We start from the raw sequence: 57,671 nt of genomic DNA, 5'->3' as shown, positions 1-57,671 counted from the left end.
GGCACCAACCTGATCGACCTGATGAAAGAAGATGTTGAGCGCCCCACGGCCCTCGTCGACATCAGCGACCTGACTCTGACCGATATTAAGGCCATTAGCACCGGTACCAACCGGGGTGGCCTGTCAATCGGGGGCTCGGGCAAAAACACCCAGACCGCCAATCATCCGCTGGTGCGGCAGCACTACCCGCTGCTGAGTCAGGCGATACTGGCGGGCGCATCGGGGCAAATCCGCAACATGGCCTCCAATGGGGGCAATCTGATGCAGCGAACCCGTTGTCCGTACTTCTACGACGTGGCGATGCCCTGCAACAAACGCGCACCCGGCTCGGGCTGTGGTGCCCGCGACGGCATCAACCGCCTGCACGCCATCTTCGGCTGGTCGGAGGGGTGCGTAGCGGTGTATCCCTCCGATATGGCCATTGCGCTGGCCGCCCTCGACGCGGTGGTGCGGGTACGCAATGCTGCCGGGCAGGAGCGGAGCATCGCCTTTGCGGATTTTCACCGCCTGCCGGGCGACAAACCCGAGCAGGACACCACCCTGCAACCGGGCGAACTGATTACGGCTATCGATTTGCCACCCAGTTCGTTTGCGGCTCATTCGTACTACCTCAAAGTGCGCGACCGGGCTTCCTACGCCTTTGCGCTGCTGTCGGTAGGGGCGGCTCTCGAACTGAAGGGCACCACCATCGTGCAGGCCCGGCTGGCCATGGGTGGGGTAGCTCACAAGCCCTGGCGGGCCTACAAAGCCGAAGCGTTTCTGGCTGGTAAAGAAGCCACAACAGCCAATTTCCGGCAGGCGGCCGAAGCCGAAATGGCGCTGGCCAAACCGCTCGAACACAACGCATTTAAAGTCGAACTGGGTCGGCGCAGTATCGTACTGGCCCTCGAAACGGCCCTCAACGGCGGCAAAGCCTAACCCCATCAGCCCATGCAGGACACAAAAAAACAAATCGGGGCGCCCGTCAGCCGCATCGACGGCATTGCCAAGGTGACGGGGAAAGCCACGTATTCGACCGATTTTCCGGTTAAAAATATCGCCTACGCGGTGCTATTCAAAAGCACCATTGCCGCCGGCACCATTCGCAGCATCGACAGTGTCGCTGCCGAGGGGGCACCGGGCGTGCTGGCGGTGATTACGCACCTGAACGCCCCTAAACTAAACGTAAACGGCGGTATTCGGGGGGGCGGCCTGCTCCAGAGCCCCAACATCGAATTTTTCGGGCAGCACATTGGGCTGGTCGTGGCCGAAACCTTCGAGCAGGCCCGCCACGCGGCTCACCTCGTTACGGTGACCTACGATAAAAAAGACGCCAAAGTCGATTTCGACAAGCTGGCCGGTTCGGCTGTGACGCCCAAAGACAAAGACAAAGCCGATGCCCGCCGGGGCGATGTGCAGGCCGGCCTCAGTCAGGCGGCTGTGAAGGTAGAGGCCGTGTATAGTACGCCCATCGAACACCACCAGCCGCTCGAACCCCACGCGACCATTGCCGACTGGGCGGGCGACAAGGTGACGCTCTACAACAGTTCGCAGATTGTCAACGGCGCGCAAACAGCGGCCGCGGCCACGCTCAACCTGAAGCCCGAGCAGGTCCGCATCGTAACGCCCTACATTGGCGGGGGCTTCGGATCGAAAGGCGGGCAGTGGGCCAACCTCGTGCTGACGGCCGTGGCGGCCAAACAGGTGGGGCGGCCGGTAAAGCTGGCCCTCACCCGGCAGCAGATGGTCAATTCGGTGGGGCTGCGCCAGGAAAACAAACAAACCCTACGCCTGGGGGCTACGCGCGATGGCCAGCTAACCGCACTGGTTCACGAAACCACCACCCACAGTGCCATCAACAACGAGTTTCTGGAGCCCTGTGGCGACTGCTCGAAGGTGATGTACGCGGTGCCGAACTCGCTGATCAGTTATAAAGTGGTGCCGATGAACCTCATTCTGCCCACCTACACCCGTGGGCCGGGCAAATCGACGGGGAGCTTTGCGCTCGAATCGGCCATGGATGAACTGGCCTATGCCCTGAACATGGACCCAATTGCCCTGCGCCTGAAAAACGAACCCGACCGCGATCCGTCGAACGGTAAACCCTGGTCATCGCGCACGGTGGTGCAGTGCCTGCAGGTTGGGGCGAAGGCGTTTGGCTGGGAGAAGCGCCGGGCCGAACCACGGCAGATCGAGCAGGGCAACTACCTGATCGGCTACGGTGTGGCCTGCGGCACCTATCCGGCCCACCAGCGCCCCACCTCGGCCCTGGTTAAACTCAAAAAAACGGGCAATGAGGTGCAGGCAACCGTCGAACTGGCGGCTGCCGACCTTGGCACCGGTACCTACACCATTCTGACCCAGACGGCGGCCGATGGGCTGGGGCTGCCGCTCAACCGGGTCAAGGTCGTCATCGGCGACTCCGACCTTCCTCCGGCGGCCGGCGCGGTCGGATCGGTGGGGGCGTCGAGCTACGCCAACGCGGTAAATGATGCCTGCCAGAAACTGACCGACGAGTTGATTGCCCGGTCGGGTAAGCAGTTCTTCGCGCGCCCCACGGCCCGGCAACTGCTCCTGTCCGATACGATCAGCGAGTACCAGACGCGGGTGGATGCCAAGCCGCTCGAAACGGCCGACGACTACTCGGCGCACAGCTTCAACGCCAACTTCGCCGAAGTGGCGGTCAACAAAGCCACGGGTATGGTGCGCGTCAACCGGTTTCTGGCCGTAACGGGTGCCGGTACCATTCTAAACGCCAAAACGGCCCGCTCGCAGATCATTGGCGGCAACGTGTGGGGCATCGGTATGGCGCTGACCGAAGAGTCGGTTACCGATCCGCGCTGGGGTAATTTCGTGACCCGCTCCTTTGCCGATTACCACATCCCGGCCAACCTGGATATTGGCAATCTGGACGCTATTTTTATCGAAGAAAACGACCAGCGGGCCAACAAAATGGGCGTGAAAGGCCTCGGCGAAGTGGGCATTGTGGGAGTTGCCGCAGCGGTGGCCAACGCGGTGTTCAACGCCACCGGCAAGCGCGTTCGTGAGCTGCCCATTACGCCCGACAAGCTCTTGTAAACGAATGGGTTGTCCGGCTTTCAGGTAAAAAAACCGGGTCGGGTCGAGGCTGCTGTAGCGTAGCCTCGACCCGACCCGGTTTGTGTTTGTGCCGGTTTGCGGGCCGGCGACCGTGGTTTACTTACCCATAGCCAGCTCGAGCACGGCTTTGTCGGGGTTGTTTTTTACGGTGCAGGTATTGTCGAACAGCATGGTCGCGCCGGTCTGACCCGTAAAGGTGGGCCAGTTGGGGAGTCCTTTGTGGTTGGGGTTGCCGGTGCGGGCAAACGCCAGCCAGGCCCGGCTCATGCGGTCGGCCAGCAGCTGGGCATCCTTACCGCCCCCCGTCATTTCCTGGCACCGGTCGATGTTGTCGAACACAAACGGAAGCTCCATGCAGTGCATCGACTTATAGATGCCGTCGTTGACCGGCGAATTCCAGGTAAAGAGGTACATATAGACGGGGGCCGTGCCCGTGCTGGCCTTCTGCGTGGCCTGCCGAATGGCTCCCGCCCGGAAGTTGATATCGATGTTGCCGTAATCGGCCGGGTCGGTTGTGTTCGGGTAAGCGGCTTTCACGGCGGCCATATAGGCGTCGGTTTTATCGCCGAAACGCTTTTGCAGGCTTGCCCTGGCCGCGGCCATGTCGGCCACACGGCTGGCCGGGTTGAAGGGACCGAACTCGGTTTTGGTCGACCCCACCAGCAGCGGTACCGATTTACTCAGCTCAATGGCTTTCGGATCGGTGGGCTGGTAGGGCAGAAATTCGCCGTCGAGCACCGGGCCCCAGCCAAGACCGAAAGCAGGCCGGTTTTCGGCCTTGAGCGTAGCGGCTACCTTGCGCAGGGCCCGCCCACTGGCGGCACTCAGCCGCTCGTAGGAAATGGTCTGCAGGGAGTCGACCTGGTTGGGCTGTAGCTTCAGTTCTTCGAGCACGGCGGCTCCGACCTGCTGCGACAGCGCTTTATCGGTGAAGTTGCTGACGTAGCTGCCGCTTTGCACGATGGCTTTGTGAAACAGCCCTTTGGCCGAGGGGGCATTCATGAGCGAGGTGACCTTACCGCCACCACCCGACTGACCAAAAATGGTCACGTTGTTGGGGTCACCCCCAAATTGGGCAATGTTGTCGCGTACCCAGTGCAGGGCGGCTACCAGATCGAGCAGGCCGGCGTTGGCCGAGTGCTTGTACTTGGCGCCATAGGCCGACAAATCCAGAAAACCCAGGCTATTGAGCCGGTGGTTAACCGTGACAACGACCACATCGCCTTTTTGGGTCAGATTCTCGCCATCGTAGGAGGGCAGCTCGACCGACGAACCGGCCGAAAAACCACCGCCATGCAGCCATACCATAACGGGCCGTTTCTGGGCCGGGCTGGCCTGCGGTGTCCAGACGTTGAGGGTCTGGCAACGTTCGTTCATATAGCCCCAGTCGTGGTGAAACGGAAATTCGATTTCGTCGTAAACCGACGTGGTGGGGTCGATCGGGCAAACCGGCCCGTAGGTCATCGATGAACGAACGTTTGTCCAGGAGTCGGGTTTGGAAGGCTCCATAAACCGCTCCGACTTGGCGTAGGGAATGCCTTTGTAGGTATAAGTGCCATCGTGGATATAGCCACGCACCTTACCGAAGGAGGTGGTCACCACGGCAATGTCTTTGCCGGCCATGATCGGGCTGGCGGCTGGTTTGGCGGTTTGAGCTGTGGCCAGTCCGGGGAGGGATAGCAGGCCGAGCGCAAGTACTGCGTGTTTGGGGTTCATAGGGAAACGGGGTTTCAGAAATCGGTACGCGTTAGTTAAGGGATTGCGACAGGAAGTCAAGGGCAGCCGCGTCGGGCATGGGCTGAGCTGTCAGCGTCGTATCGAGCCGCAGCAGCCGACGCGACCGGTTATCGAAGCGGGGCCATTCGGGCAGCCCCCGGCCGTTGGGATTGCCGGTCCGGATAAAATTGGCCCAGTAATCGGCCATCTGGCGGGCCAGCCGCTCGTCGGCCGGGGTCAGGGGGCGCAGCGAGCGGTCGATAAAGCGCAGATTATCGTAGGCGTAGGGTACCTCGGCCGTGTGAAACGCACCGTAGGCGGCATAGGCCCCCGTGGCGGGCACGTTCCGCGCAAAGCGGTACACGTACACGGGCTGGCCCTGTCCGCTGGCTACCGTTGCCCAGGTGTAGTTTTGCTGACCAAAGGTCTGGTCGCGCGAGAGGTTACGCTGGGCGATTTCGGCCTCGGCATCGGTGCCCGCCGGGTAATAGCGAAGCAGGGTAGCGGCCCGGGCTCCGTACTGCTGATTGACCTGGGCCGTAAAATCGGCCGCATTTTTAAACGGACCGCCCGCCAGTCCTTCGTTCTCGTTCCAGCCCGTCAGGAGCGTCACCCGGTTTTGTCGGCCCGCCCTGAACAGGTCCGGTACCGCCTGCGGCAGCACGTAGCCATCGATAATGGGACCCCGGGCCGGGTTAAGTTTTTGCAGAATCTCGGCGGCCGGTCGGCTCCGCAAATCCGTGAGCGAGGTGGCGCCCAGTTTTTGCATGGCGGTTAGTCCGTCGGTCTCGGCAGCCGCGAGCGACAGCGCCCGGCGACCGAAGCTGGCGCCACTTTCGGCAATAGCTTTGGTGAATAAATCTGCCGACAGTGGGCTGGCCACCAGGCAGTTGACGCTCATAGAACCCGCCGACTGGCCGGCAATTGTTACGTTGTTTGGATCGCCCCCAAACTGGGCAATGTTGTCGCGTACCCAGCGCAGGGCGGCCTGCTGATCCATCAGGCCGTAGTTTCCGGACGCCTGTCGGCCCGATTCCTTGGTGAGTTCGGGATGAGCAAAAAAGCCGAACGGCCCAACGCGGTAGTTCGGGCTCACGAACACGATGCCCCGGCGGGCCATAGCTTCTCCGTCGTAAATGGGGCAGGCGCTGCCTCCGCTGCCAAACCCTCCGCCGTAGATCCAGACCAGCACCGGCCGCTTTTCGGCGGGTTTAGTGGCCCCCGTCCAGACGTTCAGGTACAGACAGTCTTCACTGATCGGGGTTTTGGGAATCAGGTACTCGGCACTCCAGGGGCCAAACGGCGCCGGAACCGCCTGCATCGGACTGGCACCAAAGGCCGTGCAGGCCCGAACACCTGTCCAGGGGCGCACGGGCTGGGGCGCCTGCCAGCGCAATGCCCCGACCGGGGGGGCGGCAAAGGGGATTCCGCGAAATACCTGAATCTGCCCATCGGCCGAGCGGGAGCCCGAAATAAGGCCTCCCGTTACCCGGCGGGGTGGGTCGGCCCGGTTGGCCAGTAAGCCGATCAGCAGGGTAGCGGCCATACCGATCAGCCAGCGGTTTTTTTTCATGGCTTTGTGGAGGCAGGGTAGGTGCCCGTCAGCACCCGGTTCAGAAACAGCACCTGGTAGGGGAGGGCATTTTGCCAGTAGGGCCAGGTGTGGCCGCCGGGCCGCTCGATGTAGTCGTGCGGGGTCTGGTTGGCCACCAGCTGCTGGTGCAGGTCGCGGTTGCCTTCGATCAGGAAGTCGTCGACCCCAATGTCGAGTAGTATGGGCAGGCCGTTGGCTTTGATCTGGCTGGCCAGCGTAACCAGCGTGTAACCGGGGTAGGGGGTGTTGCCGGGTGCCGGCGGGCCCAGCAGCCGGGCCAGATTCTCGGCGCGCGACCGGGCAAAGTCGGCGGGCACTTTCCAGGTGGCTGTATTGATGTTCATGACCCCGCTCATGCTGCCGGCAGCCGCAAAGCGGTCGGGGTGGCGGGTGGCAATAAACAGCGCTCCGTGGCCGCCCATCGACAGGCCCGCAATCACGCGGCCGCTGCGGTCGGCGCGGGTGCGGTACCGGTTGTCGATCTGATCGATCAGCTCCCGGGCAATAAACGTTTCGAACTGGCTTGTTTTTACCAGTGGACTATCGAAGTAATAGCTGGTCGGGTCGCCGTCGGGGGTTACGATAATCAGCCCGTACTGATCGGCCAGGCGGTGCAGGAGCTGTGGGTCGGGCGTTTTGGTGAGCCAGTCACGGAAGCTGCCCGAGCCGCCGTGGAGCAGATACAGTACCGGAAACCGCAGCCTGCGGGCTTTTCGGTATTGATCGGGCAACACCACAGCCGCCCGCAGGCTGCGGTTCATGGTGGCGCTGGGCACGTCGATCGTGTCGACCCGGGCTGCCCGGACGTAGCCTGTCAGCAGCGTAAAAAGGAGCAGCAGGACTGCAACACCGTGTTTCATAAAAGGCGAACGAGAAAGGGTCGATATGCGGTTGGAAAGAAGCCCCCGGATCCAGCGACCGGGGGCCAGCTCAGGTTGGTAGTCAGCGTACGAACAGGCCCAGCTGATTGACTTGTACAGCCAGGCCGGCTGGCCGGCCGGTTCTTTACGTCAAAAATACGGAAAGGTTTGAAATGGTCGAACTATTTAGCTGATTTGTACAATTTTTAACCCTTTTTTCCCGGATGGCATCAGTACAAACCACTGACTGGATTCCTTACCTATCGATCGACGGCGTGGTTTTTGGCTTTCATGCCAACCAATTACGGGTGTTGTTGCTGCGCTGGACCAATACCCAGGAATGGTGCCTGCCGGGGGGCTTTATCGATAAAGCCGAGGGCGTAGACGAGGCTGCCCACCGCGTCGTTCGCGAGCGGACCGGCCTCGACAAACTGTATCTGCAGCAGTTTCATGTGTTTGGCGCCGTTCGGCGATACGACCAGGCCGACACCCTGCGCCGGATCAACATACCCGAACCCGACGGTACGTGGCCAAACCGCACCATTTCGATTGGCTACTACGCGCTGGTCGATTACGAGCGGGTTGTGCCCACCCCCGATGTGTTCACCGACGAATGCCGCTGGTGGAGCCTGCCCGAGGTGCCACCCCTGCTGTTCGACCATAACGACATTGTTCGGGTGGCCTACGATACCCTGCGCCGGGAATTGCCTAACCAGCCCATGGCGCACCTGCTGCCCCCTTCATTTACCATCACCGAGCTGCAGCGCCTGCACGAAACCATTCTGGGCGAGCCGCTCGACGCCCGCAATTTTTACAAGAAAATGATGGCTTCGGGAACGCTCGAACGGCTGACAACCCGCCGGGTCGGCACGCCCCACAAGGCTCCTTATCTTTACCGGTTCGTTCACGACCTGTCGGCGTCCTGAGCGGCCAGACGAGACGCGCCCGCATCGACTGACGGCGCTGCCGGAAAAAGGCCGGGTAGACTTTCGCCCTAAAACCGGTTATCGCAGTGGGTTGCGCTATCTTTAGGAAATCATGGTCGGGCGATCGGCCCGCTGGTTTGTGCCGGCGGGTAATTCGGCGTACCGCCCGCATCGACTCACAACGCTGAACGCTACACCCACTATGGAACAACCTGCTGCAGCACACGGCATTCTACAACTTTTTGGGCTGCATGGCCAGACGGCCCTCATTACGGGCGGCAACCGGGGATTGGGCCTGGCCATGGCGCAGGCGCTGGCCGAGGCCGGGGCAAACATCGTTATTGCCGCCCGCGACGAAGCCGCCAACCGCGAAGCGGTCGACAAACTGAAAACGCAGTACGGTATCGCGTGCATCAGTACCGTTTGTGAGGTCACCGACGAGCAGCGTGTCAACGCAGCCGTGGCGCTGGCGGTGGAGACGTTTGGCCGGGTCGATATCCTGATCAACTCGGCGGGAATCAACATCCGGGGAGCTATCGAGACACTGTCGCTCGCTGATTTTACCAGCGTGCAGGCGGTCAACGTAACGGGTAGCTGGCTGGCCTGCCGGGCGGTGATACCGGTGATGAAACAACACGGCTATGGCCGGATCGTAAACATGGGTTCGATGCTGGCCCTGACGGCCATCCCCGATCGTACCCCCTATGCGACCAGTAAAGGCGCCGTGCTGCAACTGACGCGGGCGCTGGCCATGGAAGTCGCCCAGACGGGCATTACGGTCAACGCCATCTTGCCGGGACCGTTCGCCACCGATATCAACCTGCCGCTGCTGAACGATCCCGAGAAGTATCAGGCCTTCATGGCCAAAATTCCGATGGGCCGGTGGGGTGAGCTGCACGAGATCGGTGGTGTCGCGCTGTTTCTGGCCAGCCGGGCCTCGAGCTACGTTACGGGTGCCTGCTTTTCGGTCGATGGGGGCTGGGTGACCCAGTAAACCCAGTCGGTAAACGGCCAAACGCGCCGACCGCCAGCGTATGCGGGGGTCGGCGCGTTTGGGTTGCCGGAAAGCAGCAGGCCATCAGGCATCTACCTGCACGTACTTGCGGAAGTTATGCTGCTCGGTAAAGCCGAGCACCTCCCGGATTTTACGGTTTGAAAACAACGCTTCGTATTCGCCCATTTCGCGGACGATGGGCACCCCCGGGAAAAACGTGTCGGACAGCTCCTGTGTCGTCAGTATCGCGCCATTATGGTCGTTGCCGGCGTTGAAAATCTGGAACCCCAGCCCATCTTTTTTCAGGCACAGGTCAACGATCTGCCCCAGGTCGCGGGCGTCGATGTAGCAGAACGCATTCCGGTGCCGAACGGCCGGGTTGGCGAGGTAATTTGGAAATAGTTCGGCGTATTCGTGGGGTTCGATCACGTTGCCGATTCGCAGCGCGTAGATGTCGACACCCGACCGGCGCTGAAAACTACGGGCTGTTTTCTCGTTCACCACCTTCGACAGGCCATAGCTGTCCATGGGGTCAACGTCATAATCTTCCTCGAGGGGCAGCACATGCGGGTCGGTCTGGCCGTCCGAAAAACAGATGCCGTAGGTGGTTTCGGAGGAGGCAATCACGATCTTTTTAATGCCCAGCTTTACAGCCGCTTCGATCACGTTGTAGGTGCCGATGGTGTTGACCCGGAAGGTTTCGTTGTCGGGCTTGAGCAGAATGCGGGGAACGGCGGCAAAGTGCACCACCGCATCGAATCTGGGAATGCCGGTGCCGGCTTCCAGTTCATCGAGACCGGCGTAGGAACTCAGGGCATTGAACACCTGCCCCGAATCGGTGATGTCGACTGTGAGGTTATCGACGCCGGGATGGTCGAGCGGAGTCAGGTCGACGTTCAGGACGCGGTGGCCCTGGTCGAGCAGGTAAGGAACAACGTGTTTTCCGGCCTTGCCAGAACCGCCGGTGAAGAGTATGCGCATGATGGTTGTAAGCTGTTTGCCGGGTTGATAACCGATGACTTGTTTAAGATGAAACGCCCTTTACCCGCCCAGGGTTGAGAAACAAAGCAGATTCGGTAAAAATAACCGGCCCGGGAACTGGCTGGTCCAGCAATCGGTGTCCCGGCCGGCCCTGAACGAGAGCGCACAGCGCGGGCTGGCTAGGAGCCAACTATTTTTCGGTGGTGTGCCATACCCCACTCAGTCAGGTCGTTGATAATTGTTTTCAGGGTCTGGCCGTGTTCCGTCAGTTCATACAATACGCTGATCGGCTGGGTGTCGAGCACGGTTCGTTTTATCAGCTGATTGATTTCCAGTTCTTTCAATTCCTTGCTGAGCATCTTGTTGGAGATGCCCGCTACGTCGTTCAGAATGTCGGAGAAGCGTCGTTTGTTGTAGTAGCAGATCGAGGAAATGACGGCAATTTTCCATTTCCCGCTGAGCACATCCATCGAATCCTGGATCGCGCGCATCTCCCGTTTGTGGGTGTCGGGGCGACAGTCTTTGTGAGGCATAGGTTACTTGGTTACCTGGGTGTTACTGTTACTTTTGGTTACAAAGTTGCTAAAAGAAACCAGTCTTCCCTAGCTTTGTCGATCACTAATTTACCGTTGACCGATGAAGAAGTTAGCGCAGAAGGTCGCCCTGGTTACGGGGGCATCGAAAGGAATAGGGGCGTCGATTGCAACTCATTTTGCTGCCGAGGGGGCCAGCGTGGTGGTGAATTACGCGTCGAGCCAGGCCGGGGCCGATGCGGTGGTGGCGGCTATTACCGAACAGGGCGGCCGGGCGATTGCGATACAGGCCGATATGGCCAGCGAAGCCGATGTGGCCCGGCTGTTTGCCGAAACCCAAACGGCTTTTGGGCCGGTCGACATACTGGTCAACAACGCCGGTATTTACCAGTATGCGCCGGTCGAGGCTGTTACGGCTGCGGATTTTCATCGGCATTTCGACCTCAACGTATGGGGGGCTGTGCTGGCCATTCAGCACGCGCTGACGCACTTCGGTCCGGCCGGTGGTACCATCATCAACATCAGTTCCGGCGTCAGCAACACACCGCTGCCCACCGGATCGGTCTATTCGGCGTCAAAGGCGGCCCTGGACGCCATCACCATTGCGCTGTCGAAAGAGTTCAGTGGCCGCAACATTCGCATCAATTCCATTCTGCCCGGTGTGATCGAAACGGAAGGCTCACGCAGTGCCGGGTTTATCGGCAGCGAGGCCGAGGCCCGGTTTCTGGCCACGACCCCGCTGGGCCGCACGGGGCAGCCGGCCGACGTAGCGAAAGCCGCCGTTTTTCTGGCGTCAGCCGACGCGTCGTGGATCACGGGCGAGAAGGTATCCGTGTCGGGCGGGATCTACGGCCTGTAAGGGTGCGGCCCACCCGGGCAACCAAACCACTCAGCTACCCGGCAGGCACCGTTGCGGGGGAGTCGGCTGGCTACTTCCTGCGAAAACCCGCCTGCCAGTGTCTGAATGGGCATTGGCAGGCGGGTTTTCAGGAAAATTATTCTGGAAAATCCGGGCGACCGGATTGGCTGGCGGCACGCAGACGGATCGTTACTTGCTCACGTACATGATGGGCAGAATGCCCAGTTGCCGGGCTTCCGACACGCGCATTTTCGAGTAATTATCCTGCTCTTTATCGAGACCCTGCTTGTTTTCGGCATACGTCTGATTGCCGGTTTGCAGGGCCGCCACAAAGCGTTCCATGTCGACCCGGCTGGTGTTTTTGGTGGCCGGGTTCCCCAGCAGCAACCGGGCGAGGGGCGTGTCTTTCACCTGAAACTCGCCCGGCTTGGCGCCCAGCATGGTTGTTTCCAGATACGCCTGTTTCTTGTGTTCGCTGTCGACATCGAACCCGACAAACATGTGCCCGGGTACGGTAACCAGAATGGGCTCAATGCCAATTTTTCGCAGAATCGACGCGAACAGGACTGAGCCGTCGACACAGTTGGCCTGGGTATTATTGATACTTTCGTCGATCAGCCGAACGTGCTGGCTGGCTACCTCTTCGCGATCGGCCACCGTTGTGGTGATGTCGCTGTAGCGGATGCCGCGCTCCTGCAGAACCCGCCAGACGGCCATAACCTGCTTATACACGTCGATCGCTTCGCCCTGATACCCCAGAAACGCATCGACGTATTTACGTTCGAGGGCCGTTTTCAGAATTTTTTCTACCTGCGGATGGTCTTCGTTTACGTAAGCGGCAAACATCCAGTCGATCGATTCAAAATTGTCCTTCTCGTCGCTGTAGCCGAAGGGACAGATATTGATCGGGTGAACCAGCAGACGTTCGGTGCGATCGGGTTCCTTTTTGCCATTGATGGTAACGCGGTACGTGATGTAAGTCGACTGCGTCTGCTTGATACCAGCCAGTTTGTCTTCGAAATAAGGAATGGTGGGCGTGACGCTGTAGTCTGAATTGGCTTTGGGCGCTTTCACCGTTACGCTTGCTTTGTCGAACAGCCGAATGCCGCCCGAGCAACTCAGTTCGACCGTAATGTTGGTGTTGGGCTGGGTGGTGTGCAGCTGAATACCCAGAATACCATTCGGATCGCCGAGGCTGGTTTTATCGTCGTCGTCATGGGCGTTGATGTGCATCGTAGCAATGGCCAGCGAGGGGTAAAAATCGCCGAGTTCATTGTAGGGTTCCCATTGCTGGGCAAACGATGAATGGGCTGCGCAACCAAGCAGCAGGAGCAGTAGCGTTTTTTTCATACAAGTGGTGGTTAATGCAGCTGCTACACGCTGTCTATCACCCGATCCGGTATTGGTCCTGCCGGGAACTGGCGTGAGCTGGTTGCAAAACTAGCATCTTGCTGAAAAAAGGGCTCAGGCTTGGTACCTACGAAACCGGGGTTTCAACCACAACTTGGTCGGCAAACGGTAACATAGGCCGCCTGGCACCCCGAATCAGAGCCAGCAACCGGCCCGGCTCACCCCCTACGCGCGGGAAGACCACAGCGCCACCAGAGCTCCTCCGGGGCCAAAAAATGGGTCCGAGTCGGGCAGGGGCACCTGTCGAATGCGTTCATCGGCGGCCGGTCGCTCGCCGGGGAGGCCTTTCAGCAGATCCCAGCTGCGGCCGCCTGGATAGGCGCCCAGCACCCCCAGATCGTGACTGGCCAGTTGGTTGCAGTGGGCCACGCCCGCCGGCAGCACCACAACATCGCCGGCATGGAGCGTGAGCAACGGTCCGGTATCGCCCCCCAGCTGAAGCTCTACCCAGCCTGCATAAACGCAGAGTACTTCGTGGCTGGTGCTGTGGTAGTGGTCGTAGGTGTAGATACCGTTGCGCCAGATACCCAGCCAGTTGTTGGCGGTCAGTCGTTCGGCAAACCAGTTGTCGAGCTGTGGGGTAGCTGCCGGGGCCAGGCCCTGGTAGCGCAAAACGGGTAGAACACTGTTTGGAAATCGATCAGTCTGGGCAACGAAGAAAGGCTGAGCCGTAACAAGCATGTACGATGGGGGAGAGGCTGTGTAGCGGTAAACTTACAGAATATGCCCGGTTTATGACCATCCGCCAAGGGTGCTGAAACGACGGCGCAGCCGACACCACTCAGGGAACGGGCAGACGTAAACGGGTTCGATCGTCGTTATTGATTCAGGAAACATCCCTGAAAATAAGCCGGGCAGATGGCCGCAGCGGGGGCCGCTGGCGCGGGTATGGACGGCGGGCGTTGTCCGGCCTGGTCAGTAGAATAAGTAACCTGTGTTTATTTTAATGCCTGTAAACAATCGGTATGTTTAGTCTAGACCCTACCCCAGCGCGTGGATGAACAGCAACTTTGGGCCGCCTTTCAGTCGGGTGATGAGGACGCCTACACGAGGCTTTACCACCTGCATATCCGGGCCATGTATCGCTACGGCATGAGCCTGGTGCCGGTTTCCGAAGCCTTTGTGCTTGACTGCGTACACGATGTATTTACGGAACTGTGGGCCAAACGCACCCGGCTCACCCTACCCGACAATACACGCTATTACCTGCTGAGAGCCCTTAAGAACCGAATCATGCAGCTGCTTGAGCGTACCGAACGGCGTACACAGTTGCTCAACGAAGCGGATTACGAAGCGCTCTGGGATGCTCCCGATGAACTCGAACAGCTGGAAGAACTGGAAGCGGCTACCACCCGCCAGCAGCGGTTACAGCACCTGATTGCCCGCCTGCCACCGCGCCAGCAGGAAGCCCTCAAACTACGCTTCGTGGAAAGCCTCAACTACAGCCAGATCGGTGAGGTTATGGCCATGAACCAGCAATCGGCCCGTAACCTGGTATTCAGGGCCGTAGAGAAGCTGCGCGATTGGATAATTGTATTTATCTGGACTTTTTTTTGGTTTAAGTGAGTACGTTTTCGGCTGACTGTCATCTACTGACAAATGCCTGAACCCGTGCAGCCCGATTCCGATCACCTGTCGGCCGCCAATCTGTTGACCGACGACGCGTTTATTGACCATCAGCTTAGCCCCACCCCGCAGTCGACCGACTACTGGGCGCGCTGGCTGGCCCACCGGCCCCACCAGCGGGCCGATTACGACCATGCCGTTGCCCTGCTGACCGCTATTCAGCTGGGGTTAACGTCGTATGCGCAGACAAGCCTGCCCGAGGCCACCCGCGAGCGGCTGCTGACGCGCATCCGGCAAACCAATGCGCAGCACAGCAAGCCGGTTCGGTCGTTGGGCTGGGCGCGCTGGGCCGCGGCTGCCCTGGTCGTTCTGGCGGCCGGCGCCGGCCTCTGGTGGCAACTCAACACCTCCGCCCAGATCTGGCCGCAGCGAACACCCTCAACTGCCTACACCGAAAAACAGAACACGACCGACACCGCGCAACGCATTGAGTTGCCCGATCATTCGCAGGTAGTGCTTCAGCCCGACAGCCGCCTGCGGTTCTCGACCGCCTTCGGCAACGGGCTGCGCGAGGTTTACCTCAGTGGCGAAGCGCGCTTTGCCGTGACCAAAAACAGCGCGAAACCATTTCTGGTCCACGCCGGCGAGGTCGTTACGCGCGTGGTGGGTACTCAGTTTACCGTACGGGCTTTCGGGGCTGAAAGCCGGGTACAGGTGCAGGTGCAGTCGGGTCAGGTTTCGGTGTATCAGTACGATGCGCCCGCCACGGCAGGTCGCACCCGGGGGGTCATGCTGCTGCCCAATCAGCAGGTGGTCTTCGACCGAACCACGGCCCGGTTCGATAAATCGCTGGTAGACAGTCCCGCGCCCACGGCGATCGAGCGCATCCGGAAAGCTCCGACGTTTGTGTATAACGATACGCCCATTCTGCAGGTGCTGCAGGAGCTCGAAACGGCCTACGGCATACCCATTCGGTACGATCGGGAAGCCCTCGCCACCTGCCAGCTCAATGCAACCCTGACCAACGAGTCGTTTGCGCAGAAGCTAACCATCGTGTGCGCAACGGTAGGGGCCACCTACGAGATTATCGACGGCCAGGTGCTGATCAATGGCGGTAATTGCCAGGCCCCCTGACCGCCGGTCGGTTTGTTGAACAGCCTGAAACTAACCCAAAGCGATACCCAGCGGGACGAACATTTGCGACGCCCCGGTGCATGACCCAGTTTATAAACCAACCTAATCGATCAACGAAATATGAAAAAACTACACCCTTCCCTGTTCAGGTTGCTGACGATGGCCTGCCTGCAATGCCTGATTGCCCTCTGGTTCATGGGGGGTGTGTGGGCGGCCGATGTGTCGGCGCAGGAGTTGCTCAGCCGGCGGGTTAGCCTGACGGTGCAGCAGCAGACCATCAAAGCCGTGTTGCGCAGTCTCGAAAAAGCGGCCAACGTAAAGTTTTCCTACAGCCCGCAGGTAGTGCGCTCCCGCCAGCTGGTATCGATGCGGGTACAGAACAGTTCGCTCAACGAGGTGCTCGAGAAGCTGCTGGTGCCACTGCACGTTCAGTACACCGTATCGGGTGAGCAGATCATTCTGGCGCGAAACGAGGAGTCGCCCGTCAGTATTCAGCTGGTTGAAGCCGACGACGTTGCGGATGCACCGGCCGATCGATCGGTTACGGGCATCGTTACCGACGAGCGGGGCGAAGGCCTGCCCGGCGTGAGTGTTGTGGTGAAAGGCCTGACGCGGGGCGCCGTTACCGACGCGTCGGGGACGTACCGCCTGACCATTCCCGACGGTCCCCAGACGCTGGTGTTCAGTTTCGTGGGGTACACCTCGCAGGAGGTGTCCGTTGGCAGCCAGTCGACCCTGTCTGTTCAGCTGAAGCCCGATGTGAAATCGATCAACGAAGTGGTTGTGGTCGGTTATGGATCGCTGAGTCGCAAGGAAGTGACCAGTGCCGTTACCCACCTGAATGCCTCCGACTTATTGCGGGTCGGCAGCAACAGCCCACTCATGGCCATTCAGGGCAAAGTAGCCGGACTTTCGGTAACCAACACGGCCGCGGGCGATCCCAACTCTACCCCCAGCATTCAGCTGCGGGGCGTGTCATCACGCAATGCCGGGCTGGGGCCACTGTTCGTCATCAACGGGGTGCCCGGGGGCAACCTCGACAACATCAACCAGAACGAAATCGAGTCGATCGACGTGCTGAAGGGTGGGGCGGCCTCGGCGATCTACGGCACCCGGGGCAGCAACGGCGTTATCGTGATAACGACCAAGAAAGGCAGTTCGGAATCCCGTATTTTCTACGATGGCTACACCTCATTTGACTTTATCACCAATCCGCTGTCGGTGCTGTCGAAAGATGCGTTTCTGGCCAACAAGCGCGGGGTCGATCTGGGCGGAAACACCGACTGGATGAAAGCCGTGAGCCGCAATCCGGCCTTCTCCCAAAAACATACGCTGCAGTTTTCGGGCGGTAACGGGCAAACCAACTACTTTACCTCGCTCGATTACCGGAATGCGTCGGGTATCGATCTGCGGTCGGGCAAGCAGGAGTACGGCGGCCGGGTCAACATCAACCACACGTCGGCCAACAAGCTGTATGCACTCACCTTCAGTGCCGCCCCCCGCTACACCAGCACCAGCCTGGCCGATTACAGCGGCTTTAACTACGCCCTGACGCTGAATCCAACGCAGTCAGTCTACGACAACACGGGTCGGTACGCCTACATAACGTCAGGGTTCTTCGCCAACAACCCGGTGGAGCGGGCCAAACTCGTTCAGGCCCGGCAGGAAGTAAAATACCTGGATATCAACGGCTCGTTCCGGCTCAATGTGCTGGATAATCTGTACACGCAGGTAACCCTGGGCGAAGTCAGTTCGTCGTTCCGCAACGAAAACTTTACGCCTTCGACCCTGTCAACCGTAGTCAACGGCAACAAGCGGAACTCGGCCTCGCAGTCGCTGGACGACGGCGATCAGAAAAGTTTCGAGTGGATCGGCAACTACGCCCTCGACAAAGGGAAGCATGCCGTGAAGCTGCTGGGCGGCTATTCGTACCAGTACTTCACCTCGTCGGGCTTCAATGCCGGAAACGAAAATTTCCCTTCCGACATTCTGACCTACAACAGCCTGGGCACCGGTTTGTGGAACCTGCAGGCGGGTATCAACAACGTAGGCTCGTACCGCAATAACTCCAAACTGGCGGCTTTCTTCGGGCGGGTCAACTACGACTTTGACCAGAAGTATTACGTCTCGGCCAGTTTGCGCCGGGAAGGATCGTCGAAGTTTGGCTATGACAACAAGTGGGGCAACTTCCCGGCCGCATCGGTAGGCTGGCGCATCACCCAGGAAGCGTTTGCGCAGGGCAATCCCTGGCTGAACGAACTGAAACTGCGCGCCGACTATGGAGTAACGGGCAACCAGGATTTTGGCAACTACCTCTCGCTCGATACGTATAGTGGGTACGGTTACTACCTGTTCAACAACACTTCGTATCAGGTCTGGGGGCCCAGTCAGAATACCAACTACAACCTGCGCTGGGAGAAAGCCATCAATTTCAACGTCGGGGTCGACTTCGACCTGTTCAAGAACAGCCGGCTCACCGGTAGCCTGAACTACTACGTTCGGACAAACAAAGATCTGCTGGGCTCGTATTCGGTGCCCAACCCGCCGAACATTCAGGGCTCTACCTACGCCAACGTAGGCACCATGCAGAACTCCGGACTGGAGATTCAGCTGAATGCCGGCGTGGTAACGGGTAAGGATTTCAGCTACAACCTGACCTTTGCCGGCGCCACCAACAGCAACAAATTTGTGTCGTTCTCCAACGACGCCTTCAAGGGGCAGACCTACATCGATGTCGTGGGCATGCCGGCCCCGGGCAGTCCGGGCAATGCCCAGCGGCTGCAGGAGAACACCCGAATCGGCAGCTTCTACATGCTACACTCGGCCGGTGTCGACGAAACGGGGGCCTTACAGGTCTACAACAAAAACGGCGACGTGATTCAGGCGAACAGAGCCACCAACGACGATCGGCAATTTGTGGGCAACGGGCTGCCGAAATTTACGGCGGGGCTTACCAACAACTTCCGCTACCGCAAGTGGGACCTGAGCCTGTTTCTGCGCGGCACGTTCGGCTACCAGATTTTCAACACCTACGCCTTCTACCTGGGCACGCCGGCCACGCAGCAGAATGCCAATACACTTACATCGGCGTACAATGGCAGCAAATACGCCAAATTGACCAACGCGGCCACCTATTCGTCGCTCTCCGATTACTTTCTGGAGCCGGGCAGTTTCGTTAAAATCGATAACGTTACGCTGAGCTACACCCAGCCCCTGACGAGTCGGTTCTTGCATTCGGTTCGGGTCTATGCTACCTCCAGAAACCTGAAAACGTTTACGCGCTTTACGGGGGGCGACCCCGACCTGGTGCAGGTAAACGGCCTTTATCCCGGTGTCAACAATTCCCTGAATTATTTCCCGTCGACAACTCAGCTACTGCTGGGCCTTCAGGTCACTTTCTAACTGAGCGAACCCCGTATGAAACGATATTCATTTCGGCAGGCCATACCCGGCCTGTTTCTGACGCTAACGCTGGTGCTGGCCAGTGGCTGTACCAATCTCGACGAAGTGCTGTCGGACCGCATCACATCCGACAACTTTCTGCAAACCAAAGACGACGTAATCCGCGATTTTCTGCGCCCGTTCGAGCACAGTTACTGGACCATTCAGGGGGGCTCGACTTTTATGTTGCAGGAGAACAGCTCCGATGAGCTGATGACCCCCAACCGCCAGGGCGACTGGTTCGACGGCGGCCAGTTTCAGCGGGTGCATTACCACACCTGGACACCAAACGATGGCTATACCAGCGATGCCTGGAACGCACTCTACGGGGGCGTTACGCTGGCGACGAACACGCTGGAAGATTTGCAGAGCATTACCGACCCTACCCGGTTCGATATGACCAAGGCCGAACTCGACGACATGATTGCCGAGGTACGGACCCTGCGCGCGTGGCTCAACCTGCGCCTGCTCGATTTCTACCGCAACATCGTGCTGGTGAAGAAAGTAAAGGGCGAATCGCAGGGTGGCCCGCAGGTAACGCCCCAGGAAGCGTTTGCCTACATCGAACAGGAGCTGAAAGAATCGCTGCCGCTGCTGCCCACCCAGCAGTCGCTGGGCGCCAACGCCATCGGGCGGTGGACACAGGGCGGAGCCGCAGCCCTGCTGATGCGGCTTTACCTCAATGCCAAGGTCTATACCGGAACAGACCACTATGCCGACTGCGCGGCCATCAGCCAGGCCATACTGGACGGGAAATACGGCAAATACGCGCTGGAAAGTCGCTGGGATGCTCCGTACGACTACACCAATGCGACCTCGGCCGAAACCATTTTTGGCTTTCCCGGCAGTTTCGGGCTGACCCACTGGCAGTACGACGGGGGCATGTATTTCTGGATGCTGCCCGTGAATGCTACCTTCTACTTTGGTTTTACCGATTTCGGGACCGCCAACCCGAAATACGCCTTGCAGCCCGGCCGCGATGTCGACAGTACCGAGTACAGCTTTACCCTGGGTAAGCCCTTCGTTAAATTTCAGAAATACCCCGACGATGTGCGGTTGAAAACCTACAAGAATCTGGGCAATAGCAAACGGGAAGGGATGTTTCTGAAAGGGTACCTACCCTATGTGAACGCGAAAGGACAGGCCGATACGGTTCGGTCGACGAAAGGCCCCTACGCGCTGTTTTTCCGGGATCAGGTAGGCTTGTTTCTCGATACGAAGCCGGGAAAAAAGATTGCCAACAAAGTGTCGGACATGAACACGGCCGACCAGAACTCGGGCATCACACCCGTGAAGTATCCGTACTATCCGAGCAGTGATCCAAACAAAATCTCATCGGCCTACGCCGAAGTCCGACTCGCCGAGGTGTACTACTCGCTGGCGGAGTGTAAGTACCGCTCGGGCGATAAGGCCGGTGCAGCCGTGCTGCTGAATGCCGTTCGAGCCCGCAACTACCCGACCAGCTCGCCCAGCCTGTACAAGCCCGATGGCAGCCAGCTGACCGACCAGGAACTGATCGATGAGTGGGGCCGTGAATTTCTGGTGGAAGGCCGCCGGCGCACCGATCTGATCCGCTGGGGTGTGTTCAATACCGGAACCTGGTGGGATAAAAAACCGGATGCCGACAACCACACCGAAATTTTCCCCATCGGGCAGAATGTGCTGAACGTGTCGCCCCAACTGAAGCAGAATCCGGGCTACTAACGGTTCGGAAGCCTGTCGAATACGCCCTGCCCTGGCCCGCCGAATCTCCGGAGGAGCCGGGGCAGCTGGCTATACAGACGATTGACCGGCCACGAACGGTTGTGTAGCCTCACCTGCGGGCCAGCCTGCTGCCTGTGGATGCGGTGTAGGACAGCCGTCGAATTTCTTTACGGCGGCTCCATTTGCTGAACAAGCTGTCGCTCCGGCTGCCCGTTCAACCCAACACGGTCAGCCGGCGCAGCCCCACGAATGGTTTGGGCGGCTACGGACAGCTCAGCAAACGCTGGCGGTAGGTGGTAGGCGTGTCGTTGTAATGGCGTTTGAAGAGTTTGTTGAGATGGCAAACATCCGAAAACCCAAACTCGTCGGCAATCTCGGATATGGTCAGGGGGGATTGTCGGAGCCGGGCCGCTACCCGCCTTAGTTTGTGCTGGATTATAAACTGTTGGATTGAATCGCCGACCTGCTGCCGGAAAATGGCGCTCAGGTGGGCGGGCGAATAATTGAAGGTGTGGCCCAGCGCATCGAGCCGTAAACGCTCCGGCTCGGTAATGTGCTGGCTGATGTAGCCGACCATCCGGCGGGTCAGCTGCGACAGATAAGCCGGCGCTACGGGCAGGGACGTCTGCTCGTGCCGGACCAGCAGGCGGTCGAGCAGGCTGATGATGGTGCGAAGCAGCGAGTCGACGAGGGGCGTTACCGACAGCGCAGCCCCGGTTTGCCGTTCGCTCAGCAGCATGGTTATCAGGGTTCGCAAATTGTCCAGTTCCAGTGCCGATGGGTCGAGCCGGCCGGGCATGGGGAGGTAGAAACCAGTTGTTGTCAGCTCATCCACAAACTGATCGGCAAATACCAGGCGGTAAAGGCTTGTCCGCTGGGCAATGGACAGGGTATAGGGCTGATGTCCAGCGTATAAAAAAACGCTGCCAGCCTGATAGGGCGTGCTGGCGGAGGTGGTCAGGCAGTGCCCCTGGCCACCCACTATAAGCAGGAGCTGGTAGGTACCCCGTGTTTCGTTGGCCCCGTACCAGCGATCAAGGTCGAGTTGATCCAGCTGAAGGGGGCGTTGCTGAGGAGAACGATGCATGAGAAAGAAGGCAGGTTGTCGTTGGCGGTAGTTTACCCCCGACGAATACAGTGCCACTTGCTCTGATGCGCGTTCTTGATGTCTAAAGTAAGTTGATAATCATTGGTTTATGCGAATTTGGGCTTAAAGTGCCAACTCCAATCGATTGGAGTCTCCATCCTGTTGGAGCTTCGGTTGGAGGGTGTCGGCGTTGTAACAACCTGGGTCTATTTTGCCCGCTGCCAGCTCAGGCCGGTTTTTTTGTCGGGACTGAAATCGACCTGAATGCGTACGCCGGCATCGGTACTGATCTGGAGGGTGCCGCCCAATTGCCGGCTCAGGCCCTGAATCATGGTCAGGCCGAGGGTTGGGCTGTCTGCCGGACTGAAACCGGGCGGCAAACCAACCCCGTTATCGGTTATCAGCAGGCGGTAGCCGGTCGGGGGCAGCGGTTGCAGACTTACTCGGATGGTCGGGGCTTGGGGTAAACCGGCACCGGGCAAAAACGCGTATTTAAGAGAATTGGTTACTGCTTCGTTGATGATCAGGCCAAGGGGGGTGGCCATTGTCACGTCGATTCGTACGGGCGCTACCGATACCTGGGTGGCCACCCTAATCGGCCGCTCGAACGAGTCCAGCAGGTAGTCGATCAGTTCGCCCACGTACTCGGCCATGTCGACGCTGGCCAGATGAGCCGACTGGTAGAGCCGCTGGTGAATCAGTGCCATTGTCTGCACCCGGTTCTGGCTTTCGCGAATGGCGGCCAGCGCCGTTGGATCGTGGAGGTAGTCGGACTGGGCGTTGAGGAGACTCGTAATCACCTGCAGGTTGTTCTTTACCCGATGATGAATTTCTTTGAGCATCCATTCTTTCTCGACCAGCAGGGCCTCTTTCTCGGCGACCATGTGTTCGAGCGACCGGTTCTTCTGGTCGATTTCCAGTTGCTTGGCCTGCAGCACCCGGTTGCTGCGCTTTCGGAGCTGGTAGCGGTTGTAGCTGACGCCCAGCAGGCTGGCCAGCAGCAGCGCCCCCACCAGAATCCCGTTTCGACCTGTTTCGGCCCGTTTCAGCGCCGACTGCTGCAACTCACTCTGCTTGGTCAGGAGGGCAATGTTCTGTTCTTTGGTACGGGTATCGTACTGGATCTGAAGCTGCGCGAGCTGCCGGCTGCGGACTTCGTTGAAAAGGGAGTCGTTATAAGCCTTGTAGACCTGAAAATGGCGAATCGCCGAGGGGTAGTTCCCCCGGGCCGAATCGACCCGGAATAACAGCAGGTGGATATCCTGCAGCGTGGCCAGGGCTTCTTTCTGAGGCAGTACGGTGAGGGCTTTGGTCAGGTAAGCTTCGGCCTGGCGGTACTGTTTACGGCGCAGATAAAAGGCGCCGATATCCCGCCGGATCTGGAGAGAGCCTTCAAAATCGAGCTTGTTTTTTTCGTACCAGTAGAGCGCTTCCCGGTAGTAGCGTTCGGCCTGGTCGTAGTGGCCCAGCGCGTCGTGGCAGGCGGCCAGGTTTTGCGCTACGCATCCCTTCTGAATCAGGGTGTTGGTCGGAATGGCCCTCACCACACCCTCGAAGAACGCGAGGGCCCGGCGGGGCTGCTGCCGGTCGATGAGGTCTTTGGCCACAACGCCGGCGGCATGAAACAGGGCAAAATTGGGCAGGCCCTCCCGGCGCCATGCGGCCAGTGAGCGCTTGTACCAGTCGATGCCCAGCGGCCGGTTGCCGGCTTCCATGTACAGCTGGGCCAGGTCGCCATAGAAGCCCGCTGCCGAAGCCGTGTCGCCCGTTTTTTTCATGCTTTCCACGCACAGCAGTCCGTAGCGGAGGCCCTCATTCAAATCGCCACGGAGCCGGCCAATGGTCGAGAGCAGGTTATAGGTATAATGCAGGTTCGGGTAGCCAATGGCTTTGTAGCGATCCAGTACGTGCCGCAATTCGGCCTGGGCCAGGGGCAGGCGGCCTTCGTAGAGATGCGTAACGGCCACTTCTTTCAGGGCGTCGAGCGCATCGGCGGGTTTGTTGAGGGTGCGGTACAGCTGGGCCGCACGCCGGAAGTTGCCGAGGACCCGAACCGAGTCGGGAGCATAGTTGCGGAGCCAGGTAGCAAACCGAAACCGGGCAATGGCTTCGCCCTCCGCGTCGCGCGTGCGCTGGCACCGGGCAATCAGCTCGGCAAACCGGGCCTGACCAGCGGCCGATTGACCCGCTTCCAGATCGGCCACGATAAACAGACACTCGGTTTCGTGCTGGCGGGTAAGCTGGTGAAGCGATGCGCTGAGCTGCCGCGACTGGGTCAGGTACGCCCGGCTGCTGTCGAGATCGGCGGCCGACTCGCCCGGCTTGTATATATGAAATCGGGCCAGCTCCAGCAGTATGGCCAACCGCCGGGTTGCCGTTGGTCTACGCGCCAGCTCGGCCAGCAGGGTGTTTGCCCGCTGCCGGTTAATTGTCTGGCCCTGAGCCGTCAGGGCGAACAGCAACAGCCAGAACCCCGCCCACCAGCGAACCCGCCCGCCTGTAGGCAGCCGGCAACATACAGACAGCAAACCATGGCGGGCTGGCAACATCGACCTGTCGGAACAAGGGCAGGAGCGGGGCTATTCGGTCCTGCAGTGTGAGTTTGTACAGGCCAAATATACACCCGGAACCGCGTGAGCAGGCAGAGCGAACAACTATAGGCGACTGGGTCGGCTACCGGATCGGGGTCTGCCTGGTACGGCCGCCCTGGCCACGGGGTATCGGCGGTGTGGCCAGGGCAGCTACAGCTGAACTCAGGCGCCGAAAAAGGCCAGCAGGTCGGCGTTGATGGTGGCTGCCTCGGTGGTGGGCATGCCGTGCGGAAAACCGGGATATGTTTTCAGCTGACCGTTTTTGAGCAGTTTGATCGCTTTGTGGGCGGTGGTCTGGATCGGCACAATCTGGTCGTCCTCGCCGTGCATGACCAGCACCGGAACCGCGATACGGGTCAGGTCGTCGGTAAAATCGGTTTCCGAGAACGCTTTGATGCCGAAATAGTGCGCATTGATGCCACCCATCATCCCCTGCCGCCACCAGTTGTTGCAAACCCCCTGCAAAGGCGTGGCGCCGGGTCGGTTGAACCCATAGAACGGCAGGGTGAATTCGTGGAAGTACTGCGCCCGTCGGGTAGCCGTACCCTCGCGAATTTCGTCGAATACCGACATGGGTACGCCGTCCGGGTTCGATTCGCTGACTACCATCAGGGGCGTAACGGCACTGATCAGCACCGCTTTGGCCACCCGGCCCTCGCCGTATTTGGCCACGTAGCGGGCCACCACCCCGCCACCCGTTGAGTGACCTACGTGGATGGCATTCTCGAGGCCCAGGAAGTCGACGAGTTCGGCGGCATCGGCGGCATAAGTATCAATGTCGTGGCCGCTGGCTGCCTGCGATGAGCGCCCGTGGCCCCGGCGATCGTGGGCCACCACCCGATAGCCGTGCTGCAGAAAAAACATCAGCTGGGCGTCCCAGTCGTCGCTCGACAGGGGCCAGCCATGGTGGAAAACGATTGGCTGGCCTGTTCCCCAGTCTTTGTAATAAATTTCGGTACCGTCCTGAACTGTCAGCGTTGGCATAACGAGTACGTTTTAGTGGTTAGTGATGAATAAAAAGAGGGCAAACCTGCGTGGGTTCGATAGCACAAAGTTGGAGGGGGAGGCCCGCGCCGAACCAGTATAAATAACGGTTTCTTCGGTACGTTGCCCGGATTATCGGGCCCGCTCCCAATCGACCGGCACGGGTGCTGCCCCACGCGCCAGGCTTTTACCAAAGCCCGCCGGGCCGGCATATGACGGGTAATGCGTACCTTGCCGGCTCGATCGAACGGACTCTTGCGAATCAGTATTGCCACCGGCCTGCTTTTGTTGCTGCTCTATCAGCTGATTGGGCTGCCACTTATGGTGCTTACCTTCGAGCAGGGCTATGAACGCGCCGGCCCGGTTCGGTCGTCCGATGGGTGGCGGCTCATCAAACTGCCCGTTTCACTGCCCTATACGCCCGACTGGACCAATGCCGATGGGCAGCCGGGGCTGGTCCAGGCCGATGGGCAGTTCTACAACGTCGTGCATCAGCAGTACGCCAACGATACGCTGTATACCCTTCTTAAAACCAACCAGAACGCCAAAGAGCGATTTTCTGAACTGGCCGGCCAGCTGCAGCAGCTGACCAATGGCGAGGCATCTGCCGACACCCCGGCGCAGCGGCTGTTCAAACTGCTGCTCGATCGACTCACCGTTTATCTGGAACCGGCCGATTGCCGGCTGAGCGGTGCCCTGCTGGCTGGTCTGGCGCGGCAAGCGGAATATGTCGATCCAGGACTGTCGCGCTACGGGGTACAACTGCCCGTTCACGGTCCACCGCCCAAAGCGTATAGCTGACTTGCTGGTTTTTTTTCCGGGATGTGTCCGGCTTTCTCCCGTTTCTGCGAATCGGGGGTGATAAGCCATTGGGCACCAATCGGGTCACCACCCCACCCACCCGTCCTGTCGGTACACCAACAGGCTTAATTCCTGGGTCGGCGGGGGCTTCCTATCGCTTCTTTTTCTTTCCGATTGACAGTGTCCTGCCCGGCGGGATACCTGTCAGTAGCCCGTATACGTATGTCTTACTTCTTTATCGTTACTTCTTTTGTTAGCCGTGGCCTGCGGCTTGTCGCTCTGGCCGCCAGTATGGTAACCATTGGGCCTGTACGGTGGGTCTCGGCCCAGCAACAGCCCCAACCTGATTCGGTTACTACCCGCCAGCTCAGTCCGGTGGAGGTGAAGGGTGCCCGGGCCGGCGTTGTCGAATCGCTGCCGGCCATTCATGGCACCTATCTGATGGGCGGCAAGCGCAGTGAAGTGATCCGCCTAGCCGATATTGATGCCAACCTGGCCGAGAAAAATCCGCGGCAGTTGTTTGCGCGGGTGCCGGGGGTGTTCGTCTACGATATGGATGGAACGGGCAACCAGATCAACATGGCCACGCGGGGGCTCGATCCGCATCGGTCGTGGGAAAACAACATTCGCCAGAATGGCATCATCACCAACTCGGATATGTACGGCTACCCAGCCAGCCATTATTCGCCCCCGACGGAAAGCGTCGAGCGCATCGAGCTGGTGCGCGGAACGGCCTCGCTTCAGTACGGCGCCCAGTTTGGCGGGATGCTCAATTACGTAACCAAACGCGCCGACACAACCCAGCGGTTCGGGTTCGAAACCGTCAACTCGGCGGGCTCGTTCGGCCTGCGCAGCACCTACAATGCCATGGGCGGGCGAGTGGGTCGGTGGACGTATAACGCGTATTATTACCGGCGCCATTCGGATGGGTACCGGACAAACAGCCGCGCCAATGCTGAGGCCCAGTTTGGCCACCTGGCGTATCGGGCTTCGGACCGGCTGCTGCTCAGTGCCGAACTGGGGCGCTCGACTTATACCTACCAGATTCCGGGCCCCCTAACCGACGCACAGTTCGCCCAGAATCCCCGGCAGTCGACCCGTAGCCGCAACTATTTCAACCCCGACATCTACGTGCCCTCGCTGCGGGCCGACTGGCAGCTTGGCCCCCGCACGCGGCTGGTTGGCACGGTGTCGGCCGTACTGGGCGCCCGGAACAGTGTTCAGTTCGATGCGCTGGCCACCGTACCCGATACCGTCAGTCGGGCTACGGGGCAGTACCGCGCCCGACAGGTCGACATCGACAATTTCAATAGCTACACCGCCGAGCTGCGCGTGCTGCACCGGTACCGGCTGGGCCGGGTAGGCAGTACCCTGGCCGGGGGCGTTCAGCTGATGCGTAATGACCTGCACCGGCGGCAACAGGGCGTGGGTACGACCGGCAGCGACTTCGACCTGACGCTGCTGGCTCCGTTTCGGCGCGACCTCCATTTTCGGACGGCCAATACCGCGCTGTTTGTCGAAAACCAGGTTGCCCTTACCAGTCGGTTTACCCTGTCGCCGGGGATTCGGCTGGAGCAGGGTACGACTGAAATGAGGGGAGTGATCAGCTACTACGACCCCAGTAATCTGCCTACCGATATAGGCCACCGCTTTACGTTACTGGGCCTCAACGGGCAGTATCGGCTAAGTCCGTCTGTCACGCTGTACGGGGGCTGGTCGCAGGCCTATCGCCCGGTTATTTTCAAGGATATCATTCCTGCGTCGGTGTATGAACAGATCGACAAAAACCTGAAAGACGCGCACGGCTACAATGCCGAGCTGGGGCTCAATGGCTACTGGCGGGGACTGCACCTGCACCTGACGGTGTTCGACCTGCTCTACCGCAATCGACTCGGCACCCTGCTGCGCACCAATCCCGACGGGTCGAACTACCTGTTCCGGACTACCATCGGCGACAGCCGGAGCACCGGGGTCGAGGCCCTGCTGGAGATGCAGCTGCTCCGGTCTGGCCGGTTTCGGCTGAGTGGGTTTAGCGCCACAGCCTATAACCGGGCGCGCTACCTGAACGGGCAGGTGGCGGCCGGGACGGAGAACCGGTCGGTGGCCGGCAACCAGGTCGAAGCGGCTCCCCGCTGGACCAGCCGCAACGGACTCACCGCCCGCCTGGGGTCGGCGAGTTTGACGCTGCAGTATAGCTACGTCGGGGCTACCGTATCCGATGCGCTCAACACCCCCGTGCCATCGGCCAACGGAGCAGTCGGGCCGGTTCCTGCCTACAGTCTGTGGGATCTGAACGGTACCTGGCGCCTGGGCCGCCGACTGACCGTGCGAGGGAGTATCAATAACCTGCTCAACCGGGCCTACTTCACCAAGCGGCCCACGTTTTATCCCGGTCCGGGCGTGTGGCCATCCGACGGCCGAAGCGCTCAGCTGACGGTAGGGCTCAGCCTGTAGGAACAGGTATCGCCTGCGGGTCGGTACCAACCAGAACGCCCGACCGGTGCAGAACGGGTCGGGCGTTTCGATTCATAGGGAACGACTCAGACCTTATTGCGCCGATCGGCCTGCCGCCGGATGCGCCGGCCGTGGATGAGGTTGTACATCACGGGCAGAATCAGCAGCGATAGAATCGTACAGGTGATCAGGCCCCCGATCACCACCGTGGCCAGCGGTTTCTGCGTTTCGGAGCCGATACCGGTCGACAGGGCCGCCGGCAGCAGCCCGAGCGAGGCCATCATGGCGGTCATCACCACGGGTCGTACCCGCGACAGCGCCCCCTCCCGCACGGCGTCGAGCATGGGCATTTTTTCGTGGAGGTTTTCCTTAAAGCGGTTGACCAGAATAACGCCATCCTGCACCGACACGCCAAAGAGCGCGATGAAACCAACTCCCGCCGAAATGCTGAAGTTGATACCGGTCAGCCAGAGCGCCAGCATGCCGCCAATCAGGGCAAACGGCACGTTGAGGATAATGAGCGCGGCATCGATGGCACTGCCGAAGGTGAACAGCAGAATAAGGAAAATAACCGTAATGCTGATGGGCACTACGATGGCCAGCTGCCGCTCGGCCCGGGTCTGGTTTTCGAACTCGCCCGCCCAGCGCATCTGGTAACCGTCGGGTAGCTTCACCCGGCTGCCCACTTGCTGCTGCGCTTCGGCAATGGTACTGCCCAGATCGCGGCCCCGCACCGAAAATTTGATGGCAATAAACCGGGCGTTGTTTTCGCGGTAGACGAAGGCCGGTCCCGACCGGGTGCCGATAGCGGCCAGCTCTTTCAGCGGGATTTTGCTCCCCGACCGGGTAGGCACCAGCAGGTTGTCGATCAGGTCGGGCGAGTAGCGAAAGCGTTCGTCGTAGCGCACCTTGATGTCGAACCGGCGTTCGCCCTCGTAGAACTGCGTAACGGTTTTGCCCCCAATGGCCGTTTCGATTACCGATTGTGCATCTTCGGTAGGTACATTGTAGAGGGCCAGCTTCTGCGGGTCGAGGGTGATGCGGAACTCGGGCTGCCCCAGATTGCGGAACACGCCCAGATCGCTGACGCCCGGAATGGTTTTCATGACGTTCAGCGTTTTGGTAGCTTCGGCGTCGAGCACGTTCAGATCCTGCCCGACAATCTTGATTGCCATGGACCCCTTCACACCCGACACCGCTTCTTCTACGTTGTCGGAGATGGGCTGCGAAAAGTTGAAGCTAACGCCCTTGAAGCGGGCCAGCTTGTGCTGCATCTCCTCAATGAGCTGCTCTTTGGTAATGTCGCGTTTCCAGTCTTCTTTGGGGTACAGATCAACGAAAAATTCGTTGTTGAAGAAGCCCGTTGGGTCGGTGCCGTCGTTGGGCCGGCCGGTCTGCGAAATCACTCCGCGTACCTCGGGAAACTCCTCGAAAATAGCCCGGAATTTTTTGGTGTACGCGTAGCTCTCGTCGAGGGCAACGGAATAGGGCAGGCTGGCCCGCACGTAGATAGAGCCCTCGTTGAGCTGCGGCAGAAATTCAGAGCCGATGTGGAATTTGAAAAGGTAGAGCGAAAATGCCAGCGCCATTACGGCAATGCCGATGATGGTGCGGGGTTTGCGAATGGCCCAGAGCAGCGCCGGCCGGTAGCCTTTGGTGAGCCCTTCCACGAGCGGATTGTGTCGCTCCCGCACGTTTTTCTTCAGCAGCAGACTACACAATAGCGGAATCAGCGTGAGGGTCACGATCAGCGAGCCCAGCAACGCAAAACCAATGGTCCAGGCCAGGGGGCTGAACAGTTTTCCTTCGACTTTCTGGAAGGTGAAAATGGGCAGCAGCGCGGTAATGATAATGACCTTCGAGGTAAAGATCGACCGGCCCATTTCGGTTGCGGTGCGGGCAATCCAGCTCAGCTTGGCGCGGCCGTTGAATGTAAGCATGCCCAGGTGTTCGGCCCGGGTAGCCAGCATGACAAACAGCCCTTCTACCATAACGACAGCCCCGTCGATAATGATGCCGAAATCGAGCGCGCCGATGCTGAGCAGATTGGCAGTCATACCCCGCAGCCGCAGGCAGATAAAGGCAAAGAGCAGCGCCAGCGGAATGACCACTGCCACGGTCAGCGTGGTGCGCCAGTCGGCCAGGAAGATCAGCAGAATCAGGGTGACCAGAAAAATGCCCATGGCCACATTCTCGCCCACCGTATGCAGCGTGTAGTTGTTAAGCGTGGTGCGGTCGTAGAACGTTTTGATCCTGACATCACGGGGCAGAATCGACTTGTTCAGCTCATCGATCTTGGCTTTCAGCGCCGGAATCACATCGTTGGGGTTTTCGCCCTTGCGCATCACCACGATGCACTCCACCACATCGTCCTGCTTGTCGCGGCCGACGATGCCCAGGCGGGGCTGAAACGATTCTTTCACCGATGCCACATCGCGCACTTTAATGGGTACGCCGTTGACGTTGTCGATAATGATACCGGCCACGTCGTCGGGGTTGTTGAGCAGGCCGATGCCCCGCACCACGAGCGACTGGTTGCCCTGCTTGATCACATCGCCCCCCACGTTGATGTTGCTTTTCTGAATGGCCTGGTCGACATCGAGGGCCGTGAAGCCGTAATTGGCCAGCAGGGTCGGGTCCAGGCTTACCTCGATGGTCTTTACCTTACCGCCGAAGCTCACCACATCGGCAATGCCCGGTACGCTTTTGATCTGCCGTTCGATAACCCAGTCCTGAATGGTTTTCAGTTCGGTTACGTCTTTGGTTTTGCTTTCGAGCGTAAAGCGGTAAATCTCGCCGGTTGGTCCGTAGGGCGGCTGCACATCGGCCGTTACACCATCGGGCAGGTCGACGCTGGCAATGCGGTTGGCCACGTTGGTCTGGGCGGTGAAGTTGTCGACCCCGTCTTCGAAAATCATCGTGACCACCGACAGACCAAACAACGAAACCGACCGGAGGGTCGACTTACGCGGAACCGAGTTGAGTTCGACTTCGAGCGGGATGGTCACAAACCGTTCGACTTCCTCGGCCGACCGGCCCGGCCACTGCGTAATCACCACCACATTGGTGTTGGTGACGTCGGGGAAGGTCTCGACAGGCGTATTTAGGAACGCCACAACGCCCCCCACAATGATGAGCAGTATGCCGAAGAAAACGGCGAACCGGTTTTTCAGGGCAAAGGTGATAATGGAGCGAATGAAGGTATTCATACCGAAAAAGGAGCCGTCAGGCCCCCTGTAAAAAGTCGGTTAGTCGGTTAAGTCGTTGTACAGCAGCAGGCTACCTTCGGTAACTACCCGGTCGCCGGCCTTGATGCCCTGGCCTTTGATGAAGACATAGCGGGGGGTGCTTCTGACCACGCTTACTTCCCGAAGCGCAAACGATTGGTTGGGCTGTTGCAGAATCACGTAGTACGTGTCGCGGTCGAAAACGAGTGCTTTCTGGGGTACGGCCAGGCCCGTGGTCGTCTCAGTAGCTGGCGCCAAGTGTACGTGTACGGTGGCAAACATATCGGGCTTGAGCAAACCCTGCGGGTTGTCGAGTACGATCCGGACTTTCAGCACCCGGGCCTGTTCGTCGAGCACACTGCTCACGTTGGAGATGGTGCCTTTGAAGATCCGGTCGGGGTAGGCCAGCACCGTCAGATCGACCGCTTCGCCCTGCTTGATAGCGGGGATGTCCTGCTCATACACATTGGCCATGACCCACACCTGCTGCAGATTTGAAATTGTGAAAAGGGGGTTTTGGTTGTCGGCGCGCAGATCCTGCCCGGCGTTGATATTCCGTTCGACGACGTAGCCGGCAATAGGTGATTTTACCGTGAAATAGGGGTTCCCCGATGTGTTGGTACCACCGTAGATTTTAAGAATATTGGCCGATTTGCTCGCTTCTTCCTGCGCTTTTTTCACGTTGCTCTGCGCCGTCAGAAAATCGGTTTGCGAGGCAAAGCCGGCTTTGTACTGGGCCGTCACCGTTTTAAGCGTCTGCTGCGCTACGGCCAGATCAGACTTGTCGGCCTGGTAATCGTTGACGTAGGTGGAGATATCCCCCGACCGGATCAGGGCCAGGTCCTGCCCTTTCTGCACGTAGGTGCCGAGCGCCACATTGACTTTTTCGACGTTGCCGCTGACGAGCGGAAAAACGCGGATCACGTTATCCTGATCGAACGTAACGGTTCCGTTGAGGGTCAGTTCGCCAGCGGGGTTGATGCTGCGGATAGAATCGGTAAGGTAGCTGCTGGTTGAGTCGGCGGCTGTCGACGGAATTTTCTCTTCGGTGTGTTTGCCGCAGGCCGCTGCAAGCAGCGAAAGCGCCAGGAGGGAGAGAACAACGCGCATGATTGATAGACTGAATTAAGTGTTGAGCAAGCGTGTAAATGGCAGGAAAAACCGGGGGTTGGGTTGCCATTAGCCGGGGGGCGGGAGGGGTTGCAGCATGTAGCCCCGGCCAAGCACCGTATGGATCAAACGCTGTGCCGACTTACCGTCGATCTTTTTGCGCAGGGCGTTGATGTAGACTTCAACGGTATTGGGCTGGGCCTGTCCGTCCCATACATCGTTGATTAACTGGGCTTTCGTGACGGGTGAGCCCTGGTGTTGCATAAGCAACCAGAGCAGTCGACTCTCCCGGGCACTCAGGCCGATGGGCCGATTCTGGCGGTAGGCAATCTGCTGCCGCAGGTTGAACTGCAGGTCGGCGGCCTGCAGCCAGTCGGATGAGCAATCGGATTGGGTACCGATAAGGCGCTGGGCACAGGCCCGGAGCTGCTCGGGTGCGCAGGGGCGTGGCAAAAACGCCGTGGCGCCAAACCGCATGGCGGCTGTGGCTTCGGGGGTGGGGTCGGGGCGGTCGGGCGTGCCAAGCACCAGAACGGGGATCTGGCTACCCTGTGCCCGCAGGGATCGGATTAGCTCAAACCCATCGATACCCGCCAGTTCCGGTGTCAGGATCAGCAGGTCATAACCCGTGCTGGCGAGCAGTTTCCAGCCGATCTGGCCGTCGTAGGCAACCATCAGGGCAGGGGCCAGGGATTGTAGACTGGCTTCGATCGGTGGCACCTGCCCGGGGTCGGGCTCGATGAGTAAAATAGTCATGACTTCCCAGTGCTAGAATTGGTACGCCGTCGATCGTATGGGCTGGGTCGGTATTCCGCGTCCGTCCGGAGTCGGGTTATCAGGCCGGCCCAGCCCGATCGACAGGGGCAAAACTGACGGGGTCAGGTTAAAAGGAGTTGAAATGCCTGTTAAAAGGCTGTTAAAGGGTAATTGTACCTAAGTAGCGGAGTACGGTAGGTAAGGCTGGCGGGGCGATCCCTGGCCGGTAAGGTCATTCGGGAGACCTACCCCATTCGTACCGGGGCACAGCGTGTGACGCCGGCTTTATCGGCTACCGGGATACCGGGTCGAACCCGCTTTTAGGGGGCTGGCGCCGGGATGTCGGCTCAGGGGGGCGGGTCAGACAATATCGGGGGGGGCGCCGGCGAAGCCACTATACAGGTTGGTAATTGACGCGGATTTGCTTTCTTTGGCCGGTTTGCCAACCGGCCGGCTGGCGGGTTTCGGGCACCCGAACCTGCCTCTGGCCCGGCAGGCAGATTACCTGACCAACCACCTGTTGTTTTTTGCCTGCGCCTTTGCCGCGCGGGCGCTCGAACTGCTATGCCCGAAACCACTACGTCGCCAAACACCCCCCTTACCCCCGATGAGCAGGAGAAGCTCCGGGAATTGACCACCCAGAGCTGGAACCTTGAACTTGCGATTTCCGGGGTGGCTATGTTTGCCATGCTGCAACTGCCCGACCTGCTCGATGCGGGCTACACCTACCTGCGGTTCAATCTCCTGGATCAGACATCGGGTATGGCGTCTATGTTGCCTACACTGGCCTACAGTACCATTCGTGCCAGCTGCTATGTGTTGTTTGTGGCCTTCCTGGCCAACTTCGTCATGCGGGCGTTCTGGGTGGGCCTGGTCGGCCTGCTGGCCGTTTTTCCCGGCGGTATCCAGTATAACCGCATACCGTTTACCACCCCTTATTCGCAACAGCGCCTGGCCGATGAGCTGGGGCCCCTCGACCGGTATATTCTCTGGCTCGACAAGCGGTGCAACATCGTGTTTGCCATTGCGTTTCAGATGGTCTTTATCCTCATTGTGATCGGTCTGTTTTATGTGATCGCGATGCTTATTTATCTGGTTATTCGGCCTTTTGTACCGGCCCAGGCCTGGACCGGTATCAAGATCGCCTGTGTTGGCCTGTATCTGCTGTACATGGTGGCCGCTATCCTGCTGAGCCAGAAAAAAATCAAGGAAACGCCCCGGGGGATTCGGCTCAACTACCAGCTAACCCGAATCGGGCGCGCGTTTACCCTGGGTACCTACAAACACTCGTCGTACGTGACCAATACCCTGTACAGCAACATCCAGCCGGGCCGGTTCTTTCAGACGATTGCGCTTTTCTCGCTTGTGTTCTTTGTGCTGTTCGCGTTTGAAATCATCTCCGATATTGCCCGCAGCAACGGTCGGACCTCGCTGCTGAACACCCGACATCTTTTTACCGCCCGCATCGACAGTCTGTATGTCGACCCAACCACTTACGATACCCAGCGACCCGATGGCGCCCTGGTCGACCGGGCATCGATCCAGTCGGATGTGATCCGGGAGCCGTATCTACGGTTGTTCATCGCCTATCCCAAGGCACTCGATACGCTGCTCACGGCCATTGCGCCCGAACCGGCCTGGAGCGACACCCTGTCGCGACCGGCCCTGCGTCGGGCGTTTGCGTCGTGGAGTCAGCAGCAGATCAACAAACTGATTCGCATCACGGTCAACGATTCGACCCTGGCCCGTACGGAGTTGCTGTTTACCAAAGCCGGCCCGCAGGAGCAGCGCGGCTGGCAGACGGTGCTGGTACCGGGTAATCTGAAAACGGGTCGAAACCTGGTTCGGGTAGCACTGGCCGATCCCCGCAAAAAAATACCTGACGAGCTGATTGCCATTCCGTTCTGGTACGTGCCTGAGCCCTGAGCGACCGCCGGTTGCGCCAGTGCCCCCAAAAAAATTGTTCCGGCCATCGGAGCGGTATAGTCCCCGACGACCGGAACGGTCAGCTGCTTCGTATGGGCTAGTAGCCCGGGTTTTGCGGAAACGTTGCCGGATTGTTGTACGTATCGATTTCGGCCTGCGGAATCGGGTACAGCAGCCGATTGGCCGGCACCGTAATCTTGGTGACCTGCAGCGCACTGACGGCGGTATTGGTCCGAACCAGATCGAACCAGCGGTCGTTTTCGAGTGCCAGTTCCAGCCGCCGTTCGTTGAGCACGGCATCCCGGAAGGCGGCCTGGGTGGCCAGCTGTGCCGCCGTATAGACTGGGGCGCCGGCGCGGTTCCGTACGGCGTTGAGGCTGGTAAGCGCATCGCCCGTGGCCTGGTAGCCCACTTCGTTGAGGGCTTCGGCGTAAAGCAGCAGTACATCGGCATAGCGCAGCACCGGCACATCGTTGCCCACATCGTTGGTAGCCGACACCTCGTCGTACCATTTGCGCGGCACCACGTTTACATTGCTCGGCACCGGAATCTGCACGGTCAGCGGCTGGCGCTTGTCGCCGGCCGGGTAGGCCGCCCGCAGCGAAGGCTCAATATTGTCGCCGATATTGGTGCCGTAGAACAGGCCATGCCCCTCGGGCAGCGCCCCGCCGACACCTTTCCTGAACTTCACGGCGAACAGAATTTCGGCGTTGTTTTTATTGGTAACCAGAAACACGTCGGCCACATTGGGCAGCAGCCGATAGGTGCCCGCGGCAATGACCTCGCGCAGCACCGGCACAGCCTGGGCAAACTTTTTCTGGGTGATATACACCTTGCCGAGTAGCGCTTTAGCCGCCCCCGAGGTGGCCCGGCCTACATCTGTTCCGGTGTAGGTGGCGGGCAGGCCGGCGGCCGCATCGGTCAAATCGTTCTCGATGGCGGCATACACATCGGCCACCGGATTGCGGGTATAGGTCCGGGCGTCGGCGGTACTGCCGGCTTTAAGGACGAGCGGCACCGCCCCCCACAACCGCACCAGGTTGAAATACGACAGGGCCCGGATAAACTGCGCTTCGCCCTTGTAGCGGGCTTTCAGGCCAGCATCGATACCGGTCCCCGGCTGGCCCGCTCCCGGTTGGCCGGCCCCGTCAATTTTGTCCAGAATCTGATTGGTGCGGTTGATGCCGGCATACAGGCTTCCCCACGTATCGCGCAGAATGGTGTTGGTGGTTGGCTCGATAAAGCGGTCGATGTTGTAGCGCAGGCCGGCGTTCGATGAGGGGTCGTTGTCGAGCACATTATCGCTGCGGGCTTCGAGCAGGGTGTTGAAGTCGCCCCCGTACTGGTTGCTCGATTGAAGCACATCGTACGCGCCATTGACGGCATTGTTGAAATCGTTGGCCGTCTGGTAAAAATTGTCGGCGTTGGGCTGCGACTGGGGGGTAAGGTCCAGAAAGTTCGACTGGCACGCGCTCAGCAGCAGCGACAGCGTGAGGGCACCGGTGAGGGGTGCCGTAAATCGATGAAACGACGATTGCATGGTGAGGGTGGGTTAGAAACTAAGGTTTAAACCGATCGAAGTGGTCCGGGCCAGCGGGTAGGTGCCGTAGTCCTCGCCCTGCGACAGCGCATTGTCGGGGCGGGCGCTCACGTCGGGGTTATACCCGGTGTATTTCGTGAACGTAAACGGGTTCTGGGTGGTCACATACAGGCGCGCCCGGTTGAGCTTCAGCCGCTGCAGCATCGTATTGGGCAGCGTATAGCCCAGCGTAATCGTACGGATCCGGACATACGAGCCGTTTTCGATATGCCAGGTGGAGATTTCACCGTTCGATCCCGTCGACAGGCGATTGGCCCGGTTGACCAGGCCATTGCCTATGTTGTCGGGCGACTGCCAGCGATCGAGCGCCCCCCGGAACTGATTGCCGTTACCCTCCGAGTTGAAGACGTAGCGCCGGATCAGGTTCAGGATTTTATTGCCCTGTACCCCCTGCACGGTGGCCCCCAGGTCGAAACCCGCGTATGTGAAACGGGTGGTAAAGCCAAATGTGTATTTCGGAAAATAGCTGCCCGTGACGGTGCGGTCGCTGCTGAAATCGATTTTTTTGTCGCCGTTCACGTCGATAAACCGGAAGTCGCCGGGGCGCGTGGTGGAGGTATGCGGGTAGGCGTCGACTTCGGCCTGATTCTTAAATACGCCGTCGTACAACATGGTCCAGTACTGCCCGATTGGCTCGCCGATGCGGGTGATGAACTGCGCACCGGCCACCCCGCCCGACACGATAATCGGATCGCCCGACGCGCCCAGGGCCCGCACTTCGTTGCGGTTGGCGGCCAGGTTCACATTGGCGGTCCAGCCCAGCCGTCCGAAGGTTTGCTGGGTGCCGAGCGTCAGTTCGATACCCTGGTTGTTGACCTTCCCGATGTTCTGAAGTTCGGTGCTGAAACCCGAGGCACGCGGAACAGGTACGTTCAGCAGCAGATCGGAGGTGTTGGCGTTGTAGTAATCGACGGTCAGGCTCAGCCGGTTGCGGAAGAAATTAGCGTCGAAGCCCACATCGAGCATGGCCGTTTTTTCCCAGCGCAGCCGGTCGTTGGCCGAGTTGCCGGGAGCCAGCCCGCTCACGATGGATTCGGCCCCCAGCACGTAGTTCTGGTAGTTGAGCAAACTGACCGATCCGTAGTTTGGGATCTGGAAGTTGCCTGTCAGGCCGTAACTGGCGCGGATCTTCAGGTCGCTCAGCCAGGATACATTTTTCAGAAACGATTCCTGCGAGACGTTCCACCCCGCCGACACGCTCGGAAAATAACCCCAGCGGTTGGCCGACCCGAAGCGCGAAGAGCCATCGGCCCGCACGGCCGCCGAGAGCAGGTACTTACCCAGGTAGTCATACTGGGCCCGGCCGATGTACGACAGCAGCGACCACTCCTGAATATCCGAGCTGCCCGCCGTGACCTGTCCGGCATTGAGCGTGGGCACCAGGTCGTTGGGGTAGTTGGTGGCCGTTAGTTCCGAAGCCGTCCGGCGGTCTTTCTGGGCTGAAAAACCGGCCAGGCCCGATACCGTGTGGGGGCCAAACTGTCGGTTGTAGTTCAGCGTATGCTCCACCAGCCAGTTGACGTAGTTCTGGGTTCGGGAGAAACCCGTTGGGATAGACGGGCCTTTGCGGTCCCGGATCTCCACCGTCGACGGCCGGTAATAATCGCGCTGGAAATTGTTGATGTCGGTGCCAACGCTCAGCCGGTACGATAAGCCTTTGGTAATGTCGTACTGGGCGTAGGCACTGCCCAGCAGTCGCAGCTGGTTCAGCTTGTCCTTTACTTCGTTAGCTACCGCCACCGGGTTCAGGATAGACGTAGCGCCGTAGCCCCAGCCGTTGCCATCGAAGTTGTAAGTACCGTTGGCGTTGTAGACCGGGAAAATAGGGGCGAGCTGCAGGGCCAGCCCGATGACCCCGTCGGCCAGATACGGACCTTCGGCCTTGATCAGATCGTGGTGCGAGTAGGTGGGGTTCAGGTTCAGCCCGACCGAGAGACGCCCGCTCCTGATGTCGAGATTGGCGCGGCCGCCGTAGCGTTTATAACCCGAATTGATGACGATGCCCTGCTGGTCGAGGTAATTGCCCGACACATAGTACCGCACACTGGCCCGGTCCGACGTGCCGGTGCCCCCACTGATCGACAGGGTGTGGTTCTGAATGGGGGCCTGCCGGAAAATGGCATCCTGCCAGTCGGTATTGGTGAGGCCGGCCTGCCCCGACAAATAAGGCACTACCTGGGGCGGAATCAGCGTGCTCGGCGCGCCGACCCCCACGTTCCGAACCTCGTTGGGGTCGGTGGCCTTACCCGTTGGGTTACGATCGAGGTAAGCCGTGTTTTTGGCTTCGGCGTTGAGCGTCGCGTATTCGTAGGCATTGAGCAAATCCAGCTTCTTGCTGACCTGCTGAAAACCCACGAAGGTGTCGTAGCTGATGGTTGTTTTGCCTTCCTTGCCGCGCTTTGTAGTCAGCAGCACAACCCCGTTGGAGCCCCGCGAGCCGTAGATGGCGGCCGCACTGGCGTCTTTCAGCACCTCGATACTTTCGATATCATCGGTATTGATCGTACTGAGCACGTTGATCGGGTTATCGGGAAACTGGGTGTTGGTACTGCCGGTCGCAAACTTGGTATCGCGCGAAAGCGGCACCCCGTCGATTACGTAGAGCGGGTCGAGGCCGGCGCTGATCGAACCGGTGCCGCGTACCCGCACCTGCAGGGCCGCGCCCGGTGCGCCGGAGGTCTGAACCACCTGCACCCCGGCGATTTTGGCGGCCAGTGCGTTGTCGAAACTCACCACGGGCTGGTTGGCCAGGTCCCGCGCCCGCACCGACCCAATGGCCGTGGTGATGTCGCGCCGGTTCTGCACCCCGTACCCAACCACCACCACTTCGCTCAGGGCGTTGTTCGACGCCGTCAGCCTGGCATCGATCACCGACCGGTTGCCTGCGCGTTCTTCGAGGGGCTGGTAGCCGATAAACGAAAAGACCAGCGTGGGCTGCGCGGTGCCAGCCGGCACATTCAGCCGGTACCCACCCTGGGCATCGGTCGAGATGCCGATGGATGACCCTTTAAGCTGTACCGTAGCGCCGGCCAGCACCTCGCTGGTAGCGGCATCGCGCACGGTGCCCGTAAGTGTGGTTTGGGCCCAGGCGCTTATCGTGAGGAGGCACACGAAGCCGAGTGGCAGACCGCGCCGGAACCAGCGCTGTAACTGGAATGGTAGAAGTGTTCGATCGATCATGTAGGTTGTTTTTGGATGAATGACCCGGATAACACCACGGCTGCAGAACGGCAACAATAGCGTGGGTCGGAATTAGGAAAAATTACCGCTCCACATCAGAAGTACCCGATCAACCGGCGCCGATCCGGTCGCGCCAGCGGCTCATCTCAGTTATACCTGCGCATACCGGGCTGGGTAGGCGGGCCAACTAAATCACCGGGGCGGGCCAAAGGAACTGGCTAATTGGAAAAGTCCGAGTGGTCGGTAGGGTAGTAGGACTAGTAGCCTACTTGGTTAATAGGCTTAAAGGAATGAAAAGAATCCGGTACAGACAAGGACATGAGCCGCGTTTTTTCAGCTGACCGTTACCCGTGCGTTCCTGAGCAGGGAGTAGCGGCCTGGTGCGCTGACCAATTGGTTGACTGAAAAACCGGAAGACTACCCCATATACCAGGCAGTAAGTTGCTGATTCGACGGGCTGTTCGACTGAAGGTGGGGGGGCTAATCAGCCCGCCTGTAGTCCGTCTGACCGGGGCGGGGCCAGACGGACAACAGGCGCACTAGGGGCGCCAGATCGCTACCGGATCGAGTACGCTTTAACCGTGTTGTGAAAAAAGGTCGGCACGTAGACCACACCGGTTGCCGGGTTGTAGCCGATGTCGGCCGAGCTGATTTTCTGGGTTGACGTGTCGAGCTTTAAATCCGAAGTGCCGTCGGCCCCGATGTACCAAACCTTGCCGCCCCATTCGGTAACCATATAGGTGTTGTTGCCCAGGGCTACAATACCGTCGATACCACCCGATACTTTGCCCAGGGTTTTGAGTTGTTTGGTGCCCAGATCAAAGCTAAGCAGCGAACCGTCGCCATTGCCGATCAGCAGGCGGTTGTTTTCGAACAAGAGGCCGTTTGTGCCCTTTAGGGGCGCTTCGCCCAACACCAGGCTGGTTTTGCCGTTGGCCAGCGCCCACACTTTGCTGTCGTTGGAGTCGGTAATGTAGATCACCCCTTTTTTGGGGTCGACAGCGATGTCGTTCAGAAACTTGGCCCCCTCGATCGGATACCGCTTCTGCACGGCTCCGGTAGCCAGATCGATCTGGGCAACCTGCGTCATCTCGGTGACGTAGAGGCTGTTGCCCAATATACCCATGCCCTTCGTCGAATTCAGCTTGTCGGTAAACTTCAGGTTGATGACCTTGCCATCCAGCCCCAGTTTGGCAATGTAACTGCCGTTGTTGGCCAGTGTGGGGCCGCCGTTGATACACGCCACGTAGAGTACGTTCCGGGCCGGATCGAGCAACACACTTTCCGGGGTGCGCAGGGTCGTATCCGTTTCCCACACCGGTTTTAACGAGACAGACTGGGCAGTCGCCAGCGAAGCCAGCCCGAGCAGCAAGGCGGGAAGTAAGGTCAGGGCAGGTCGTTTCATGAACTAGTTGGTATACAGGGTTGATCGGGCAGTATTGCCGGCGGTGAATGTAGAAAGAACGAACTGATTTTCGGCTGGCTGACGGCTGATTGTTCAGGCTAATGGCAGCCGCAAGCCCAACAACGAGCGCTCACTGGGGTACTTACCAGCGCCCGCGTTGGGGATTGGCCGCGATGGCGGACCGTATGGCTAACGGGATGGGCCAGCGGTGGCGCTTAGGCCTGACAGCCGCCGTGCCACTACAGGCCGCAGGCTAAATCGGGAAGCCGTAGCGACGCAAAACCCGTACTTCTACGTGCTGAAGCGCGCTGGATTTGGCTTACTCTTGTCATATCCTGTACACCAACATCGTCCACATGAACCCTAAATCACGGCCTGAAACGCGTCGATCGGCGCGGTATGCGTTGCTGACGGTACTACTGAGCGTAGCCCTGGGCTCCGTTCGGGCACAAACAGAGCCGGCCCGCGAGACGGCGCTCTTTACGGTAGTCGAACAGCCGCCCGAATTTGTGGGTGGTATGAAAGCGTACGAGTTCTTTATGAAAAGCAGGGTGCGCCAGGTAAAGGACACCGCGCAAGTAAAGCAGACCGGTAAGGTATTCGTTAGCTTTACGGTCACCAGTCAGGGGATTATTGAAGCCGCCAGGGCACTGAACCGGCCGGGATCAACTGAAGCGGCCGAAGCCGTACGGCTGGTGCAAAGCATGCCCCCCTGGAACCCCGGCAAGCAGGCCGGGCGTCCGGTCAATGTCCGGTACAACGTAGTTATCAATTTCAGCGAGCGTTGAGGGGCTTGCCGGGTGTACCGGTCAGTGGTCCGGGTTTCACCTTTCGACGCTGGGCCGATGGGCGGGAGACGGGCCACTGTACAGCCAACGCTACCTCTGTGCGCGCGCAGATGGCCGGTCGCCATTGGTCGGGCACGGAGGGGCCGTAACCTGCCCAAACGGACAGCGGCTGATATGGTCCTGAAGTGGTTTTATTTCCCCACCGTGATACGGGGCGGGTTTCGGCGTTGCTGCGCATACTGACGCAGGTAGGCAAACCAGTCTCGGCTCGAGGTGATCCGGCCTGCTTTGTCCCAGGCGCCACCCGAGTAGTAGGTTAGCTCACCGGATGGGGGCGCATCGAGTCGGGCCAGCAGATGATCGTATCGGGTCAGCATCCGAACGGGCGTATCCGGAAATACACAACCGATGCCCAGTGTACCATCGGCTCCGTGTGCCGGCTCCCAGTAGCCAAGCACCCCGGCCTGTTCGTCGAGCAGTACCGGGCTGGGCTCTTTACGCTGGCTGATGCCGACCACCATTGGCAACGCTTTGCCCGACGTTTGCTCGATGTGTACCTGCACCTTGTTGAGTTGCGAGCCCGCATCCAGCGTAACGGTTCGCACTTCCCGAACCGTTACGCCATGAAACGTGTAGGGGTCGAACCGAACCCGGAAGGTGGTGCGCAGGGGGCCGTTGTCCAGCACTTCCCAGGTTCGGTAGTTGTGTATGAACTGGAGGGAATCGTTCAGAAATACGGCAATGTCGCCCGCGCCGAGGGTCAGCCCCACGTGGTAGTAATCCAGCCCTTCGCCGTGGTCGTTGTGGTAATCATTTTCCTTGTACCATTTATTCAGTATCAGCTGACTGGTTCGTTTGGCCCAGATGTCGGTGCCATACGCATTGTCTGATCGGCCATTCAGGGCTGCGCCATACAGACGAAAGGCTACCCGGTCGTTTTCCCAGGCAAAGTCATCGAAGCGTTCGGGAACAAAGCGGCCGTAGGTTCTGGGCGATGTCGGGGCTGATTTGCCCGCCTGCAGGATCAGGTCAACGGATTGGTTGGGGCCAATGGACAATTGTACCAGTAGTTGCTGCACATCCTTCGTACCGCGTCGTTCCAGCTGGTAGGCCAGGGGTTGCCGGCTACCCCGCTTCACCACCTGGAAATGGGCGGTGTCGATACGGGGATACGCTTTTTTTACCGCAGCCCACGGAATTTCGATGACCTGTTCGGTGAGGGGCACCGCTGCCGGGTTCCTGACCCGGATCGGCGTCTGGGCGCCGGCGAACTGGCTGAGCAGACAGAACGAAACGAAAAATGAAAACAGCTTCATGGTCTTGTTGTCGGATCGGTTTACAGTAAGGCAGCGCCAAATACCCCGGCGCTATCGCCCAGTTTGGGTTTCAAAATGAGCGTTTCCAGCCGGTTGTCATTGAATACGTACTGACGGGCCCGTTCAACGCCTTCGGTGTACAGCAGATCGACGTTGCCGACGCCCCCACCCAGAATGATTGCATCGGGGTCGAGCATATTCACGATGGTCGATATGGCCCGGGCAAAGTAAGTCAGCAGCCGCTCGACAGTGGCGTTGGCAACGGGGTCGATACCCTGGTGGTAGCGCTCAAGAATCTCCTTCAGATTTCGGTTTTTGCCACTCTGTTCGAGGTAAAAACGCTGTAGGGCCGGTCCGGAAATAACCTGCTCGTTACAGCCCCGCTTGCCGCAGTAACAGGCATAGCCGTTTTCTTCCAGGATATTATGGCCCCACTCGCCCCCGATACCCTGCCGGCCGGCCTGTACAACGGCCTGCCCGTCGAGCCCCCGAAAGATTACCCCGCCCCCGACTCCTGTGCCCAGAATGACCCCAAAAACGCTCTGGTAGTCGGGTACAACATCCTGAACAATCCCCATGGTGGCTTCCGACAGGGCAAAACAGTTGGCATCGTTCATGATGGCAATCGTCAGGCCGAGCGCTTTCGACAGGTCGTCGTGAAACGGTCGGCCGTTGATGCAGGTCATGTTCGAGTTCTTCATGGTGCTGCTCGCCGGGTCGATTGTACCGGGCGTACAGAAACCGATGCGTTCGGGGACCAGACCCGTTTCGGTTTTCAACAACTCGACGAGCCGGACAATCTGACTGATGATATGATCATAGCCATAGTGTGACTCGGTATCAATTCGCCGACGAATGAGTACGGCGTTGGGCGAAGGGGCCGACAGCACGACCCCTTCAATCTTGGTGCCGCCCAGATCGATACCCCAGTATGTGCGCCGGGACACGGTGCGCAGGTCTTCCGATAACGTGTTCAAATGCTTGATTTTCAGTAATAAACTTGCCTGCTGGTAACAAGATGGTACCAACTCCGCCAGACCTAGCGCAGTTTGGTGATCGGACAGAAATCCATGTCGCCATAGTCCAGATTTTCGCCGGCCATACCCCAGATAAACGTGTAGTTAGACGTACCTGCTCCGGCGTGGATCGACCAGTTGGGCGAGATGACAGCCTGCTCGTTCTGCATCCAGACCGGCCGTGTTTCCTGCGGCTGCCCCATAAAATGGCAGACACTTTGCCCCTCGGGTACTTCAAAATAGAAATACACCTCCATGCGCCGGTCGTGGGTATGGGCGGGCATGGTATTCCAGATGCTGCCGGGCTTCAGCTCCGTCATGCCCATCTGCAGCTGGCAGGTCGGCAATACGCTGTTAACCAGCAGCTTGTTGATGGTGCGGTGGTTGGCCGTTTCGGGGCTACCCAGCTCGACTACTTCGGCATCGGCCTTCGCTACCTTGCGGGTGGGGTAGGACCGACTGGCCGGCGTCGAGTTCAGGTAGAATTTGGCCGGGTTGGCCGCATCGAGCGACGCGAAGGAAACCTGCTGCGTACCCTGACCAACGTAAAGGGCTTCCTTGTAGCCGAGATAATAAGCAACCCCATCGGCCACCACCTGACCGGGGCCACCCACGTTGATCATACCCAGTTCGCGCCGTTCCAGAAAAAAGGCGGCCTTCAGCTGGGCGGGTGCTTCCAGCGCTATGGGCTCCGTTGCGGGCATTACCCCACCGGTCAGAAAGCGGTCGAAGAAGGAGAGCACCCAGTTGAACTGGCCTGTAACGAACAGCGTGTCGATGAGAAAGTGCTGCCGGATCTGCTGCGTGTCCATCGCCTTCACTTCGGCTGGCGAGGTGGCGTATCGACTGTCGAATGAAATAAGTGGTTTCGCCTGGCCACTGGCAGCGACCTCCTGTTCTGTTTGCATAAACGAGTTGATTAAAAGCTACTCAGGTGAGCGGCTGGTTGATGCGTGCGGTGCGTGGGGACGATCCCCTTTTAGCCCTAAATAGTAACCCGACGGGCCGTAATACCCTTCTGAACGCAGTTTATTGGCGATAAAGGCCCGTATCTGGGCGGTGGTTTTGTCAGCAAACCCGGTTTCCCGGGCCTTTAGCGAGGTGCGTTTACGGCTACCGGTATGGGTTCGACCCGAAACCAGTCGATGTCGGCGTAGCTGCCCGTCCGAACGCCCCGCTGGCTGGTGCAGAACAGACCGACTTTGGCGCTTGTCCATTTCTCCGGCTGTGCCCGGAAGGGTTTACCAATAAGCACATACATCTGCCCATCCAGGCTGTAACTGAACTGACACAGGGCATTGGGGCTGGTTATCTGCACGCGGAGGTAGGCCATGCCCGTCGGCAGGGGTTGTTCGGCAATAACCTGCTCGGGACTTTGGTTCATGGCGTCTTTACAGAAAACCTGCCGCAGTTTGTAGCCCGTACTGTCCCGACAGATTGCCAGATAGCCGTAGTCGTTACCCATCACTACCAGGCCTGCATGCTTACCGGGGGTGCCCCACTCGGCCGTGAGTTTGACGGGGGCCGTAGCCATGAAATCGGGGGCGGGAAATTTCTGCAGCAGGAGGTTGGGGGTTGGCCACAGATTAACGGCTTTTTCGGGCTGAGGAATGGCAAACAGCCGCAACGACCCCTTGCCGCGCATAAGCGCACTCCAGGTTACGCGGGGGTTGGCCTGCCATTGCCACTGTAGCCCCAGCGTATCGGTATCGAAGGCATCGCTGCTGGCGGGGGCAGTTGGGGCTATCTGTTGTTTTACAGCTAGTTTGCGGAAGGTGGTTACGGGTTCGCCCACGCCATTTCCGTCCTGATCCTGACCCATCAGCGGCCAGTCGTTCACCCAGCGCAGGGGCTGGAGGTGTACAATCCGGCCGTAGGCTCCGGCATCCTGAAAATGCATGAACCAGTCTTCGCCAGGTTTGCCACCGGTGGCCGGAACATCGATCCAGGCTCCCTGATGAGGGCCGTTTATGGCTGTTTTTCCCTGCTCCAGCACAATTTTGGCTTCGTAGGGGCCGTAGATGTTCGTTGAGCGAAGCGCCAGCTGCCAGCCCGTTGCCACCCCGCCGGCGGGCGCCAGCAGGTAGTAATAACCGTTTCGTTTGTAGAGTTTGGGACCTTCGAGGGTTGGGTGCTGGTCATGCCCGTCGAATACGTGCTTGCCTTCGTCCAGGACGGCCATGCCATCCGGCCGCATGCGCCGGAGGGTGAGCAAACTGTTGACACCGGCCCGGCTGGCCGCCCAGCCATGAACCAGATACGCCTGCCCGTTATCGTCCCAGAACGGACAGGGGTCGATAATGCCTTTGCCGGCCAGTACGAGTACCGGGGCCGACCAGGGGCCGGTTGGTTGTTTAGCATTCACGACGTAAACGCCGTGGTCGGGATCGCCCCAGTAAATAACAAACTCGCCATTATGGTATCGCATACTGGGTGCCCATACGCCGTAGGCGTGCTGCGGTACATCGAAAAAGTCGGCGGGGAGTTGTTTGGTCAGGGCATGACCGATCAACCGCCAGTTTACCAGATCGCGCGAATGCAGGATTGGCAGACCCGGCATACAGTGAAAGCTGGAGGCCGTCAGGTAGTAGTCGGGCCCCACCCGGATTACATCGGGGTCGGAGTAATCGGCGTTCAGAACCGGATTTCTGTAGGTGCCGTCGCCCTGATCGGGCAACCACACGGGCGCGTTGGCAACGGGTTTCGAGGCCGGTTTGCTGGCCGGAACCGACTGGGCCGTAGCCGACAGAGCGGTTGCCAGCGCAGCCCCACAAAAGAGATAGAAAAAAACGTTCATGCGTTGGGCAGGCCCGGGGCCGATCGGCCCGGCGAAGCGTTTGTGGCTATCGGATTTTATAGAATCGGGCGCCGAACAGAAAAATGACGACGTAGCAGACGATGGGCAGATAATAGGCTGCGGCCACGTCGGTATCGGCGAGCTGACCCATCAGGGGCGGGAACAGCGCACCGCCCACAACGCCCATCACGATAAACGATGAGGCCTGCTGCGTTTTGTCGCCCATCCCCTTCAGGCCCAGGCTGAAAATGGTGGGGAACATAATGCTGAAAAAGAAATTCAGCATCAGCAGCGCCACAAACGAGGGCCAGCCAAAACTTTGCGCGATGATCAGACACATCAGTACGTTGCCCAGCGCGAAACCGGCCAGCAGTTTATTCGGTGCGATGAACCGCATCAGGTAGGTGCCCACAAAGCGGCCAATCATCATCATCACCATACTCAGGGCAAAATAATAGGAGGCCTGTTCGGCTGCGAAGCCCATTTTCTCGACACCATAGTTGATAAAAAAGGCCCATGTTCCTCCCTGGGCCGCCGTGTTGAACAACTGGGCAACCACGGCCCAGATGAAGTGCGGGTACTGCCAGAGACTCCTCGACTGCTGCAACGTATCGGTGGTGGTGGCAATCGCATAAGCATCGGCTTCGGCTTCAAGGGCGTGTGCATCCTGCACCGGCGGCACCTTTACGAAGGAGAACGCAATGGCAATGCTCAGAATAACGGAGCCGATAATGATGTAGAGCATTTTTACCGATTCCAGGTCATTGGAGTGCGTCTGGCCACCCCGCAGAATGAAATAGCCACCGATGAGGGGGCCAATCACCGCGCCCAGACCGTTGAACGACTGCGCAAAATTGATGCGCTGATCGCTGGTTCGCTGATCGCCCAGCCCCGCCACGAAGGGGTGCGCAACCGTTTCCAGCGTAGCCAGGCCGCACGCAAGAATAAAGAGGGCCACCCGAAAAAAACCGAATGATTCGGCGTTGGCGGCCGGCACAAACAGAAAGGCCCCCACCGCATAAAGCCCCAGCCCAAGCAGAACGCCTTTCTTGTAGCCGAACCGCTTCATAAACAAACCCGCCGGAATACCCATGATGGCGTATGCGCCGAAGATGGAAAACTGCACCAGGCCCGACTCGGCCTTGGATACGTGCAGCACATTCTGAAAATGCCGGTTCAACACGTCGCCCATGGTAATGGCAACACCCCAGAGCATGAACAGGGAGGTGACGAAGATGAACGTAATGAGGTACTTTTTCTCGGTAAACGAAGCGGATGGAGCGGTGGTCGGAACGGAACTCGATTGCATGAGGAAAGGATCAGGGCGCTGTAAAGACTATCATCAGGAAATAGACAGCCGCTGGCTTTTTATACCCAACAGCCGAACGAAGTTTTAGCCATCACCTGCAAAAAAAACGTCTCCGACAGCAGTAGAGACGTTTCTTAACCAATCCTACAGGCTATGCACAGGCTTTTCTGTACCCGTGGTGTGGGGTGCGTGCATGGCCCGACCTGGCGGTCTGCCCCGATGCGCCGGCACCGGGCAGACCGCCTGGCTTCGGGCTATAGCGGTGCCAGAACCGGTTTGCCGGCCTGTAGTTTTTTCAGGCGCATCAGGGCCTCGATGTAATAATAATCGGCGTAGTTGATCGAGGCATCGACCTCGCTATTGTTGGGTTTGTGGCCCGTGCTGTGCAACAGAAAGGCATCATTCACCTGGCGGCTCTGGTAGGTGGCCGATGATAAACGTACCAGCATCTGCTCCGCTTTGGCGCGGTAGGTCGTTGCTTTGGCTTTGTCTTTCACCAGCGTCGAGAGTTCGAGCAGGGCCGAGGCTGTAACGGCGGCCGCCGAGGCATCTCGGGGCGCGTTCGGAATATCCGGCGCATTGAAATCCCAGTACGGAATCAGGTCTTTGGGGAGACGCTTCAGGTAGACGTCCGACACCTTCTGGGCGAAGTCCAGAAACGTGGGGTCTTTTGTTTCCCGGTAAACCATCGTATAGCCATATATCGCCCAGCTCTGTCCCCGCGCCCACATCGAATGATCGGCGTAGCCCTGGTGGGTAACGCCCTTTATTTTCCGGCCCGTCTGGCGGTCATACACAACCGCATGATAAGACGTGTAGTCGGGGCGGAAATGGTTTTTCATGGTTGTTGTCGCGTGCGAAACCGCCATGTCGTACAGGCGCTGGCCACCGCCGTTTTTCGAGGCCCAGAACAGCAGTTCGAGGTTGATCATGTTGTCCATGATGGTGTTGTGCTGGGGCCATTCCATGTTCGGTACCGGGCGTGGCCACGACAGAATGGTGCCGACCCTGGGGTTGAAGAGTGTAGCCAGCGTATCGGCGGTTGCCAGCAGGATTTTTTTGTAGGCCTGGTCGCCCGTCAGCCGTAAGCCGTTACCGAAACTGCAATACATCTGGAAACCCAGATCATGGTCGATGGCCGGCTGGTAGGCGAGGGGTGTCAGCTCCCGCGTGAACGAATCGGCTTTGGCTTTCCAGGCGGGGTCTTTGGTGTATTCGTAGAGGTACCAGAGCGTACCTGGCCAGAATCCGCTGGTCCAGTCTTTGTAGCTGATGTAAGTCCAGTTTTTCCTGCCGTTCAGAATGTTACGGGGTAAATTCGGTTCGGTGGCGGGGAGCGACGCAGCGGTTTTGGTTGCCTGCTGCACGCAGTACGTAAGGGCCGTATCGGCCGGAAGGCGGTTTTGAGTCGGGGTGAAACCGAAAAAAAACGCAAGCAGAAAAAGTATGATACTGAATCGGGAAAACGACATGATAGGAATACAAATCAATTATTCATAAATAGACGACCAGAGCCGAACCGTACCCTTTTTTGCCCAACTCATTTGTAGACGTCAGCAAGCGCGCGGCCGGGGCCGTGCGCTTGATCGACTCCCGCCAAACGGGGGAGGAGGGGGGGGCGTACATCAGCCGGGCCTGGCTACTTAACCGGGGTCAGCCAAACGGCCTGACCGCCACGCGGCAGCAGCTTCATCTCCAGCGACTGGCCGGCCGTTACGGTACTGGTCGACACGCGAACCTGCGTTTTAGTCGGCACGGCCGGGTCGTCGGTGTAGCGGTGCGCTACGTAACGTTTCCCCCTGGGCAGAAAATCGAGTGGCAGCGACAGCGTACGGCCGTCGTTGTTGGTGATCGTACCAACAAACCAGTCGTCTCCGCTCCGGCGGGCAATCGTAACGTACTCCCCGATGGCGTCGTGTATCACTTTCGTATCGTCCCAGACGGTGGGTACTTTCTCAAAAAACTCGATTTCGGGTTCGCCACCGTACTGCTCCGGTTTGTCGTACCAGAACACCGATTGCAGCGGACTGTACGAAATGACATTCATCGCCAGCTGGTGCGCATGGGTGTTTTTGAGCCGTTTGTCGTAGTAGCAGATCGTGTAGTCCCCCGCTCCGGCCAGGTAGCGCGTGAAGGGTAGCACCGTGTTGTGGGTGGCATCGGGAAACTCCTCGTTGCCCCGGATACCTTCCTGCGTCAGCACATTGGGATACGTCCGGCTGGTGCCCGTCGGGCGGTATTCGTCGTGGATGTTGACCAGCAGGCCATTGTCCAGCGCTTTTCGTTTAGCTTCCGTAAGCCAGGTCATCCAGCGGTGCGACCCTACTTCCACAAAGCCGAACTTGACCCCCTTGACGCCCCATTTTTTGTACAGCGGAAAAAGCTCGTCCATCTGTTTATACAGTGCCTGCAGGTTCACATATAGAATCACGCCCACGTTTTTCGACTTTCCGTAGGCAATCACCTGGGGCATATCGATGGGGGCCACTACCTGCCGGGCGTCCGAGTTGAAGGTAAATGCCGGGCCGTACCATTTCCAGTCGAACAGCATGTACTGCAGGTTGTGGGCAGCTGCAAAGTCGATGCATGACAAAGCTCCCTGGGTGGTTAGTGTCACCTCCCGCATCAGCTTGCCCGGCCTGATCCAGTCGGTATTGGTCACCGTAGCGGGCGGGTTCAGGTTGAGCATAATATCGTTGTTTTCGAGCAGCGCGCCCAGCCGATTCGCTACCATCACCACCCGCCAGGGCGTACCCACATCCGACATCAGGTCGACGCTCTCGTACAGCGACGTAACAACCGTGTTGGCTTTAGTGGCGGAGAGCTTGAACTTGGTCATGGCGTAGTCGGTCAGTTGCGCTTCGGCCAGCGAAGCATACAAGCCGTTGGGCAGCGACAGGGTGAGCGGGCGTTCCGAGTCTTCGGGCCAGCGGTCTGTTTCACGACCGGACAGGGGCAATGCCTGATAGGCTCCCTGCGCCCAGGCCGTGTACCAGGCTTTGGTATTGGCGGGCAAGGTAAACTCCGAGTTTTCGGCCATCACGCGATAGTACAGACCCCTGGGCTGCTCCGGAAAGAAATACCGGAACGCCATGCCCGCATTATAGGCCCTGAAAATGACGTGCAGCGAATAGTCCGGCGCGTCGGGCTTCTGCAGCTGAATCTCCAGTTGGTTGTACTGATCCCGAATGAGGCTGCGTTCGCCGTAGACTGGCTTCCAGGTCGTGTCTTTCGTCGACTTTACGACGTTTCTGATCACCAGATCGTCGCACCAGCCGGCGCCCAGCGTGCCGGGGGGCGTGGTTACTTTATGGGCCATGGCGTGCTCGAACACGTGATTGTCGATCTGTACGCCCAGCCCCGACTCCAGCATTACGGGTTTTCCGTCGTAGCTGACCCGGTAAGTCATCTGCTTCCGGCCGGGAGCCACTTCTTTTTGCTTAAAAAAGACCTCTAGCTTACCATCGGGTGAAAGCAGACGGGTTTCGGGCGTTTGGGCGAACGCTGTCTGGATTGATAGAACGCAGACAATCAATAAACTAAAACGGAGCATGGGCAAAAGGTTTTGACAGGATTCACAGGATCGACATGATTAATCCGGAGACATCCTGTCAATCCTGTCAAAAAGATTAGTTCGTTTGATCAACATCAATTCGCAACAACTTCCCCGAATCGTAGGCGGGCGAAACGGCCTTATTGTTCACATTAAGTTTAGTTACGTTTTCGAAGCCCAGCGAGGCCTCGATCAGCGGCTGACCCTGTAACTGCACATCGAGTTGAGACCCTGTGCGCGCTGCGTGCAGGAACACTTTAGATAGCGAACTCAGCAGCGGTCTGCCCCGGTGGCGGAGGTAGCTGCCATTGCCGATAAAAACGGAAGAAAGCTGAGCGGGGTCCTGCCGGTTAGTGCCCTCGGGAAAGGTGATGGCCGACAGGTAGGCATCGGTTTCCCAGTCGCCGATGGTTAGGTTGGCGTTGCGGTGCATCAGCCGACCATCGGCCAGCAGGTTGATATACACTTCGGTCACCTGTCCGTTCTGGGTGATGCGCAGGTTCAGGTAGTTGGTACCTTCGAACTTCTCGATGACCGGCAGGTTGGTTCGGCCGGCGGCCCCGTTGGCTCCCGATGAGCCGGTGGCGGTCTGAATCGGCTGGTTCGTGTCGTCGAGCAGCAGAATGGCGCTGACCAGCTTGGTCCGGTCACTCTTTTCGGGCGGAGAGAGGACGTAGTATGGGATTTTGACGTTGGTGGTCCGGTCCTGCAGGCCGTACTCCGTGCGGAACGTCAGTTTTTCGGGGAAATCGTGTGGGTAGCCCAACGGCAGGGTCTCGGGGTAGAGCGGCCGGAACAGGATGGCAGCTTTGTTGTTGGTTATCTCCAGGTCGGGCCCGCGTTTGACGGCTTTGTCGGCGTAATGCAGCAGAAAATCGAACTGGCCGCTCTCGTAGGTTTTCAGGTCGTCGATGAGCAGAATCACGTTACCGATCCAGAGAAAATTCCGGTAGTTCCGCAGAAAGTTGCGCGAGGTGGGCCCGGTAGCATCGGCCAGCAGGTATTTCAGTGAACCGCCATCGAGCAGGTGGTAAAGGTGCCCCGGATTCTTTACGGCATTGTACTGATCGCGGGCATCCTGCGCCTGACCATTGAACAGCACCACGTTGTGCGCCTGACTTTTCACAAAATAGCTGCTGTATTCGGGATTGCCGTAGCCCACGTCACCCCCGTCGATGAGCAGGTATTCGCCCTTGTGGTAGAGCACAAACGAGCCCGCATCAGCGTGGGCATGATTCCAGGTATAGCCGCTTTTTACGCCCAGCATGGTGGCGTCGGGCTTCCAGGACGACCGGAGCATGCCCCAGCCCATCGCGCCATAGATCGCCGAAGGCGGCAGCGAGGGCACGGCCGGAGCGGGTTTACTGTCGGGCTGGTACAGCAGGCCCATGGGCGTGCCGACGTTCAGGTCTTCCCGAAACGGTGTCTTGGCGGTATGCTGAATGTACCAGTAGTAATCGTCGTTGCCCAGCCCCAGCGCCATCATCAGCTTGGCCAGTCGTTCGCCGTTGGCAAAGTCGTTGCTATCGCCGAAGTTCAGCGACAGCAGGGGCTTGTCGCCACTGCGGGGGTAGGCCGTATGCATGAACCAGTCGGCGGTTTTTTGCAGCAGCTTATCGTAGGGCATCGTCAACGGCCCCAGCGCATTTGTGTAGGCCAGCCGGAACTGGATATACTCACCTAGGCCGTAGTTGGCGTAGCTGACACTTTCGTAGAAACCACCCGCCGGGTCGAAGTTGGCGGGTTTGTTCTCCAGTAAACTGCCCGCGAAGGCAAACCACTGCCGACTGTCCTGCATGATGTCGGTAGCCCACTGGCGGGCCTGCGGCTGTTCGTTCATCACCGCGAGCGACGCAATACCTGCTTCGAACACGATAGCCGCCCACCAGTTGTGGCCCATGTTGTCGAGCGATTGAATTCGCCTGGTTTTGGAGAGCCAGTCGCCTGCCGATGGTTCGATCCCCAGCTTCACAATCTGGCCGGCAATGGTACGGCGCTCGTCTGGGGTCAGGGCGTTGTAGATGGCGTCGAATGTAACGGAGGCCGTCCAGTTGTTATGGCTGGTACCGAGTCCGGCATTCCAGCGGGGGGTACGGTCGTCCATGCCGTCCCAGAAAGGGCGGCCGGTTAGGTCGGTGAGCAGCGTTTTGGCCCGGTCGGCATAGCGTTTATCGCCAGTCATCGTATAAGCCAGCGCCAGTTGCTCCATATTGCCGCCTTTAGGGTCGCCCAGCCAGCCCTCACACCGTTTCTGCAGGGCATTCCAGCGATTGGCCAGCAGCGTATCGGTTTTGATACGGGCTTTCAGTCGTTCGGTTCGCTGCGGGGTGTAGAACAGATAAGGATGTTGTTTTGGTTTGTTCGATTGGGCAAGTCCGAACTGGCTGGTTACCAGCAGGCTAAGCATTAGCAGGCAAAAAATAAGCGTTCGCATCATCAACGGATTAGGACATTGGCCGGGGGCTATCACGGCTGGATCAGGATTGTTTGCTCGACAGGGGTGGCCGACTGGATCGCATCGCCGACGCTTGTGCCATACTGCCAGGCTACCACCGTAACCGTTACTGGCCGGCGGCTACGCGGAGGGATGGGGGTAAACACCAGCCGGTTGCCTTCTACAAAGGCGGGCCCCGCCTTCACATAGTAATGCACCGGCAAACCCACGCTCGACACGGCCCGGAGGTCGAGCGATCGGCTGCCTGCTGCCCGAGCGGGCACACGGGTAAACGTGATGTGTTGCGGTTTGCCGGTTGTGTTCGCTATTGGAAACCGCAGATTGGCCTGCTGCACGATGCTTTTGTACTCGGCGTCGCCGTCGTTGGCCGCCAGCAGCCAGATATCGTTCGAGCGTTTCGGATTGTTGAACCCCATCCGATAAAAGCTGAGCTGAAACGTGGTGTCGTTCAGTTTGCGGACCGGGCCGCAGATTCGGGTGATGCGAATGGGCGTGTGGGCATGCGCGGTGGTTTCCCTTACACGCGAGGTGTCGGTAAAAGCGCTGCTCAGCTGAAAGGTAATGCCATCGGCCTCGGGTAAAAAAGGCAGCTGGTAACTGGCGTGGCTCTTGTTAGGTTTGGAGAACGCTCCGTTTTGTCGGAAGCCCAGCTGCTGCGGCTTTTTGGCCCGTGCCTGCCGGTAAATAGCCTCGGTAGCCTGGGCTATCTCCTCATCGAAATACCAGCTGGCTGTTCGCCTGTCGCCTTTATAACGCTGGTACGGGGCCGGAGCCGCCGTAGGAAGGCTGTCTTTTCGCCAGCGGTCCATGAGCCAGCCCTTTTGCGGTTCGATGGGGGTCAGTATCACCGTGTCCGATTGGTTCGATTGGCTGGGCAGACGGTACCGGGCCGCTTTCTGGATAAACAAAGCCAGGTAACGAACCATACTGTCGGAGAAATCGAAGTGGCCCCGGCCGGCATCGGCCAGTAGACTAAACGGAGTTTCAGGGTGATAGGCAACGTAGGCAAAGGCGGGTTTGAGCCGCTCGTCCCACCATTCGTATTCGCCCATCACCAGCAGGCCCGGAACGCCCTCGATGGTTCGCCCGGCCCAGTCAGGATTGGGCCGGCCACTGCCCGTAAGGTTCGTTTGCGGGGCATCGCCATGTACCGAAACGACGGCCAGCGTGCGGCCTGGATTCCAGGCGGCAAAATTCCACGGATAACTCGCCAGCGCTGAATGCCCCAGCGGTACAACCGGGGCAATGGCCAGTTCTGAATAGCCCGACACGTCGGCCAGCCGCTGCATCATGTCCTGAAACTCGGCCCCTGCACCGTTGGAAGTGGCGGTACGTCTCCAGTCGAAGGTCTGGTTGAACATGGGCGTGACCCAGACGATGGCAAAGCCCAGCTGGCCCATGGTCTGTCGGAAATCGGGATGTTCGAAGATGCCTTCTTCGAGCATGTTGTGCTGACCAACCACCACGCCCCGCACGTACGGGCACGTTTCGGGAATCCACAAAAAGGCCTGTGGGTGTTCGTTGGTTTCAGCCGAAACAACGGAAGGTAGGGGCGTCGACCATTGCCAGACCTGCGCCGAGGCCGAAACGGCCACGCAAAGCAGCACCAGTAACCAACCTATGCCCAGCCCATGGCTATTCATACAACGCTTTCCCGACAAATCTGGTCGTGTCTCCTGTCAGGAAATAGACCGCACAGTCCGTGTTATACCCCTGCCGTGGCGTAGAAAAATAAATTGCTCCCGGGGCCATCGCAGGCAGACGAACGGCTATCTCGTTCGGGTCCATCCCGGCGTCAAACCGGTTTGGGCTGATTCATGGAGCCGGACCACCCGACAAGCTAGTGCCTGTTCGCGGCAGCGGCTTCAACGAATAATTCGGAACGAGACAGGCGTGGTCCGGCACCTGAAGCCACTGGTCATACCGACACGACCGCCTACAAAAACGGGAATGGAAGCGCCATCCGCTTCCATTCCCGTTTACAAACGACCACGTTGTCCTGATTATACCTGACTAGGGCCTGATCAGTTTCAGGGTTGCTTTGTCCGTGTTCGTTGTGGCCTGCAGCAGGTAAAGGCCTGCCTTCGAACCAATGGGAATCACGAGTTGCCGCCCAGGGTTGACCATATCGATTTGCTGTTCGAACAGCCGCTTGCCCGTCAGATCGGTCAGCGTTAGCTGAATAACCTGGCCGGAAGCGCCCCCGATTACAACCACAGCCTGATCGCCCAAAACCGGGTTGCCCAGCGCCGTCAGGGTTAGTGAGTCATCGGTATGGCTTCCGATCCGGCCGGCGCCCGAGCAGACTGACTGCCAGCGGTAGGCATAGGTGGCCTCGGCTCCCGACTGGCTGGCTTTCAGGTAGATGACGGGGTTGTCGGTATAGAGCTTCAGGCTAACGGACTGGGCCAAAAAGCTGGTGGTGGGCAGCGTTTCGTTGACGATCTGGAAGGTAATGGGCTGGCCATCGGTGCCCGTGTACCGGGGCGTAAACGTCAGCTGGCGTTCGTGCGTGCTGAG

At 59.1% G+C, this 57,671-nt stretch carries 39 protein-coding genes (1 of these 39 running past the window's edge); 13 read left to right on the top strand and 26 right to left on the bottom strand.

What is annotated here, in order from left to right; all coding sequences use genetic code 11:
• On the top strand, positions 1-918 hold the 3' portion of the coding sequence (locus ACYVAC_RS17590) for an FAD binding domain-containing protein (RefSeq protein WP_461099075.1). Its footprint begins 90 nt before the window's first position; 918 of the gene's 1,008 nt are visible here — the last part of the coding sequence; the start codon falls outside the window, past its left edge; the stop codon is at positions 916-918.
• A 12-nt stretch (positions 919-930) separates the two neighbouring features.
• Positions 931-3,057 (top strand): xanthine dehydrogenase family protein molybdopterin-binding subunit, encoded by a 2,127-nt coding sequence (locus tag ACYVAC_RS17585; protein ID WP_461099074.1) that lies wholly within the window; start codon positions 931-933, stop codon positions 3,055-3,057.
• A gap of 117 nt (positions 3,058-3,174) precedes the next feature.
• On the opposite strand, the gene ACYVAC_RS17580 is transcribed toward ACYVAC_RS17585, so the two are convergent.
• The 3 genes from ACYVAC_RS17580 to ACYVAC_RS17570 are packed head-to-tail and all read right to left on the bottom strand — an operon-like array spanning position 3,175 to position 7,248.
• Positions 3,175-4,794 carry a carboxylesterase/lipase family protein gene (locus ACYVAC_RS17580; RefSeq protein ID WP_461099073.1) on the bottom strand — a complete coding sequence of 540 codons (1,620 nt, stop codon included), beginning with the start codon at positions 4,792-4,794 and terminating at the stop codon, positions 3,175-3,177.
• 31 nt (positions 4,795-4,825) lie between these two features.
• Complete coding sequence (locus tag ACYVAC_RS17575) at positions 4,826-6,367, bottom strand: carboxylesterase/lipase family protein (RefSeq protein WP_461099072.1); 1,542 nt, start codon at positions 6,365-6,367, stop codon at positions 4,826-4,828.
• The gene (locus ACYVAC_RS17570) at positions 6,364-7,248 is read right to left on the bottom strand and encodes an alpha/beta hydrolase (RefSeq protein ID WP_461099071.1); all 885 of its coding nucleotides are present in this window, start codon (positions 7,246-7,248) and stop codon (positions 6,364-6,366) included. The genes ACYVAC_RS17575 and ACYVAC_RS17570 overlap by 4 nt, the downstream gene beginning before the upstream one ends.
• Positions 7,249-7,472: 224 nt before the next feature.
• Between ACYVAC_RS17570 and ACYVAC_RS17565 the strand changes: the two genes are divergently transcribed.
• Positions 7,473-8,174: an NUDIX hydrolase gene (locus ACYVAC_RS17565; protein WP_461099070.1), complete on the top strand. Its 702-nt coding sequence runs from the start codon at positions 7,473-7,475 to the stop codon at positions 8,172-8,174.
• 202 nt (positions 8,175-8,376) lie between these two features.
• On the top strand, positions 8,377-9,168 hold the full coding sequence (locus ACYVAC_RS17560; protein ID WP_461099068.1) for an SDR family NAD(P)-dependent oxidoreductase: 792 nt from the start codon (positions 8,377-8,379) through the stop codon (positions 9,166-9,168).
• Between the two features lie 84 nt (positions 9,169-9,252).
• Here the strand turns inward: ACYVAC_RS17560 and ACYVAC_RS17555 are convergent, their stop codons facing one another.
• Both ACYVAC_RS17555 and ACYVAC_RS17550 read right to left on the bottom strand, forming a co-directional pair.
• The gene (locus ACYVAC_RS17555) at positions 9,253-10,149 is read right to left on the bottom strand and encodes an NAD-dependent epimerase/dehydratase family protein (RefSeq protein WP_461099067.1); all 897 of its coding nucleotides are present in this window, start codon (positions 10,147-10,149) and stop codon (positions 9,253-9,255) included.
• Positions 10,150-10,328: 179 nt separating this feature from the next.
• Entirely contained in the window at positions 10,329-10,682 is a 354-nt protein-coding gene (locus tag ACYVAC_RS17550; RefSeq protein ID WP_461099066.1) for a winged helix-turn-helix transcriptional regulator, read from the bottom strand.
• 103 nt (positions 10,683-10,785) lie between these two features.
• Between ACYVAC_RS17550 and ACYVAC_RS17545 the strand changes: the two genes are divergently transcribed.
• Entirely contained in the window at positions 10,786-11,541 is a 756-nt protein-coding gene (locus ACYVAC_RS17545) for an SDR family NAD(P)-dependent oxidoreductase (RefSeq protein ID WP_461099065.1), read from the top strand.
• Between the two features lie 189 nt (positions 11,542-11,730).
• On the opposite strand, the gene ACYVAC_RS17540 is transcribed toward ACYVAC_RS17545, so the two are convergent.
• Together ACYVAC_RS17540 and ACYVAC_RS17535 are read right to left on the bottom strand one after the other, a co-directional pair.
• Positions 11,731-12,891: a hypothetical protein gene (locus ACYVAC_RS17540; RefSeq protein ID WP_461099064.1), complete on the bottom strand. Its 1,161-nt coding sequence runs from the start codon at positions 12,889-12,891 to the stop codon at positions 11,731-11,733.
• Positions 12,892-13,116: 225 nt separating this feature from the next.
• Entirely contained in the window at positions 13,117-13,632 is a 516-nt protein-coding gene (locus tag ACYVAC_RS17535) for a cupin domain-containing protein (protein WP_461099063.1), read from the bottom strand.
• A 312-nt stretch (positions 13,633-13,944) separates the two neighbouring features.
• On the opposite strand from ACYVAC_RS17535, the gene ACYVAC_RS17530 reads away from it, so the two are divergent.
• The 4 genes from ACYVAC_RS17530 (at position 13,945) to ACYVAC_RS17515 (ending at position 20,796) form a co-directional block, all read left to right on the top strand.
• Positions 13,945-14,517 carry an RNA polymerase sigma factor gene (locus ACYVAC_RS17530; protein ID WP_461099062.1) on the top strand — a complete coding sequence of 191 codons (573 nt, stop codon included), beginning with the start codon at positions 13,945-13,947 and terminating at the stop codon, positions 14,515-14,517.
• 33 nt (positions 14,518-14,550) lie between these two features.
• The gene (locus ACYVAC_RS17525) at positions 14,551-15,651 is read left to right on the top strand and encodes a FecR family protein (protein WP_461099061.1); all 1,101 of its coding nucleotides are present in this window, start codon (positions 14,551-14,553) and stop codon (positions 15,649-15,651) included.
• 120 nt (positions 15,652-15,771) lie between these two features.
• Complete coding sequence (locus tag ACYVAC_RS17520) at positions 15,772-19,053, top strand: SusC/RagA family TonB-linked outer membrane protein (protein ID WP_461099060.1); 3,282 nt, start codon at positions 15,772-15,774, stop codon at positions 19,051-19,053.
• Between the two features lie 15 nt (positions 19,054-19,068).
• A complete protein-coding gene (locus tag ACYVAC_RS17515) occupies positions 19,069-20,796 on the top strand; it encodes a RagB/SusD family nutrient uptake outer membrane protein (RefSeq protein WP_461099059.1) in 1,728 nt (575 codons plus the stop codon).
• Positions 20,797-21,058: 262 nt separating this feature from the next.
• Here the strand turns inward: ACYVAC_RS17515 and ACYVAC_RS17510 are convergent, their stop codons facing one another.
• The 3 genes from ACYVAC_RS17510 to ACYVAC_RS17500 form a co-directional block, all read right to left on the bottom strand.
• The gene (locus ACYVAC_RS17510; protein WP_461099058.1) at positions 21,059-21,883 is read right to left on the bottom strand and encodes a helix-turn-helix domain-containing protein; all 825 of its coding nucleotides are present in this window, start codon (positions 21,881-21,883) and stop codon (positions 21,059-21,061) included.
• Between the two features lie 206 nt (positions 21,884-22,089).
• Positions 22,090-24,411, bottom strand: a complete 2,322-nt coding sequence (locus ACYVAC_RS17505; RefSeq protein WP_461099057.1) for a sensor histidine kinase — start codon at positions 24,409-24,411, stop codon at positions 22,090-22,092.
• A gap of 225 nt (positions 24,412-24,636) precedes the next feature.
• Positions 24,637-25,458 (bottom strand): alpha/beta fold hydrolase, encoded by an 822-nt coding sequence (locus ACYVAC_RS17500; protein WP_461099056.1) that lies wholly within the window; start codon positions 25,456-25,458, stop codon positions 24,637-24,639.
• A 255-nt stretch (positions 25,459-25,713) separates the two neighbouring features.
• Between ACYVAC_RS17500 and ACYVAC_RS17495 the strand changes: the two genes are divergently transcribed.
• Entirely contained in the window at positions 25,714-26,259 is a 546-nt protein-coding gene (locus tag ACYVAC_RS17495; RefSeq protein WP_461099055.1) for a hypothetical protein, read from the top strand.
• Between the two features lie 222 nt (positions 26,260-26,481).
• Positions 26,482-28,713, top strand: a complete 2,232-nt coding sequence (locus ACYVAC_RS17490; RefSeq protein ID WP_461099054.1) for a TonB-dependent receptor family protein — start codon at positions 26,482-26,484, stop codon at positions 28,711-28,713.
• A gap of 86 nt (positions 28,714-28,799) precedes the next feature.
• Here the strand turns inward: ACYVAC_RS17490 and ACYVAC_RS17485 are convergent, their stop codons facing one another.
• The 3 genes from ACYVAC_RS17485 to ACYVAC_RS17475 form a co-directional block, all read right to left on the bottom strand.
• Entirely contained in the window at positions 28,800-31,922 is a 3,123-nt protein-coding gene (locus tag ACYVAC_RS17485) for an efflux RND transporter permease subunit (RefSeq protein WP_461099053.1), read from the bottom strand.
• Between the two features lie 39 nt (positions 31,923-31,961).
• Positions 31,962-33,050, bottom strand: coding sequence for an efflux RND transporter periplasmic adaptor subunit (locus tag ACYVAC_RS17480; RefSeq protein ID WP_461099052.1), 1,089 nt, complete (start codon positions 33,048-33,050; stop codon positions 31,962-31,964).
• A 69-nt stretch (positions 33,051-33,119) separates the two neighbouring features.
• Positions 33,120-33,806, bottom strand: a complete 687-nt coding sequence (locus ACYVAC_RS17475; protein WP_461099051.1) for a response regulator transcription factor — start codon at positions 33,804-33,806, stop codon at positions 33,120-33,122.
• Positions 33,807-34,370: 564 nt separating this feature from the next.
• Between ACYVAC_RS17475 and ACYVAC_RS17470 the strand changes: the two genes are divergently transcribed.
• Entirely contained in the window at positions 34,371-35,732 is a 1,362-nt protein-coding gene (locus ACYVAC_RS17470; protein WP_461099050.1) for a hypothetical protein, read from the top strand.
• A gap of 97 nt (positions 35,733-35,829) precedes the next feature.
• On the opposite strand, the gene ACYVAC_RS17465 is transcribed toward ACYVAC_RS17470, so the two are convergent.
• The 3 genes from ACYVAC_RS17465 to ACYVAC_RS17455 form a co-directional block, all read right to left on the bottom strand.
• Complete coding sequence (locus tag ACYVAC_RS17465) at positions 35,830-37,272, bottom strand: RagB/SusD family nutrient uptake outer membrane protein (protein WP_461099049.1); 1,443 nt, start codon at positions 37,270-37,272, stop codon at positions 35,830-35,832.
• 12 nt (positions 37,273-37,284) lie between these two features.
• Positions 37,285-40,512: a SusC/RagA family TonB-linked outer membrane protein gene (locus ACYVAC_RS17460; protein WP_461099048.1), complete on the bottom strand. Its 3,228-nt coding sequence runs from the start codon at positions 40,510-40,512 to the stop codon at positions 37,285-37,287.
• Between the two features lie 556 nt (positions 40,513-41,068).
• Complete coding sequence (locus tag ACYVAC_RS17455) at positions 41,069-41,917, bottom strand: SMP-30/gluconolactonase/LRE family protein (RefSeq protein WP_461099047.1); 849 nt, start codon at positions 41,915-41,917, stop codon at positions 41,069-41,071.
• Between the two features lie 356 nt (positions 41,918-42,273).
• Here ACYVAC_RS17455 and ACYVAC_RS17450 point away from each other — a divergent pair, with 356 nt between their 5' ends.
• Positions 42,274-42,705, top strand: coding sequence for an energy transducer TonB (locus tag ACYVAC_RS17450; protein WP_461099046.1), 432 nt, complete (start codon positions 42,274-42,276; stop codon positions 42,703-42,705).
• A 191-nt stretch (positions 42,706-42,896) separates the two neighbouring features.
• Here ACYVAC_RS17450 and ACYVAC_RS17445 read toward each other — a convergent pair whose 3' ends face one another.
• From ACYVAC_RS17445 to ACYVAC_RS17400, 10 genes are all read right to left on the bottom strand, one after another.
• Positions 42,897-44,021 carry a DUF4861 family protein gene (locus tag ACYVAC_RS17445; protein WP_461099045.1) on the bottom strand — a complete coding sequence of 375 codons (1,125 nt, stop codon included), beginning with the start codon at positions 44,019-44,021 and terminating at the stop codon, positions 42,897-42,899.
• 20 nt (positions 44,022-44,041) lie between these two features.
• Positions 44,042-44,998, bottom strand: a complete 957-nt coding sequence (locus ACYVAC_RS17440; protein WP_461099044.1) for an ROK family protein — start codon at positions 44,996-44,998, stop codon at positions 44,042-44,044.
• 62 nt (positions 44,999-45,060) lie between these two features.
• Positions 45,061-45,945, bottom strand: coding sequence for a 5-dehydro-4-deoxy-D-glucuronate isomerase (kduI, locus tag ACYVAC_RS17435; RefSeq protein WP_461099043.1), 885 nt, complete (start codon positions 45,943-45,945; stop codon positions 45,061-45,063).
• Between the two features lie 185 nt (positions 45,946-46,130).
• Positions 46,131-47,834 carry a glycoside hydrolase family 43 protein gene (locus tag ACYVAC_RS17430; RefSeq protein ID WP_461099042.1) on the bottom strand — a complete coding sequence of 568 codons (1,704 nt, stop codon included), beginning with the start codon at positions 47,832-47,834 and terminating at the stop codon, positions 46,131-46,133.
• A 46-nt stretch (positions 47,835-47,880) separates the two neighbouring features.
• Positions 47,881-49,143 (bottom strand): sugar MFS transporter, encoded by a 1,263-nt coding sequence (locus tag ACYVAC_RS17425; protein ID WP_461099041.1) that lies wholly within the window; start codon positions 49,141-49,143, stop codon positions 47,881-47,883.
• A gap of 254 nt (positions 49,144-49,397) precedes the next feature.
• Positions 49,398-50,615 carry a glycoside hydrolase family 88 protein gene (locus ACYVAC_RS17420; RefSeq protein ID WP_461099040.1) on the bottom strand — a complete coding sequence of 406 codons (1,218 nt, stop codon included), beginning with the start codon at positions 50,613-50,615 and terminating at the stop codon, positions 49,398-49,400.
• A 167-nt stretch (positions 50,616-50,782) separates the two neighbouring features.
• A complete protein-coding gene (locus ACYVAC_RS17415) occupies positions 50,783-52,696 on the bottom strand; it encodes a glycoside hydrolase family 97 protein (RefSeq protein ID WP_461099039.1) in 1,914 nt (637 codons plus the stop codon).
• A 76-nt stretch (positions 52,697-52,772) separates the two neighbouring features.
• Positions 52,773-55,103 carry a heparinase II/III domain-containing protein gene (locus tag ACYVAC_RS17410; RefSeq protein ID WP_461099038.1) on the bottom strand — a complete coding sequence of 777 codons (2,331 nt, stop codon included), beginning with the start codon at positions 55,101-55,103 and terminating at the stop codon, positions 52,773-52,775.
• 59 nt (positions 55,104-55,162) lie between these two features.
• Positions 55,163-56,794, bottom strand: a complete 1,632-nt coding sequence (locus ACYVAC_RS17405) for a hypothetical protein (protein ID WP_461099037.1) — start codon at positions 56,792-56,794, stop codon at positions 55,163-55,165.
• Positions 56,795-57,164: 370 nt separating this feature from the next.
• On the bottom strand, positions 57,165-57,671 hold a 507-nt coding region (locus ACYVAC_RS17400), incomplete at its 5' end, for a T9SS type A sorting domain-containing protein (RefSeq protein ID WP_461099036.1).

It is taken from the genome of Spirosoma luteolum (genome assembly GCF_054778875.1).
Note: the sequence above shows the minus strand (reverse complement) of the source record. Positions and strands in the feature narration are given on the sequence as shown.

Excerpts from the sequence above, each read along its gene's own strand:
- ACYVAC_RS17480 (WP_461099052.1), bottom strand. The coding sequence starts at position 33,050 with ATGCGCGTTGTTCTCTCCCTCCTGGCGCTTTCGCTGCTTGCAGCGGCC.
- ACYVAC_RS17565 (WP_461099070.1), top strand. The coding sequence starts at position 7,473 with ATGGCATCAGTACAAACCACTGACTGGATTCCTTACCTATCGATCGAC.
- ACYVAC_RS17475 (WP_461099051.1), bottom strand. The coding sequence starts at position 33,806 with ATGACTATTTTACTCATCGAGCCCGACCCCGGGCAGGTGCCACCGATC.
- ACYVAC_RS17410 (WP_461099038.1), bottom strand. The coding sequence starts at position 55,103 with ATGCTTAGCCTGCTGGTAACCAGCCAGTTCGGACTTGCCCAATCGAAC.
- ACYVAC_RS17520 (WP_461099060.1), top strand. The coding sequence starts at position 15,772 with ATGAAAAAACTACACCCTTCCCTGTTCAGGTTGCTGACGATGGCCTGC.
- kduI (WP_461099043.1), bottom strand. The coding sequence starts at position 45,945 with ATGCAAACAGAACAGGAGGTCGCTGCCAGTGGCCAGGCGAAACCACTT.
- ACYVAC_RS17465 (WP_461099049.1), bottom strand. The coding sequence starts at position 37,272 with ATGCAATCGTCGTTTCATCGATTTACGGCACCCCTCACCGGTGCCCTC.
- ACYVAC_RS17540 (WP_461099064.1), bottom strand. The coding sequence starts at position 12,891 with ATGAAAAAAACGCTACTGCTCCTGCTGCTTGGTTGCGCAGCCCATTCA.
- ACYVAC_RS17585 (WP_461099074.1), top strand. The coding sequence starts at position 931 with ATGCAGGACACAAAAAAACAAATCGGGGCGCCCGTCAGCCGCATCGAC.
- ACYVAC_RS17460 (WP_461099048.1), bottom strand. The coding sequence starts at position 40,512 with ATGATCGATCGAACACTTCTACCATTCCAGTTACAGCGCTGGTTCCGG.
- ACYVAC_RS17560 (WP_461099068.1), top strand. The coding sequence starts at position 8,377 with ATGGAACAACCTGCTGCAGCACACGGCATTCTACAACTTTTTGGGCTG.
- ACYVAC_RS17455 (WP_461099047.1), bottom strand. The coding sequence starts at position 41,917 with ATGAAACGACCTGCCCTGACCTTACTTCCCGCCTTGCTGCTCGGGCTG.
- ACYVAC_RS17420 (WP_461099040.1), bottom strand. The coding sequence starts at position 50,615 with ATGTCGTTTTCCCGATTCAGTATCATACTTTTTCTGCTTGCGTTTTTT.
- ACYVAC_RS17470 (WP_461099050.1), top strand. The coding sequence starts at position 34,371 with ATGCCCGAAACCACTACGTCGCCAAACACCCCCCTTACCCCCGATGAG.
- ACYVAC_RS17425 (WP_461099041.1), bottom strand. The coding sequence starts at position 49,143 with ATGCAATCGAGTTCCGTTCCGACCACCGCTCCATCCGCTTCGTTTACC.
- ACYVAC_RS17430 (WP_461099042.1), bottom strand. The coding sequence starts at position 47,834 with ATGAACGTTTTTTTCTATCTCTTTTGTGGGGCTGCGCTGGCAACCGCT.
- ACYVAC_RS17575 (WP_461099072.1), bottom strand. The coding sequence starts at position 6,367 with ATGAAAAAAAACCGCTGGCTGATCGGTATGGCCGCTACCCTGCTGATC.
- ACYVAC_RS17510 (WP_461099058.1), bottom strand. The coding sequence starts at position 21,883 with ATGCATCGTTCTCCTCAGCAACGCCCCCTTCAGCTGGATCAACTCGAC.
- ACYVAC_RS17450 (WP_461099046.1), top strand. The coding sequence starts at position 42,274 with ATGAACCCTAAATCACGGCCTGAAACGCGTCGATCGGCGCGGTATGCG.
- ACYVAC_RS17570 (WP_461099071.1), bottom strand. The coding sequence starts at position 7,248 with ATGAAACACGGTGTTGCAGTCCTGCTGCTCCTTTTTACGCTGCTGACA.
- ACYVAC_RS17405 (WP_461099037.1), bottom strand. The coding sequence starts at position 56,794 with ATGAATAGCCATGGGCTGGGCATAGGTTGGTTACTGGTGCTGCTTTGC.
- ACYVAC_RS17415 (WP_461099039.1), bottom strand. The coding sequence starts at position 52,696 with ATGCTCCGTTTTAGTTTATTGATTGTCTGCGTTCTATCAATCCAGACA.
- ACYVAC_RS17545 (WP_461099065.1), top strand. The coding sequence starts at position 10,786 with ATGAAGAAGTTAGCGCAGAAGGTCGCCCTGGTTACGGGGGCATCGAAA.
- ACYVAC_RS17580 (WP_461099073.1), bottom strand. The coding sequence starts at position 4,794 with ATGAACCCCAAACACGCAGTACTTGCGCTCGGCCTGCTATCCCTCCCC.
- ACYVAC_RS17445 (WP_461099045.1), bottom strand. The coding sequence starts at position 44,021 with ATGAAGCTGTTTTCATTTTTCGTTTCGTTCTGTCTGCTCAGCCAGTTC.
- ACYVAC_RS17485 (WP_461099053.1), bottom strand. The coding sequence starts at position 31,922 with ATGAATACCTTCATTCGCTCCATTATCACCTTTGCCCTGAAAAACCGG.
- ACYVAC_RS17550 (WP_461099066.1), bottom strand. The coding sequence starts at position 10,682 with ATGCCTCACAAAGACTGTCGCCCCGACACCCACAAACGGGAGATGCGC.
- ACYVAC_RS17490 (WP_461099054.1), top strand. The coding sequence starts at position 26,482 with ATGTCTTACTTCTTTATCGTTACTTCTTTTGTTAGCCGTGGCCTGCGG.
- ACYVAC_RS17500 (WP_461099056.1), bottom strand. The coding sequence starts at position 25,458 with ATGCCAACGCTGACAGTTCAGGACGGTACCGAAATTTATTACAAAGAC.
- ACYVAC_RS17555 (WP_461099067.1), bottom strand. The coding sequence starts at position 10,149 with ATGCGCATACTCTTCACCGGCGGTTCTGGCAAGGCCGGAAAACACGTT.
- ACYVAC_RS17515 (WP_461099059.1), top strand. The coding sequence starts at position 19,069 with ATGAAACGATATTCATTTCGGCAGGCCATACCCGGCCTGTTTCTGACG.
- ACYVAC_RS17525 (WP_461099061.1), top strand. The coding sequence starts at position 14,551 with ATGCCTGAACCCGTGCAGCCCGATTCCGATCACCTGTCGGCCGCCAAT.
- ACYVAC_RS17535 (WP_461099063.1), bottom strand. The coding sequence starts at position 13,632 with ATGCTTGTTACGGCTCAGCCTTTCTTCGTTGCCCAGACTGATCGATTT.